Origin of the sequence: Tateyamaria sp., from assembly GCF_039940735.1 — a bacterium.
In the GTDB taxonomy this organism is placed as follows: domain Bacteria; phylum Pseudomonadota; class Alphaproteobacteria; order Rhodobacterales; family Rhodobacteraceae; genus Tateyamaria.
The window spans coordinates 1-55,891 of the sequence record NZ_JBDVGB010000001.1 but is presented as its reverse complement, the minus strand read 5'-3'; the positions used below and the strand labels follow the sequence as shown (position 1 = coordinate 55,891).

Below are 55,891 nucleotides of genomic sequence, written 5' to 3'. Positions count from 1 at the left end.
GGAATTGATCGTCGACCACGTGTAATACGAAGTACTCTGACAAAGGACCTCGTTATGAAGACTATTCTCACCGCGTTGCCCCTGTTGACGACATTAGCACTTCCTCTCTCGGCCGAGACACTTTCCGCTGATGTTTGGGCCGACAACTGGTTCGAGATGCGCATAGACGGAGTGCAAGTCGCCGAAGATAGCGTGCCGATCACCACTGAGCGGTCTTTTAACGCAGAAAGCTTCGCCTTTGAGGCCGAGCGCCCGTTTGTGATCGGTTTGGTCGCTAAGGATTTCAAAGAGAATGACACGGGATTGGAATATATCGGGGCGCGTAATCAGCAGATGGGGGATGGTGGTGTGATCTTACAGATCATGGATGAATCCGGCGAATTAGTGGCAGTGAGCAACGATGACTGGCAGTGCCTTGTAACGCATTCCGCACCGCTGGATAAATCTTGCGAAAGTTTATCCAAACCTGTAGCGGGCGAAGCGGCCTGTGCATTTGATGCATCTGAGGAACCTGATGGATGGGATTTGGCAAGTTTTGACGCCTCTGATTGGCTCCAAGCAGATATTTACACCGCGAGCGAGGTGGGGCCTAAGGACGGCTATGATGAAGTCATTTGGGTGGATAGCGCCGAACTGATTTGGGGCCCTGATCTTGAGCAAAGCAATACGATTCTGTGTCGCCTGACTGTCGAATAGTTCTTTATAAAAGAGTACCTGAATATGGCTTTTCCAAAACCTATCACCATCACCGCCTTAACGGCGATTTGTTTTCCAACACTTGCACTCGCTCACGAGGATCATTGCGCGGCGGTTGCGGCCTCGGTCGCGGATGCGGGATTTGATGGCGAGGTTGTTGTGACTTGTGACGACGACCATGCAATCCTGACGTCAGACACCTATCCCGATCACGACATGATGACTGGCATCGTCGGCTCTAATGAGCAGGTACCCGTCCCCGCTGAGTATGGCGCGCCGATCATTCTTGCTCCGACCTTAAGCGGCAGCCCCCTGACGCGTGATGCGGCCTTGGGCGTCGCGGTTAACGGCGTGCCGATTTACGACTACACCGGCGGTGGCGAAATGACTCAAGACGAACTTGCCCGCCATCAAGCGCAGCACGACACCATCATCACCCAACAACTTGATGTTTGTGGTGGCCATGCCGGACGCGGCGACGATTACCACTACCACACCACACCGGTTTGTATGATTGAACAGATGGCCAATGCGGGCGATGCTGCGATCATTGGTTGGGCCTTTGACGGGTTCCCGATTTATGGCGATGCAAACCCCGACGGGTCCGCGATTGCCGACGGAACGTTAGACGTGTGTAACGGTCAAGCCGACGACACCTTTGGTTACCGATATCATACGTCACCTGACGCGCCCTACATTGTGCAATGCTTGATGGGCGAAGTGCCTCACTTTGATGCGCTGCCACGTGTGCGCCCTCTATCTGCCGTAACAGGCGGTGGAGCTGCACCGGGTCGCCCTCCGCGCGGAGGTGTAGACGATCTTGTGTTCACGCAAAACGACGATGGTACGCGTAGCATGGATTACACCTACGAGGGAGAGGTTTACTTTATCCGTTACGTTCCGGCGAGCACGGATGGATGCTATACCTTCACGACCCAAACAGTCACCAATAACGCTGAACTGATGTCAGGCGAGTTTTGCCGGTGAACCGGTTTTGGGCCATATGCGCCACTGCATCGGCCTGCGCGTCACTGGCAACCGCTAGCGCTGCGCAGGATGTGTTCACCTTATCGAGTCCTGAAATTGTGAATGGGGGCACGTTGCCGGCTGCGCTGACATGCACACGCGATGGAGGCTATGGTGTATCACCGCCGCTGACGTGGTCCGGCGTTCCCGACGGAACTGAGAGCTTTGCCGTTATAATGCACCATTATCCAAGAGGTGCTGTGGCCGGGCGTGATGCTCCGAGCCAATATTGGCTGCTGTGGAACATCCCCGCTGATACCCGCGAACTTGAGCGCGCCAACCCGACGTCCATTGGGGATGAAGGCGCGGACAAAGACGAGCGGCACACGGGATATACGCCCCCATGTTCACCATCAGGTTCCGCACACGAATATACAATCACGGTTTTTGCGTTGGATGCACCCCTCAGTCGTCTGCCGCAATACGATGATACTTCCGTCGATTGGAAAGTCTTGACTGCGGCTTTGGCTGACAAAGTGATTGCAAGCGCTCACATCAGCTTTGAAAATTAGAACGCCATTCGCCTAAGGTATGCGTAAAATCCATAGCGAAAAATGCTATTCGCCGCAGTACAGAAAAACTGTAGTATGAGCTCGAACCGGACCTTCATCACAAACCAGTCGCTCTCTACATCACATAGCATTAACTGATCCGGGAATGTCATGCCGCCGATAACATTCTAAGGGATGCATTCCACTTATAACGTAGGAACAATTTAACGGTGTCCCAGACATCATTTTCCCGCAAAATACTTGGGATCAAAAGTCGGCTGAGAACCCAGACCGACTGATGCTGCATTCTAAGCGAACGGCAGCTTTTCGGTCAGTCCGGGCCTCCCGGCTTTAGAAAACTCAGGTGGTCCCGCTTTAGTTGGCCTGCATTCCCTTACTTTAATTTGCGCCAGATACTCATCTCTGCAACGCTGTGTTGGAATTTCCGTGCCGTTTCGCGGATCACAAAGGGGATGTCCTGCGGATCACCAACCAATTCGAATTCCGGTGCCAGGTTGTCTGCCAAGCCTTCCAGTGTTGTATAGCTTTCACCTGTTTGAGCCTTGTAACCACCAAGCCAATTTTCCTTTGGCGTAAAATCTTCCATCCAAGTGTATGGTGAGGTGATAACCAACAACCCGCCCTTGCGAATGCGCCCCTTAATCGAGTCTAAGAAATCTGTCGGTTTATACAGTCGATCAATCAGGTTTCCGGCGAACACCAGATCATAATCGGTGTATTTGTCTGTGAGGTTGCAGGCGTCACCTTGCATAAACGAGATGTTGTCTTTGATGTCCTCATAGCCGTCAAAATCGGCCAGCTTGACCTCTTTGAAGTCAACCAGATCACCTTGGGTTTTGATGACATAACGTTGCGAGCCGGTTGTTTGCAGGGTCGACGGGGCCTCAACAAAGCGAGCCGAGAAATCTACCGCATCGACGTGATCAAACGCCTTCGCCAATTCAAAGGAAGACCGTCCGGTGGCACAGCCTAAGTCCAAGGCACGTTCTGTCGTCATGCCCTTTGTGTGGGGCATCAAAGCCTCGATACAGGCCACGGGGAAGTTCTTCACACCGTAGTGCTCTTCTCCGTAGTGGAACTCGATGTACTGCGAGATTTGTTCGTCGGTCTCATAGATATTCATAACTGGGTTCTCGACTTCTTCGCCTTCGATGTATCGCAGGCCTGAGTATTGGAAAAAATGACGACGGAATGCATAGCGGGAGTCTTTGATGGAATAGTTGCCAGTGGATATCCAGCACCCGCCCTTAAAGACGTTATGTTTGCCGTCGAATGTGGGGGACGAAAAATCGTCATAGATCGGATGGACGTTGTACCCTTCTAACCCATCGATCGGGGTCTCTGTCCATTGCCAGACGTTGCCAATGATATCAAAGAAACCACCTTTGAATTCGTGGCGATCAACAGGGCAAGGCGACATTTCGTATTCTAGATTGATGTTACCCGGTGCCTTGACCCAATAGGGTTGGTCGGTGTCCGTGGTGAGGTTGCGCAAGTGATACCATTCGGCCTCGGTTGGCATGCGGATGTTCTTGCCAGTTTTCGCTGACTTCCAGTTACAAAACGCTTTGGCCTCTAAATAGTTCAGATCGGCGGGCCAGTTCCATGGCATGTCGATGACTTCCAGCATCGAGCGGTATTTATAGTCAGCTCCGTCTTTCACCCAGTACACGGGATGTTCGGCTTTGGCGTATTGAACCCAATGCCAGCCTTCATCATCCCAGTTGCTGCGGGTGAGGTAACCTTCGGCTTGGACAAATTCCAAAAATTCAGCGTTCGAGACGATAAACTTAGACGCTTTGAACGGTTTGATCTTTGCCTCGGCATGGCCAAATTCGTTGTCCCAACCATAGAGAGGGTTGGACTTGTCCTTGCCATACTCAATCGCCCCGCCATTCACCTCAATCAGTTCGTTTGTGGGGGCGGTTCCGACGTCGGTGCAAATGTTGCTCCAGACATCGTGCGGTTTTACTTTATCAAGCGGCAGTTCGCGGACCAGAACTGCGGATGTTTCAAGGTGGATGCGCTCGTGTTCGATCCCCATCATGATGACCCACATCGGATCGTCGAATGTGATGGGAAGGGTGAAATCATACGTCTTAATAAAGTTGTCCACGATTTCGCGGGTCTTGTCGCGATACGCCTTAACTTTGGCTGGCGTCGGCCAATCGTAGTGCGCCTCGTTCAGGTCATCCCATGACATTTCGTCCACACCGATGGCCAATGTAGATTCCAGATGTGGATCGATCCGTTCGTTGATCAGCTTCGCCACGTTCAGCTTGTTGATGTAGAAAACTGCGGTGTGACCATAGTAGAAAATCAAAGGATGGCGCAGCATGTTGGCTCGGGCATAATACGCGTCATCATCTACCAGACACTCAAACATGCTTTCATAGAGGGAAAAGGTCTGGTGAAAATATGCAAGGATTTCCTCCCGTTTCGACTCGACGGTTCCTTCGTTCAAGGTTGGTGTTTTTGTGACAACTGATGCTGAATTTGAGAAACCGGTTTGGAGGGTACTGACGTTCATATTCCTGCTTTCGACTTTGATGGCCCTGCGCTTAGATAGCTAAGTGGGCAGGAATACGAGTTCTTCAATGTAAGATAACAGTGATTTGTACTGTGGAATTACCTGCAACCGGTCTCCGTTCGATCCGAAATGATGCCCTGCGCGATGCATATTCGTCAGCACGGAACGTACTTGGACTGGACGAGGGTAACCGGCGATACTGGTTGTTTTAGTGAGTTTACGGAGAGGGCAAATTTGGAGAGATGTTGCCTGGCATGGGCCTTCCAATGTGGAACATGCCGGGATCAGTTAATGCCATGTGATGTAGTGAGCGACTGGTTTGTGTTTGAGGTGCCCCTAGATTTGTAGAGGCTTTTCTTGGTAATTTTGGAAGCAAAGGAAGGTCCAAATGTCTGGGCAAATTCGATACTCAGACGAGTTCAAGATTGATGCTGTGGCTCAGGTCACTGAGCGCGGATATTCGGTCAAGGATGTGGCCGAGAGGCTCGGGGTTAGCACCAAGTCACTGTACACTTGGATGGCACAATTTTCGAGGCCTCAGAGGCAAACGGACCAAGAAGCCGAGGTTAGGCGCCTCAAGAAAGAATTGGCGCGTGTTACCGAGGAGCGTGACATCCTAAAAAAGGCCACCGCGTACTTCGCCAGAGATGCAAAGTGAGGTACGCGTTTATCAACGCGCATCGCCGGCAACATCCCGTCCGTGTTCTGTGCAAGATGCTGAGTGTTCACCCCAGCGGGTTCTACGCTTGGGTTAAGGAACCGTTAAGCCATCGTTCGCAAGAGGATGAACGCCAGACCGCATTGATCAAAGGTGCGTGGAAAGCCAGCGGCAAGATTTATGGGTATCGCAAAATCCATGACGACCTGATCGATATGGGGGAAGCTATTTCTGAGAACCGTGTTGCACGCCTGACCCGCCTTGCAGGCATTCAAGCGCAGATCGGCTACAAGAAGAAGTCTGGGCAATATGGCGGCAAGCCGTCTGTCGTCGTAGACAACACTCTGGATTGTCAGTTCACGGTCGATGCACCGGACAGGGCTTGGGTCACCGACATTACGTATATCAGAGCGTATGAGGGCTTTGCGTATCTCTGCGTCGTTATCGACCTGTTCTCGCGGCGTGTGGTAGGCTGGGCTGTTCAGTCTAGGCAGACCTCGGAACTCGCCGTGCAAGCACTCCTGATGGCGATCTGACGGCGCAAGCCCGGGTCAGGACTGCTGATCCACTCAGATCAAGGTGCCCAGTTTTCAAGTCGTGAGTGGGCGGCGTTCCTTCGCGAGCACAATCTGGAACATTCGATGAGCCGGCGCGGTAACTGCCATGACAACGCGGTGGCCGAGAGCTTCTTTCAGCTTCTGAAGCGTGAGAAAGTCAGGCGGCATAAGTATCGGACAAGGGATCAAGCCAGACGCAATGTGTTTGAATACATCGAGCTGTTCTATAATCCCAAACGCAAGCACACGAACAACGGCATGCTGTCGCCCGTTGACTTCGAAGACAGACAGCTCAAACTGAAAAAGGCAGGTGTCTAGGAAACTAGGGGCACCTCAGTGTTCGGTAGCGCCCGAGGCGCTTGCGTGCGAGATGAAAAACGAGGCAAACATTGGCATGGCAAAGAATGCGGCCTGTCAGATTACGGACAGCAACATTGATGAGTTTTCTGCGCTGATGATGGGTTTGCTAAAGACTTCATCCACCTAAGGGAAAGGACACCAGGTCATGAGCAAAGTACCATTATGGCAATGGAGCGCGGTTAAGATCGCATCCGCCACGAAAGATGGCAGCCTGACAGCGATCGAGGCCACCGAGGCCGCGATTGCACGGATGCAAGAGGTTAACCCAAACCTGAACGCGGTGGTCGAAAGTCTGGCCGATGCGGCACGAGCAGAAGCCGAGACGCTTGATGCCAAAGAAGGACCAAAGGGACCGCTGCATGGCGTGCCGGTGACGATCAAGATCAATGTGGATCAAAAGGGGCACGCCACATCCAATGGTGTGGCTGCTTTCAAAGATATGATCGCACATGATGATGCGCCCGTCGTGCGGAACCTCAAGGCAGCGGGTGCCATTGTGATCGGGCGCACCAACACGCCTGAATTTTCGTTCCGCGCAGACACTGACAACCCGCTTTACGGGCGGACCCATAACCCATGGGGGCGCCATGTCTCTGCCGGAGGGTCCTCTGGTGGTGCCGGGTCTGCGGTGATGGCCGGAATTGGTGCGCTGGCCCACGGCAACGACATTGGCGGATCGCTGCGGTTTCCGGCCTCTGCCAATGGGGCAGTGACAGTCAAACCCGGTCTGGGACGTGTGCCTGCCTTCAACCCGAGCCAGAAAGCCGAGCGAGGGTTGCTCGCGCAATCCATGTCAGTGCAGGGCTTAATTACACGGACGGCTGGCGATCTTCACCTTTCCATGCCTGCCTTGATTGAGGCTGACCCGCGTGATCCATTCCACGTGCCGATGCCCTGGCGCGGAGAACCGTTAAAAGACCCCATTCGTGTCGCTGTCTCTCGCGAGGATTTTGGCTTTGGGGTTCACTCGGACGTGGCGACTGCGCTCGACAAGGCGGCATCCGCGCTCTCGGATGCCGGGTATTCCGTAGAAGCGGTGGATCCGCCCCTGGCTCGCGAAACCGGAGAAGTCGGATATCGGGCGTTATTGGGTGAGGTTAATGCGTTGATTGGCCCAGATATCCATCAGTATGGCTCAACCGAACTCAACACGATCTTCGAAGAATACTACCGGCAGTTTCCGCCCTATGAGGGCACCGAGTTACTCACTATGCTGGCGCAGCGCACCCATTATGCGCGCAAGTGGTCGCTCTTTTTAGAAGACTATCCGCTGGTTTTGACACCGTTCATGCTCAAGCCGTTCTTTTCGCCCGGTCGCGATGCAGAAGGGCCGGCAGGCGTACAGGACGCACTGGGTGGTGCGCATTGGTCCTTCATTATGAACTTCTTGGGACTGCCCGCAGGCAACTTACCGACACATATTGCTGAACTGCCAGGTGGCGCTCAGCCAATCGGGGTGCAAATCGCCGGGCGCAGATGGCGAGAGGATTTGATCGTGGATGCGATGCAAGCGATTGAGGGAACAATCGCGCCTGCGTGCGAAACTCTTTGGGCCGACTTCCCCTAACGTTCAACGGGCCCAATGTTTGATGACGGCCTGTCAAATTGCGCGGGCTATATCAGTGCCTGAAACCTCAGAAACGCGTCCATGAACCACAACTCTGATCTCTTGAAGGCCCAGAGTGACTATTCGGATTTCAGTTACGGGCCCTTCGCAACCTGGGTCCGTGCAAAACGCTTCACGTACAGAAACAAGGCACTGTGCCCCGCCACCAATGCGGTCCCGTACAAGACGTTTCACACGTTGGATATGCCAAATAGAATGGGCTTTCTGGCGAAGCGCTAACTCCATGACTTATCTATCAATTCCAAGCTGCTTGATTGGTCAAAATATATTGCCGCAACGGGTGGATTTGGCCAAACATGACCGCGCACCGCCTCAGCAAGGCACAAGGCGCGCTGGATCCAAAGAAGATCAGAGCTGCGTTGGGTTCGGTGCATCGCCATAGACTTCACTTGGGTCAAAGGTCTTTTTATCTTCCAGAAATACCAGCGGTTGGCCTGCGTTTTCTGCTGTCGGCACTGCGCGGTAAAAACAGGATCGATAGCCCACGTGGCAAGATGCCCCAGACCCCGACACATCTACTTTCAACCAGATTGCATCCTGATCGTCATCGATCCGCGCTTCCATGACCTTTTGAACAAGACCCGAAGTGGCACCTTTGTGCCAAAGAACCTGACGTGCCCGGCTAAAGTAATGTGCCTCCCCCGTTTCAATCGTCAGTCGCAGCGCCTTTTCATTCATCCAGCCCAACATCAGCACTTCGCCAGTCTGCGCGTCGCTGGTGATGCAGGGCATCAAACCATCGACATCAAACTTGGGCGCAAAATCTGTACCCTCTTCGACTTGCTCCACCGAATGACGAAACTGAAATTTGACTGTGGCCATGTGTCCAACCTTGTGGAGTGTTACTTTATAACATAAATGCAATTCGCGTAAGATGCTGGAAATGTAAAGGGGGAAGAATGACCAAGGACACCACAGATGACCGCATACCTGTCACCTTGCTGACCGGCTTTTTGGGCGCAGGAAAGACGACTTTACTCAACCATCTGATCCGTGATCCCGAGGCAGGCCGGATTGCAGTCATCATGAACGAGTTTGGGGATGTGGGGCTTGATCATGATCTGATCGAAGAATCCACCGAAGAAACCATTCTCATGCAGTCTGGCTGTATATGTTGCTCTATCCGCGGCGATTTACTGGAGGCGTTGGGCAAGCTCATTGCGCGTCGGAAAAATGGCTCTTTGGCGTTTGATCGCATCGTCATCGAAACAACTGGAATAGCTGATCCTGGTCCTATTTTGCACAGCTTGGTTGTGGATCAACTTGTCGGCCCATGTTTTCGAATGGACGGCGTTGTGACGCTGGCAGATGCCGCAACGGGGGCGGGGATACTTCAACAGCAAAGTGAGGCGGTTAATCAGATTGCGATGTCGGACCTCATTATTCTGAGCAAGACGGATCTAGTTTCAACGATTGATCTTGCGCGGTTTGAAACGCAGATCGCGGGGATTAACGGTTCGGCACGACGTATTCGAGCAGACCATGGCCGTGTTCCACCCGGCGTCTTGTTTGGGTTATCAGCCATGCGTTCAACTGTGACCACTGACGAGGTTTCAAATTGGCTAGGGGTTGGCGTACTTCAACCTGACCCTTTGGTGGGGCTTTCTGGTTTCACTCCAAAACAAGTCCAACCAGTCACTTTACCCTTCATCCAAAACCAATCGCCCGCACATCACAACCACAAGATCAACTCGGCATCGATTGATGTGCAAGAACCGATCCCGGCCAATGTGTTCGACTTCTGGCTCGATACATTGATCGCGCTGAAAGGCCCCGACATCCTGCGCATGAAAGGGATCGTACATGTCGAAGGCATTGACTGGCCTTTTGTGTTTCATGGGGTTCAACACATCTTTGATGCGCCAGTTCCGCTTGAGTCTTGGACAGGTGAGGGCACGACAAGTCGGGTTGTGGTTATTGCGCGCGACATGAGTACAGAAGACCTCGCGGCCAGCCTTGAACTGCTGCGTATGCAACCCAAAGAAGTCGACGTGGCAACAGAAGGCATGATGGTCCAAACTGCAGAGATGCCGTTCTGATATATGTTACGGTTATTTAACCCTATGGGCGGCATGATGTAAGCGTATCTGCCAAAGGCAGATGCGCGTAACCCGACAGGGTCGTTTGCATGGCAAACGATCCCGAAAGGGGAAGCACAGAGCTTTCGGCAAATAAGCGTAACACGCTAGTACAAAGGCCCCCTCGTGGGGCCTTTGTCACAAGAGCACAGATGGTTTTCTGTCAAAGTCGGGTAGAACCAGACTAATATTGTGCGTTGGTATGGATGTCCGTTGTATGGGACTTTCCTGCCGGCGTTGGGATATTTGCGAGGGCTGGTTTCAGAAAGTACAGAAACACACAAGTATCCGTTGTTCGCGTGTTTGCCTGGTGATCTTAACTGGATCGGGCGCCCGCAACGTTGATGGTCAGACTTTATCAATTGGCAGACAATGGCGCTAATATCATCCGAACCACCGGCGCAATTTTCAGACTAAGTCGAAGTGAGTATAGCGAACGCCAAAGCAGTTAATCTTTTCATACCTGCGCCACGGCTTGGTAATTCCACTCTGACATTTATGTGATCTGGCCCATGCTAGACCGTCCCAAAATGGAAAACTACGGTCTAAGACGTAAATTCTTGAATAGAGAGCCGCACCATGTCCATAATTCTGAAGCGCACAACTTTCCTGGCTGCATTCACGCTATCGATTGGCGTAAGTGCTGTGGTCGCGAATGCACAATCGGCGAACGATGTTGATAAAATGTCGTTTTTCATCACAAGTGTCGGAACTGGTGATGGCGCCAATTTCGGTGGCTTGGAGGGTGCGGATGCCCATTGTGGTACGCTTGCGAGTGCTGCTGGCTCGACAAAAAAATGGGCGGCGTACCTGAGCAGCAGCATGATCATTGACCGCAGCAGCGAAGGCCCACCTCAGATCACTGAAGGTGTCAACGCGCGCGATCGGATCGGATCAGGCCCGTGGTACAATGTTAAGGGCGAACTGATTGCCAACGATGTTGAACATCTGCACGAGGATGATGTGAACATCAATTTTGAATCGGGCCTGGATGAGAATGGGAACTCGATCAACAAACGCGGCACACGCCCAACCAAACATGACATCCTGACCGGATCGGATTCACACGGCTATTTCTCCACTGCGGGCGGCGATACAACTTGCGGCAATTGGACGAGCAATGAAGCAGGCTCTGCCATCGTGGGCCACCACGACCGCTCTGGGCCGCTGGCATCGCGGAATTTCGTGTCGTGGAATTCATCGCACCCTTCGCGCGGTTGCAGTGATAAGGCTTTAGCCAGCTCTGGCGGGGCCGGCTTGTTGTATTGTTTTGCCGTAAACTGATCGAGACACCTCCGCGTTTCACCCCATTAGGCGCACAGAAACGCTGTGTATGGAGAGAGGCGGGGGTTCTTACAGCAAGCCTGAAGGCTGTTATCGTTTTGACATGAACGAAGCGGCCTTCACTTGCGGTTTCGTAATCGGTGGCTTTGCGAGCGAAGCGCCATTGCACCGCTGCTGCCCGAAGCTCAACTATGCACGAGATAGCTGGGGGCTGATTAGCAACAGAATTCCGAAGATGCACATCGTGATACCTGGTATTTGCTGCATGGCTGGCAGTTTCTCCGAAGCGAAGTTAGAGTCAAATTGACCTGCCAGAGCATAGGCAAAGATTGCCACAGCTTCCATCAGCAAGAACGCCGCCGCCAGCATCGCGTAACTCTGCCAGCAGCTTTCTAAAACTACGAAGTGCGGGAAAAATGCCCCTAAAATGAGGATCGCCTTGGGATTGCTCAAAGCGATGAGAAAAGCATGCGCATTTTATTCTCATGACTGAATTGCGGCCGGACCTTCGCCGTAAAGCAACAAGATTGCAATATCGGTTCCAAGCCACCATACGCTGCACACGTTGTCCACGCTCACCATCCCAATTTCCCGCATCTGTGACTGGACGCCACAGACCATTCCGCGTACCCCGCTCGCATGCGTTTATTCCTTCTTACCACCCTCACCATGACCGCCTTTGCCGCCAATTCGGTGCTGAATCGTTTGGCTGTCGATGCAGGCGGTATTGATCCGTCAAGTTTTGCGATGATCCGTGTGGTGGCAGGTGCGGTAGCCTTGGGCGCAATCTTGACCGTGCGCGGTGGTGGCTTGCCCATCGCCAAGAAGGGCAGGCTTTTGGGCGCGGCAAGCTTGTCGGCTTATATGATTGGCTTTTCGCTGGCCTACGTGACCTTAGATGCGGGCCTTGGCGCGTTGATCTTGTTTGGCACAGTGCAGGTTGTGATGTTTGGCTGGTCGGCACTACGAGGCGCGGCGCCTTCGGTGCGTCAGTTAATTGGTGCAGCCGTGGCCTTTGGGGGTCTGGTTCTGGCGCTTTGGCCAACAGATGGCGGTGCGGGCACGAATGCAGTGGGCGCGGCGCTTATGGTGGTCGCGGGCCTTGGCTGGGCAATTTATACTTTGGCTGGCAAAGGGGCCAAAGACCCCCTTGCGGAAACGGGCGCCAATTTTGTGGTCGCTACACCGATGTTGCTGGTGTTGCTTTTGGGATCTGGTTTGCACGCGGCCCCGCTTGGCATTGCGCTGGCGGTACTGTCGGGGGCTGTGACGTCGGGCCTTGGTTATGCGCTGTGGTATTACGTGTTGCCCGACGTTGGTCCGCAGCGCGCGCCTGTTGTCCAGCTAAGTGTTCCGATCATTGCGATTGCGGCGGGGGCGTTGTTTCTGGGCGAGGCGATTACGCTGACCATCGTGCTGGCCACAGTGTTGGTGCTGGGTGGGATTGCCTTGGCGGTCACTTCACCAGCGGTTCCAGCGGATCGTAAAGCAGACTAGCCCCACCAAATGCCACATCGGCTAGGCTGTCGGGTTTATGCGGTGTTTGTTCCAATTCTGCGCGCGTCACCCAACGTTGATCGGTCACGACATTTTCTGTGTCGCGCCATGTGTCGGGGCGGGGGCTGTCTGGCGTGATCGTGCAATGAAAATACACATCCACCTGATGGAAATGCCCATCGGGGTCGTGAAATTCATTGACCAAACAGGGCGCACCAACGGTGACGCGCAGGCCGGTTTCCTCAAACACTTCGCGCATCAAATTATTGGGCAGGCTGGAATGCACCTCTGCTCCGCCACCGGGCGCGCACATTAGGGGGCTTTGACCGTCGGGCCATGCGTTGACGATCAACAGGCGGTCGTTTTCGACGATTATCGCGCGTACGGCGAGGCGGGGTGATTTGGGACGCATGGATTTATCTTCCGGCTAAGGGCGGCTTGCCATTCCATAGGCGCGAGTTAGGCACTATCTCAAGTCTTATGAAAAAAACTGCTGCCCTTTTTGCCCTGCTGGTCGCGGGTGCATTGCCCCGTATTGCACATGCGGACTGTGTGATCTTGCTTCATGGCTTGGCGCGCAGTGAAACGTCGCTTGTGGTGATGGAAGGCGCGTTGCGCGCCGAAGGCTATGACGTGGTGCGCCCGGGGTATCCATCAACATCGCAAACGGTCCAGACCTTGGCGGCCGACGTGATGCCAAGCGCTCTTAAGGCCTGCGGTGATGACACTGTACACTTTGTGACCCATTCGATGGGGGGCATTCTGGTGCGCCAGTGGTTTGCCGACCATGCGGTTCCGTCATCGCTGGGGCGTGTTGTGATGATGGGGCCACCCAATCAGGGCAGCGAGGTGGTGGATGCCTTGGGTGACATTGAGGCCTTTGGCTGGTTGAATGGTCCGGCGGGTAAGCAGTTGGGCACAGGGGCGAACAGCCTGCCGCGCCAATTGCCTGCTGTCGATTTTCCCGTCGGGGTCATTGCTGGAAATCAATCGTTGAACCCCTATTTCTCAACGTTGTTGGAAGGGCCGGATGATGGCAAGGTGTCGGTCCGTTCCACAAGGGTTGACGGTATGACGGATCACATCGTTTTTCCGGTGACGCATACGTTTATGATGAACAATCCCAATGTAATCACCCAAACGATAACCTTTTTGCGCACCGGCGCGTTTGATCGCGACATTCGCTGGATCGACGAAGTCTTAAACCAGTTGGGTTGCTCTGAAGGTGATTGCTTGCGCGGAGGTGGGGATGTTAAAAATTGATCTGGTCGGGGCAGAGGTTTTGCACCCAAGCGGCCTTGGCACGGCAGCTTTATCACTGGCTGATGGGCTGATTTCGGCAACACCGGCAGGCAAGGCTGTCGATTTGAGCGGCTTACGCGTGTTGCCGGGCATCATCGATGTGCATGGCGACGGGTTTGAACGCCACGTGGCACCGCGGCGCGGTGCGATGAAGCAGATGGCCGAAGGCTTGATCGCTGTTGAGGCCGAGTTGGCCGCCAATGGCATCACGACTGGCGTTTTGGCGCAATTTGTCAGTTGGGAAGGGGGGCTGCGTGGGTTGGAATTTGCGGATCAGGTCTTTGGCACCTTGCGCGATGTGGGGCGCACCCTTGTCACTGACGTGCGTCCGCAATTGCGGTTTGAGGTCAGCCTGATTGATCTGTACACTGATCTGCCCGCGAAGGTCGCGGAGTGGGGTGTCGAATATATCGTGTTTAACGACCATTTGCCCCATGACCGTTTGGCCGAAGGGCGCAAGCCGCCGCGCTTGACCGGGCAGGCACTGAAAGCCGGGCGCAACCCCGAGGCGCATTTTCAGATGCTGCTTGAACTGCACGCCAATGTGGCGCAGGCGCAAACGCTGCTTGATCCACTTTGTGCGGCGTTGAAGGCAGGTGGCGCACGTATCGGCAGCCATGATGACAATACCGCCCATGGATGGGCCACATGGGCGGCACGCGGCGTTGAGGTCGCAGAGTTTCCCGAAACTCAAGACGCTGCAGAGGCGGCCAAAACGTCGAATGGCCATGTGGTTCTGGGTGCACCCAATGTGGTGCGCGGAGGGTCGCACAAAGGGAATGTGTCGGCCTTGGATCTGGTGACGATGGGGCTGTGTGATGCACTTGCTTCGGATTACCACTATCCCAGCCCCCGCCGTGCTGCGTTGATGTTGGCGCGCTCTGGCTTGATGGATTTGGCAGCCGCGTGGGCGCTGGTATCGTCCGGGCCTGCGGCTGTGCTGGGATTGGACGATCGCGGCACATTAGCGCCGGGCAAGCGCGCTGACATCGTAGTACTGGACAGCGCCGACCGGGTGGCGGCGACCATCGCAGGTGGGCGTGTTAGCTTTATGTCTGGCGATGTGGCAGAGCGTTTCGTGGCAGCGGGTTAAAACCCGCCTTACGTTTGTACCCGATTGACGTGGCCCATTTTGCGCCCGGCACGGGCTTCGGCCTTGCCATATAGGTGCAGCGCTGTGTTGGCCTCGCGCGCAAGGTTTGGCACGCGGTCCATGTCGTCACCGATCAGGTTTTCCATCACCACATCTGCATGGCGTTTGCCGTCACCCAAAGGCCAGCCGGCAATTGCGCGAATGTGCTGTTCGAACTGGTCCACGACGCATCCATTTTGGGTCCAATGCCCCGAATTGTGCACGCGCGGCGCAATTTCATTCACCACAAGGCCAGCAGGGGTCACAAACAATTCGACCCCCAAAATGCCAACATAATCCAGCGCGTTCAGGATGTTGGCCGCAATAAGGATCGCGTCCATGCGTTGGCTGGCGCTGAGTTTGGCCGGAACGGTGGTGGTGTGCAAAATCCCGTCTCTGTGTACGTTCTCGCCGGGGTCAAAGCACGCAACCGCACCATCGACACCGCGCGCGGCGATGACAGACACCTCGTGGCTGAAATCGACAAACCCTTCAAGGATCGCCGGCGCATCGCCCATGTCTGCCAGCACAGCCGGTTCCACGGGCATGGCATTTATGCGCACTTGCCCTTTGCCGTCATAGCCAAAGCGGCGGGTTTTCAGGATTGCGGGTGCACCAATTGTGGCCAATGCCGTGGCAAGAGCGTCCGCATCAGGTACATCGGCATAGGGGGCCGTGCGCAGACCCAAAGCTGTCAGATAATCCTTTTCCACCAGGCGATCTTGGGACACGCGCAGCGCTTCGCGTCCGGGTCGGATCGGTGCGTGATCTTGTAAGGCGTCCAAAGCGACGGTGGGGATATTTTCGAATTCGTAGGTGATGACATCGCAGGTGCTAGCAAAGGCAACCAATGCATCTGTGTCCTCATAAGGGGCGGTGGTCAGCTGATGCGCCACATCTGCGGCAGGCGGGTTCGCGCCCGGTTCAAACACATGGGTGCGAAAGCCAAGGCGGCTGGCCGCGACCGACAACATGCGGCCCAATTGCCCGCCACCCAAAATCCCGATGGTCGCGCCCATGCGCAGGGCATCAGTCATCTTGTGGCACCTCAGGGATCGAGGCCGAAAGGGCGGCGCGCCAAGCATCAAGCCGCTGGGCCAAAGCTGGATCGGACAGCGCCAGAATACCTGCCGCCATAAGGCCCGCATTGGCAGCACCCGGCGCGCCAATGGCCATGGTGGCCACCGGAAAACCGCGCGGCATTTGCAAGATGGAATAGAGCGAATCCACGCCCGACAGGGCCTTGGTTTGAACCGGCACGCCGATTACGGGCACGCGGGTCTTGGATGCCATCATGCCGGGCAAATGCGCAGCACCACCGGCGCCCGCGATGATCACTTGTAGGCCGCGATCTACGGCAGACTTGCCATAGTCCCACAACCGATCCGGCGTGCGGTGGGCGGACACGATGGCCGTGTCATAAGGCACGTCAAGCTGGTCAAGAAACTGCGCCGCTTCGCGCATGGTGGGCCAGTCAGATTGGCTGCCCATAATGATGCCGACGGGGGCGGATTTGTCTGTCATGGGAAAAGCCCCGTGTGTTTCAAAACGCGCACTATAGCCAGATCGGTCCTACTGGCAATGGGGTGTCAACGCGATGCGGTATGGCAAAAATTAAGCAATGATATCAGGGGTCAAGCGGTCTTCGATGCTGGCGATCCGATCCTTGAGCGCCAGCTTTTTCTTTTTGAGACGTTGGATCGTCAATTGATCGCTTGTCCCGACCTCTTGCAAGGCGCGAATAGCGGCATCCAGATCGCTGTGTTCGGCACGGAACACTACGAGCTCGTAACGCAAGACGTCGTCGGATTTCATCGACAGATCCGAGGGGGCGTTCATAGGGGCGATTCCGTTCAGTTGCAGAGCCCCTAATATAATCACACCAATGCGATACGCATACCCCTTGTTCCATCGCATTTATCTCACCATATTCATAACAACCGCCGCCGAAATCGGGGTGGGCCACTGACGGTCGCTTAATCTAAAAGGACGTGTCGCATGACGAAAATGACTTTTGGCTCTTATCCCCATATGTTGGGATTTGAGCAGTTAGAACGGTTGCTGGAACGCACAGCCAAGGGCGGCGAAGGGTATCCGCCATTTAACATCGAACAAACATCAGACTTTTCTTACCGGATCACATTGGCTGTCGCCGGGTTTGCCGAACAAGATCTGTCGATCACCGTCGAGGACCGCCAATTGGTGATCCGGGGGCGGCAAGAGGACGACACCGACGGGCGCATCTTTTTGCACCGCGGCATTGCAGCGCGTCAATTTCAACGCAGCTTTGTCTTGGCAGAGGGCGTAGATGTGGGAGAGGCGGTTATGGAAAACGGGCTGCTGCATGTGGATCTGACGCGGTCGATGCCGGACACCGTTGTCCAGACCATCAATATTCGGAAAGGTTGATCGTGCAAGCGATCGACACTCAGAAAGAATGATCGTTTAGGCGATCAACATCCCGAAAGGGTGATCGTTCAAGCGATCAACAAACAGAAAGGGCAAGTTATGAATAACGCTTTTGATGTGAACGCCGATGTGGGGCGTATGGTCTATGTAAAATCTGTGGCGGTCACGGATTTACCACGCGAAGTGCGGGATCAGGCGGATGGGCTTGATCATTTGTTCGCCGTGCACGACGCCGAAGGGCAGCAATTGGCGCTGGTGGCAAATCGCAAGCTTGCCTTGGCGCTGGCTGTCCAGAACGATTACGCGCCGCAACCTTTGCACTGAACCTATGCGCGGATGGCTGGCAGCGGTAACTTTGGCGGCCATCTTGCCGCATCAGGCAAGTGCGCAGGGCTATGTCGATTGCATTCAGGCGCAATTGAACGCTTTGGGCCATGATGTTGGCCAAATCGATGGGCAGTTGAGTGCGGAAGGCTTGGTTGCCAACCAATCAGTCCAAGGTGACGACTTGCCCCCTTTGACACAGCGCACGGCGTTTGAATGGTGCCGTGGCCTAAGCGATAAAGATGTGAGTTTGCGAGCCTATTGGCCTGCGCTTGATCCTGACATCGTTGTCGTTCCTAAGGCCCTAATCGGGACCGCCGCCGAAGATTTAAGTCGCCGCGCCCATGCGGATGCGCGCAGTTTTTTTCTGGGGCAGTATGGATTGGAACTTGTCGGTGGTTTTGCTTTTATTGTCGGGGATCAGGCCACAACTGTACAGGATGCGGCGATTGATCTGCGCACAAAACGCAAGGGATCCGCGCGTTTGGGGTTCGAAAAAAACCCAATGCCCTGTGGGACGGATGGCGGTTTGCGTGCCATCGCCTTTCGCGACATGGCGCTGTTTTGCTGGGGAGCAGACGGCGAATATGATGCGGCTTGGGCGGATGAACATAGGTACTTTTATACCCGCAGCTTTGTGCATGAGTATGCGCATGGATTGCAAAATGAACTGTCTGGCGTCGATGCGCGCCCAATTTTACCATCTGGGGAACGCACCTTGGGGCCAAAATGGTTGGTCGAAGGTGCGGCGGAAACGGTGGAAGAAGAATACTATGCCGCTGTCACCCGGTTTTCGGAGCGTTCATTGGGCCGTCAACGCAAGATCATTTTGGGCAATGATACCCCATTGTCGGCGTTGCGCGACAAGGTGACGATTGGGTCTGACTATGACGTTTCTCAATTCGCGGTCTTTCTGTTGGGTGAACGATTTGGCCGTGCGACTTTGTTCGAATATTTCAGCAATCTGCGCTATGCGGACAGTTGGGACGAAGCGTTTCGGGCAACGTTTGACATGTCGCTAGATGCATTTGAGGAAGAATACCAAACGCTGAGGAGCAATTTGGTTCCGGCGTATCGATTTGGAAAGGGTGAGTGATGGCGTTTGACGTTGATTGGGTGGATGCGTTTACAGACCGCGCCTTTGGTGGCAATGGCTGTGCGGTGGTGCATGGCGGGGCCGCGTTAGATGATGCGACGTGCATGGCGTTTGTGCGTGAAACATCGTTGGTGGAGTGCACATTTACCGGCCCATCGGATGTGGCCGATATCCGGGTGCGGTATTTCTTGGCCAGTCGGGAAATCCCATTTGCCGGCCATCCAACAGTGGCGACGGTGGCGGCGATGCGCCATCGTGGGCTAATCGGCGATGGCGCGCTGACGTTAGAAACGCAAGCCGGGATTGTGCCCGTTGAGGTGTCGGGGACATCCGTGCGCATGACACAAATCGCGCCCGAATTTGGCGCGTATGTTCCTGCCGAAGTGGTTGCGAGAGTGGGCGGAATTGATCCGGGTGATATCCTGCATCGCCCGCGTTTTACGTCCACAGGTTTGCCGTTTTGCATCACTGTCGTGCGGGATCGCGCGACGCTTGAAGCGGTGCGCTTTGATATGGATGCGTTTCGAGCGTATCTCGCCTATTCGGGCGTCGAGGGGACGGATGTGATGGAGCCGTTTTGGGTCACGCTAAATGGCGCCACGGCCATGGGCGATACGTTTTCTCGTTTGTTGTTGGCACCACCCAGTCCAGCAGAAGATCCGTTCACAGGCTCAGCCACAGGGGCGATGGGAGCCTATCTTTGGGCCGAAAACTTGATTGATGCGCCGCAATTTGCTGCAGAGCAGGGGCATGGGATGGGCCGTCCGGGAAAGGCGCAGGTCGAGGTTTTGGGCGCGCGGGATGCGATCACAGGTGTTGTGGTGGCCGGTGATGCACATATTCTAATGAGCGGCACGCTGCATTTGTGAGGGCGGTGACGCGGGTGTGAGGGCAGGGGCGCAGGGCACCTGCGCCTTACCATTGACGAAGTAGCCATGAAAAAAGGCGCGCCATGCGGCGCGCCTATCGTTTTAGCAATGCTTTGGTCTTTACTGACCGGAGATCAAGCCCATGCTTTCCAGTTTGAGCAGAACTTGGTGGGCGCAGTTGTCTACATCCACATTTGTTGTTTCAACGCTGAGTTCTGGCTTTTCAGGAACGTCATATGGGTCTGAAATACCTGTGAATTCCTTGATCTTGCCTTCGCGTGCCAGTTTGTACAGGCCCTTGCGGTCGCGACGTTCGCATTCCTCGATCGAGGTGGCAACGTGCACTTCGACAAAGGCGCCGAACGCTTCGATGTCTTCACGTACAGCGCGGCGGGTCGTGGCATAAGGCGCGATAGGCGCACAGATGGCGATGCCGCCGTTCTTGGTGATCTCGGACGCAACATAGCCGATGCGACGGATGTTCAGATCGCGGTGCTCTTTGCTAAAGCCAAGTTCAGACGACAGGTTTTTACGCACGATGTCACCATCAAGCAGCGTCACAGGGCGACCGCCCATTTCCATCAGCTTGACCATCAAAGCATTCGCAATGGTGGATTTGCCCGAACCAGAGAAACCAGTGAAGAACACGGTAAAGCCCTGCTTGTTACGCGGTGGCTTGGTGCGGCGCAGTTCTTTGACCACTTCAGGGAAGGAGAACCATTCAGGGATTTCCAGACCTTCGGCCAAACGGCGACGCAGTTCTGTGCCTGAAATGTTCAGGATCGTGACTTTGTCTTTGTCTGTGATTTCGTCCATGGCTTCGTATTGGGCGCGCTCGTCGACCCAAACCATGTGTTTGAAATCAACCATTTCGATGCCCATTTCTTCTTGATGCTCGCGGAACAAGTCCTGCGCATCATAGGCACCATAGAAATCTTCGCCTTGGCTGTTTGAGCCGGGGCCTGCGTGGTCGCGACCAACGATGAAGTGCGTGCAGCCGTGGTTTTTACGGATCAAACCGTGCCAGACAGCTTCGCGTGGGCCAGCCATACGCATTGCGAGGTTTAGCAACGACATGGATGTGGTGGCTTGTGGATACTTGTCCAGAACGGCTTCGTAGCAGCGCACGCGGGTAAAGTGGTCAACGTCGCCGGGCTTGGTCAAACCAACGACGGGATGGATCAGCAAGTTGGCTTGCGCTTCGCGAGCGGCGCGGAAAGTCAGTTCTTGGTGCGCGCGGTGCAAAGGGTTGCGTGTTTGGAACGCAACGACCTTGCGCCAGCCCATTTTGCGGAAGTAGGCGCGCAATTCGTTGGGCGTGTCGCGACGGGCGCGGAAATCATAGTGGATTGGCTGTTGGATGCCAGTCACGGGGCCGCCCAAGTATACGTCGCCTGCGGTGTTGTGCAGGTAGTTGACGGCCGGGTGGGCTGTGTCGTCAGCGCCGAATACCATCTTGGCTTCGTGTGCTTTGTTGGGTTTGAAGTTGTCGGTGACGGTCATGGTCGCAAGGATCACGCCTTCTTGGTCGCGCAGGGCGATGTCTTGACCAACTTCAAGGCTGTCGGCGAATTTTTCATTCACGTCCAGTGTAATAGGCATGGGCCACAGCGCGCCATCGGCGGTGCGCATGGTGTCGACAACGCTTTTGTAATCGGCTTCGGTCAAGAAACCCTTAAGCGGGTTGAAACCACCGTTCATCAACAGTTCAAGATCGCAGATTTGGCGTGGGGTCAAATCCCAGCTTACCAATTCGCCAGCTTCGACTTTCAATTTCTGCGCGCTGTCATAAGACACATACAGTTCAGGGATCGGTGCGAGGTTGTTTTCCATTAATTTAGTCCTGTAGTTCAATGGGTTAAAGCCAGATGTTGTGCCCGTCAGTTCCGAATAAAGTGCGTCGTATTCGGCGAACTTACGGGTAAGAAACTGGTCGGTGAGACGGTTCTTTTCGCCTGCACCGCGGGTGGTCAACGCATAGGAAAAGCGTTGACGTTTGTCGGGACCGTCATGGCCATCGACAGAAACAAACCGCGCAGCGGTCGCGTCGCGTAACAAAGCGTTCAGTCGACCCAAAGACACGCCCATCGCCTGAGCAATCGCACGTTGCGATGCGCCAGGGGCGACATCCAGCTGGCGCAATAAGCGGAACAGCTGGTCTTCGTAGTCTGGGCTGGCTTTGGTTTCAGCGCTGGTCATCGAACTCGTTACAAGGTTTGTTCACGAGTGAACGCATGCCATAGAAAGTATGTTCATGAAAGAACAAACTTTGCAGGTTGGCGGATTTCCGCGAGAGTGGTTAATTCGCAACGCTTGATTGAAAGGGTGCGTTTGGGGCTGATTAAACTGTCTTCAAAAGCGCGACTTCTGTTCCTTGTGCAAAGGGCAGGGCTTGCAATGCGGTTTCGCGCCCACGCAGGGACAGCGACACCAGTTGATCTTGGTGCGTTGCGATCCCTGCGGCCTCTAGTGTGTCCAAAGACACAAGCGCCTGAATGCCCAAGGCCTTGGTTTCGCTTTCTAATCGCGAGGCCGTATTCACCGTATCCCCGATAAGCGTGCGCGGGGCTTGCCCGGCCGCACCGATTTCCCCAAGCACAACATTGCCCAGATGCAGGCCGATCCCAATAGAGACGGGGTCGCTGCCTTCGGTGCTTAAGGTGGCGTTAAAATGTTCCAGCGCTTGTGCGATGCCGACAACGGCCTCAAGCCCAGCCCGGGCCGAGGTCTCGGGCGAGTCCGTTTCGAAAACGGCCATCAAGCCATCGCCCATGTATTTGTCCACCGTGCCGCCCGCGTCCAGAATCGGTGGCACGATTTTGTCGAAAAAGCGGTTCAGCAGAAAAACGACGTCATAGGGCAATTGCCCATCGGTGCGCGCCGTAAAGCCGCGCATGTCCAGAAACAGCACTGCAAGGCGGGCTTCTTTGCCTTGGCTTGCGTGGGCGCGGCCACGTTTCCCGTCGCGGGCAAACACGCGAAAAACCGTGACCGGCGCCTGGGGCCGCATCTGACAGGCCAACCGCGCGTTGGGCGGGGCGCCAACAGATGCAAGTGTGCGCCGCTCTGCCTCAGATGGTGGGGGCAATTCGTCTAGGCCTTCTTCGACGATCACGCGGCACGTCGTGCAGCGCCCCCGCCCGCCGCACAGCGATGTATGCGCCACGCCGCTTTCACGGGATGTGTCGAGCAGGGTTTGCCCGGATGGGGCGCGCACCGACGGGCCGTCGACATATTGTATGCGGATCGGTTTATGCACGGCAGACCAGAGGCGGCGCACAATAAAAGTCAAAACAACCAGCCCAAGCACGGCCCAGACCGTCCATGTTCCTGCACTTACAATGCGGGCCAATACGGCAAACCCATCCTCGTTCGGCCAACGCCAAACGCTGTGCGCCAAGGCTTCGCCTCGAGGGTCTTGCAAAAGGCCCGTGATCGCACGCGACGATACAACAAACCCAAGCAGCGCCAGCGTTGGAATAAGCACACCAAGCCCCAAAACCCAAGGCAAAGCCGCCTGCCACCAACGCACGGTGCGCAACCACATGTGCACGCCGATCGCGCCATGCCCCCACGTGACAACAACCAAAACCGCCTGCAACCAACCGTTCCAAGTGTTCCACAGCAAGGCGTTCATGTAGCCAAGCATGGTTTGAACGCCCAAAATCTCGTGGGCACCGCGGGTATAGGTGACGTGGCTGACAAGGATCAGCGGGATGATCAGGCCCAGCACAATCTGCACAAGATCAGATGCCGGCATGCGCAGGCTGCGGGCCAGCGCGACTTTGCCCAGCGACAAAATCATGTGCGCCGCTAAAGCAAGGGCAATGACAGTTGTGCCCGGGATTGACCGGATGACCCAAAGCCGCACGCGCTGCACGGCATCAAAGGCCTCGAACGAGATCAGCGCTGTGGCAAGGTTCAACAGATGAACCGTCACATAAAGCATCAGCACCAGCCCGGAAACGATCCGCACTCGGCTTGCCCAACTGCCACGCCACTGCTCGTTTGCCATATCGCCCCCTACACGGTTTCGTGAGTAACACCGTGACCTGTGTGCTCGATAAGGTCAATTGAACGCCCCGCAGCTTTTGAGGGGCGCTAGGCGTCAAAGTTTGGCACAAGCAACCAAAACTGCGGCGACGTGAAATCGGGCGAAACGTGCGGCTTATTCGTTTTCAGCTAGGAACCGTTCGGCCTCAAGCGCGGCCATACAGCCCATCCCGGCCGAGGTCACAGCCTGACGATATTTGTGATCCGTCAAATCGCCAGCCGCAAACACACCCGGAATCGAGGTTTCGGTGCTGTCGGGTTTGGTCACCACATAGCCACCCATATGCGTATCAAGCACGTCCTTGACCAATTCGTTGGCCGGCGCGTGGCCGATTGCAACAAAAACGCCCTTGGCGGGGATGTCCGTGATCTCGCCCGTTTTGGTGTGTTTGACCTTGACGCCTTCGACGCCCATCGGGCTGTCAGAGCCATAGACTTCGTGCAATTCGTGGAACCAAAGCGGTTCGATTTTTGGGTTCTTCTTCAACCGATCGATCAAGATCGCCTCGGCGCGCAGTTCGTCGCGGCGGTGAATCAATGTCACCTTAGAGGCAAAGTTGGTGAGGAAAAGCGCCTCTTCGACGGCGGTGTTGCCGCCACCGATCACAACGATTTCCTGACCGCGATAAAAGAACCCGTCGCAGGTGGCGCAGGCAGACACGCCAAAGCCTTTGAATTTTTCCTCGGACGGCAGACCCAACCACTTGGCGCGCGCGCCGGTGGCCAGAATGATCGCGTCGGCCACATATTCCGTGCCGCTGTCGGATTGCGCCACAAAGGGGCGCTTGGAAAAATCGACAGAACTGATGATGTCGCCGATGATTTCGCAGCCCATCGCCTTGGCGTGGGCTTCCATGCGGACCATCAGGTCGGGGCCTTGAACCTCGGTGTCGCCGGGCCAGTTTTCAACTTCGGTCGTGGTGGTCAACTGCCCGCCGGGTTCGATCCCTTGTACCAAAACAGGGTTTAGCATCGCGCGGCTGGCGTAAACGCCTGCGGTGTATCCAGCTGGGCCGGAGCCGATGATCAGAACTTTGGTGCGTTTGGTCTCGGGCATGGCAGTCTCCTTCAGGCGTGCGAAAAGTTCTTTGGGATATAAGGGCTGGCGCGGCGGGTTTGAAGCCCGATTGTGCGTTGCGTTTGTTATCGCTCACAATTCTCAGATGTTGCTGAAATTTGAAATAATATTGCGTCTACGCGGGTTATCTTTATAAGAACCGCAAAATGAGGGTGCGCTGATGGCAAGTACGCGACTGGATCCGATCGATCGTAAAATTTTGGCCGAGCTGCAAGCCGACGGGCGCATGACCAATGTTGAATTGGCTCGGCGCGTCGGTATTTCTGCGCCGCCATGCTTGCGCCGCGTGCGAACGTTGGAAGAAAGCGGGTACATCCGCGGCTATCACGCCGACGTTGATGCGCATGTGTTGGGCTTTGAGGTGCAAGTGTTCGCAAACGTCGGACTTGCCAGTCAGGCCGAATCTGATCTGAGCGCATTTGAAGATCGTTGCCGTGCATGGCCTTTGGTGCGCGAGTGCCACATGCTGAACGGTGAAGTGGACTTTATCCTGAAGTGCGTCGCACCGGATCTGTCCAGCTTTCAAAGCTTCCTGACAAGCGAACTGTTGACCACACCGAATGTGGAATCCGTCAAAACATCGTTGGTGATCCGGCAAGCCAAGGATTCCCCGGGCGTGCCATTTGATGTGCTTGAGGCACGGTTGGCAAAATCCGCCTGATCAGGTGGGCGCAATTGGCCCACTCCAAAGGCGCTTGATCAGCTTGCCAGTTCGACTTCAGGGGCACGCGGATGTGCCAAAGGTCCGAAATCGGTGATGTGTGACACGTGCGGGAACATCGACAAGAACATATCCCGTTGGGCGTGACTGACGTTACGGGTGGCGTTCATGCCAGGATGAAACGTTTCCATCATCATACCACCCACATCGACGGCCGCGTGACGCGTTAGGCAGATGTGGAACAGACGTATCTGCGTCGGCGGCGTCACTTCGATCACGTTCACACCGTCAACAAAGGCGCTGACGGGGGTCAGCATCGCAGACCCACCCGTTGTGCCGCGCAAATGTGGCGGGGTCTGAAGCAAGCGCGCGCCTTGACCAACGGTCAAGAAAGAGGACGGGCGGGCTTGCCCGAAACTGTCTGCCATGACCCGGACCAGCGGCATGCGACGCCCCGTATCTGCTGGTACAAAATTCGAAGACCCGATCCAGACGACCTGAGCCGGTTCACCGGATGAGGTGTTGACCCAATCCCCCGGCAGTAGATCCTCGACTGGGATGGTGCCCGACGGAGTGGCCAAGTTCACGCCATGTGCAAAGGCTGAAAAAGCAGATTCAAACAGCGGCAGCGCAGGTGCTTTAAAGGTTGAAACGCTGCGGCTTCCGTCTGCGCGCAACGACGCAACATCGAAAGTGCGCATTGGGCGTGCAACTTCGGTACCCTTAAGTGGAGCGCGCAAGGCAGCAGAAACATTCATTATGTAACCTCTTGGTTGTGGTCACATCTGTGCCGGCCCCCACCGACGACGACAGATGGTTCTCGTCCATGTGTCAAAGTAATGGAGGTTAATTGGGCAATTTATCGGGAACTGTCAAGAAATGCGGTACGTAAATGCCGAAAAACGCACCAATGGCGCGCTTTTGTTAAGGATTGTAGCCGCGCGATGACGCACGGATGCCACATTTTGTTCGCTTTAGATTCGCCTTAGAAGAGAATCAATAGGGCGCGGTCATGCCGATTTTCGTAAAGGCACTGGGTTTTGGCGTTTTGCGATAAAAGCGGCGCGGCGGGTGCCGCGGGCCCATGGCATCTGAGGCGTTTCGTCTTTTGCTGCTTGGATTGCGGATTTGATGAAACGTTGTTTTGTCATCTGCTCGGGTCCTCTTTCGGGTGCCTTGATCGGTACTGCTGTTGTGTTCCTGAACATGGCAGCGCAATCGGGCAGGTTTTGGGCTGAGGCAAAGATAATTCCAACAAACTTGCAAACAGTACGCAGCAAAAAAAGGCGGCATTCAGTGCGACTTAATCTATTGTTTTTAAGGGAAAATATTGGAATTGAGCGACGGATTTTAGACGCAATAGGGCAATTGCGAGGCCAAATAAGCCCGCCTTTTGCCCAATTCAAAGCGCGATGGCAGTAATCAATCGCCCATAGTCAGGGTCTTTGGCATGAACGGAACGGCGGTAGGAAAAAAACCGGTCCGGATCGAAATAGGTGCAGTGCCGCGTCCATTCCGCTGAAGCAATCCCGGCAGAACGCAAGCGCGACAGGCCATAGCTGGGCAAGTCAAAGTGCATCCGATCCCCGTCTCCGCCTGCAAAAAAGCGGGTGTTTTCTGGGTCTTCATCTAAGAAAGTCTCAAAAAATTCTGGCCCGACTTCGTAGGCACGTTGGCTGATGGATGGGCCGATGACCGCGTGGATTGCGCCGCGTGTCGCCCCAAGGTTGCACATGGCATCGACTGTGGCCTCTAGCACGCCCGCTTGTGCGCCCTTCCAACCGGCATGGGCGGCCCCAATCACGCCAGCCTTTTCGTCGGCGAACAACACGGGCTGGCAATCGGCACTTAGCACGGACAAGGCGATGCCGGGGGTGGATGTCACCAAAGCATCAGCCCGAGGTTTTTCCAGTTGCGGGCCATTCACAACCACCACATCGGCTGAATGTATTTGATGCACACCTGCAAGGTGGTCTTGTGCAACGCCCATGGCATCGGCCACGCGGGCGCGGTTGATGGCGACGATCTCGGTTTGGTCCGAACTGCCCGTGCCGCAGTTCAGCCCCTCAAATACGCCAGAAGAAGCCCCACCTTTGCGGGTGAAAAAGCCGTGGCGCATGGGGGCGAGGCTGTCAGCGGTTAGGATTTCAAGCGTCATGGCTCCAGTCCGGGTGGTGGTGCGGCATTGGCGGGATAAAGGCCAAGCACTTTGAACAAGTTTCCCATTTCTTCGGGGTGGGTCAAGCGCTGATGTGCTTTGATATGGGCCTCAAGGCGTTGTCCTGTCAAATCTGTGCTAAGAGCGCGGGCACGCTGCGTAATGCCAAGCCGTTCAAGAAATACGCCTTGCGGTGTCAATCGGGTAAAGGCGGCCGGGGTGGCGGCACTGCTGAGCGCCTCAAAATCCACATGCGCCGTCAGGTCCGCATCGCCGGGTGCGTCGAGCGGGTCAACCGAGGCATGGGCCTGCAAAGCTTGGAACGTGTCGCCAAGGCTGCGCCAATCGCCATAATCGATTAGCAGCGCGGCGCCACCAAGTGCTGCGATACGCGCGCCAATGTCGCGGGTGACGGCCACGGCAGGTGCACAATGTTCAACCAAATCACCGTCTTTGGTGTCTTCAAGACGGTGATCAAGGGCCGGTTGCGGACCAGTTGGCGACAGGCCAAAGGCCAGCGCGTCGCCGTCCAACCCCACACAGCGTTCGCGCCACGCGGCACCTTCACGTTGGAACTGACGAATGGGAAGTGCATCAAAAAATTCATTGGCAACCAGCCACAACGGGCCGTTTGGCACCTGCGCCATCGCATCCACCCAAGTGACATCATACTGGCCAAGCAACGCGCGCTGTTGATCCGCCAGAACGGACGATGCTTCGACCAGCACAATATTTGCAGCATCGTGAAAGCCGGGTACTTTGGCCGTTGCGCGCAAGATATCGGCCATCAAGGTGCCACGTCCCGGTCCCAACTCGGCCAAGACAAACGAGGCGGGCGCACCTTGATCCAACCAGCTTTGCGCAAGGCACAGGCCGATCAATTCGCCAAACATCTGGCTGATTTCTGGCGCCGTCGTAAAATCACCCGCCGCGCCCAAAGGATCGCGGGTGCTGTAATAGCCCTTGGTGGGATGAAGCAGCGCTTGGGCCATGTAGTCGGCCACAGTGATCGGCCCGGTTGCGGCGATCCGTGCCACCAGATCGTCGCGCAAGCTCATGTCGGTTGCGCGGCTTTTCTGCGGGCACGTACAACAAAGTACACGCCCAAAAGGATCATCGGCAGCGACAGCATTTGGCCCATGGTCAGCCCATAACCACCCAACTGAAATGCCAGACCTAGCGGATTGCCGGGTCCGACAAATTGCCCGTCAGGTTGGCGCACAAACTCAACAGCAAAGCGCGCGATACCATAACCGGCCAAAAATGTACCGCACATCAAACCGGGGCGCTTAAACGCTTCGCGCCGCCATGCCATCCAAAGCAACAGGACCAACAACACGACACCTTCCAAAAAGGCTTCGTACAACTGCGAAGGGTGACGCGCGCAGGCCCCAACGATTTGGGGGCAGTACTGCGCCGCTTCGCCGGGGAAAATAACGCCCCAAGGTAGTTCTGTGGGGCGGCCCCACAATTCGGCATTGATAAAGTTGGCGAACCGGCCCAGCAACAATCCCGGGGGGACGCCAAGCGCAATGGCATCTGCCGCGGACAATTTGTTGATGCCGTAATGGCGGGTATAAAGCCAGGCGGCCAACACCACGCCCAACATGCCGCCATGAAAGGCCATGCCGCCTTCCCATATGGCTAGAATAGACAGCGGATCGGCCAGATACACACCCGGCTGATAAAACAGCACATAGCCCATGCGCCCGCCCATAAGTACGCCAAGGATGATCCAAGTCAGCATGTCCTCGATTTGGGTCGGGGTCATAACGGGCTGACGATCAATCCAAAGACGAGGGGTTTTTATCGTCATCACCACCAGCCGCCAGCCGATGATTATCCCCGCAATGTAGGCCAGCGCATACCAGCGTAGGGCAAATTCCATGCCAAACAGTGAAATCGTAAAGATCTCAGGCGAGATATTGGGGAAGGGGAGCAATGCGTTCATCTGCGACTCAATGCCTTTGGTCTGGGCCAAGGTCAAGCTTGCCCTTGGCCGCCTGCGCCCCCATATATGGAACAAGTTCTGAACTGGAGACGATAGATGCAAGCACGTGGCAAGATTTTCGACGACATCTCGCAACTGATGACAAATGCGATGGGCGTGGCCCAAGGCGCAAAGGACGAAGCCGAAACGGCGGCGAAATCCATGATGGACCGCTGGCTTGCGGATCGCGATTTTGTGACGCGCGAAGAATTCGACGCAGTGCGCGCCATGGCGCAAAAGGCGCGCGAAGAGAACGAGGCCCTAAAGGCGCGACTGGATGCGCTTGAGGCCAAGTAACCCAAAGGAGGCGCTGCCGCGCCATTCCAAATGATTGCACTTTGCACGTGATCGCCCGGATTTTGTCCGGGCGTTTTTGTTTTTGGGGTGGGAGTGGCGGTTCAGAATACGCGTTTTGGCGTGTGGATGTCTGCAATGAGTGCAAGGTGCTGCGCCCCTCTTGAATGTCTGGCTTCAAGTCACTCCGCTTTCTGTGCGCCTGCAAATAGAAATCTGAAAAGCAACAACATCACCAGTTATTGTGACCGTGTCCATCGGTGTTCAACGTCGATTAGTCCCGTTCTTTCGTCGATCTCACGAGAAATCTCGACACAGCCTTCTCGGCGATAAAACTTGCGAGCATGAGGATTTTGTTCATACGCCCATACCGTAATCCATTCTCGATCCACCTTAGCCATATCGAGCAATCGCTTCCCGATACGGCGGGCTCGTGCATCACGTGCAACATAAAGGCCGGTAATATTATCGCCTTGCCGAACGCAGAACCCAACCACCTTGCCATTTTCCTCACAAACCCAGGAGGTACCAACGTGAAGCAAACAGCCTGTCCACCATTCCACAACGCTTTCAAAATCGTTGAGTGGACCCAGCCAAGGTGTCTCTAAGCTCCAGTCTCGAACTATTTCGGCACAAGAGCGCCCGTCGCATCCTTCAGCAAGTCGGTAATTCAACTTCATGAAGACTCCGATTCCATTCTAAGAACACTTTGGTTTCAATTAATAACCGTAAAATCCCTTAAAAGCAGCCTTCGGCGCATCCGCAGCGAACTCACGTTTCGTGCCGTATATCAAACCCTCTCTCAAACAAGCGTCAGATTACTTTTGGCTGTCCTGTGCCTCCGCACCTGACTTTACCACCTACACGCAACGAATGCCTGCATCTTGCGTCTTATACCGGGTTGTCCCCAACTTATTGCGGTTATCCCCAAATAAAGGGTTGCCAGATCAAATGCTCGCAGTCACCATATCTTGTAGAGGCACGGGGGATAGCCCCGGTTTCTAGAGCAGGCACCTAGCGTTTGGGGCGCTACAAATCCCACGCGCTATTAGCGAATGAGAGGTGGCGACATGGCACTTTCCGAGCAGTTTCTAGAAGACGACATTCACCCAATTGATATCGTTGAACATCTGGCCGAACATCACGAATGGGACTTTGATCGTATCGGTGATGATCAGATCGCCATGGCTGTCGAAGGCCAGTGGCGCACGTATTCACTGACCCTTGCGTGGTCGGGATATGATGAAACACTGCGCATGGTGTGCACGTTTGAACTGGAACCACCTGCCGAAAAACTGCCTGCCCTTTATGAATTACTGAACCTGATCAACGATCAATGTTGGGCTGGGTCGTTCACCTATTGGGAAGAACAAAAGCTGATGGTCTACCGCTATGGTTTGGTGCTGAGTGGGGGGCAAGTGGCCAGCCCGGATCAGATCGACACCATGATCAGCGCCGCCGTCATGAGCGCGGAGCGGTACTATCCTGCGCTGCAATTGTTGATCTGGGGCGATCGCACGCCAACAGATGCGTTGCAGGTCGCCATTGCAGAGGCCTATGGCCGCGCGTAATCTATGCCCCTGACAAGTGCGGGGGAAAGATCCATGAAAGACACACGTATCGCGGCCCAAGGTCTTGTACTTTTGGGCTGTGGCAAGATGGGATCGGCCATGTTGGCCGGTTGGTTGGATCGCGGGTTGCCCGCGGATCGCGTGTGGGTCATTGACCCGAAACCGTCGCTTTGGGTGCATGGCACAGGTGTTCACATCAACGAACCTTTACCGGATGCCCCAGCCGTCGTTTTGGTCGCTGTTAAACCGCAGATGATGGGTGATGCTTTGCCGTCGATTGCCGCGTTTGGGGGGGGCGAGACGGTGTTTGTCTCTATCGCCGCCGGAACGCCGATCGCGAAATTCGAAGAAGCCTTTGGCGTCACAACCCCCATTGTGCGTGCCATGCCCAATACGCCTGCAGCCATCAGTCAAGGGATCACGGCGATCTGCGCTAATGCGGCCGGGCAGGGCGGTTTGGACGAAGCGGCTGATTTGTTGTCGGCTGTGGGCGATGTTGTGTATTTGGACAGCGAGGCGCAGATGGACGCTGTGACTGGCGTCAGCGGGTCTGGCCCGGCATATGTGTTCCACATGATCGAAACATTGGCGGCGGGGGGCGTGGCGCAGGGCTTGCCTGCTGAGCTTGCCATGCAACTGGCCAAGGCAACGGTTGCAGGTGCCGGCGCGCTGGCGTTGCAATCCCAAGATGACCCGACCCAATTGCGCATCAACGTGACCAGCCCTAGCGGCACAACTCAAGCGGCCCTAGAGGTGCTGATGGATGAAAAGGCGGGTTTTCCCGCCTTACTGCCACGCGCCGTTGGTGCAGCAACCCAAAGATCAAAGGAATTGGCCCGTGGCTGAAATTGAATTCGATGACTTTCTAAAAGTCGATGTGCGTGTGGGCCGCGTTGTACGCGCTGAGCCTTTCCCTGAGGCCCGCAAACCCGCGATCAAGATGTGGGTGGATTTTGGCCCCGAATTGGGCGAGCGCAAAACCTCGGCCCAAGTCACCGTGCACTACGACCCCGAAACCCTTGTTGGGCGGCAGGTCATGGCCGTCGTCAATTTCCCACCGCGTCAGATTGGGCCATTTATGTCCGAAGTGCTTGTGCTAGGCTTTCCCGACGCAGATGGCGCGATTGTACTGGCCACACCAGACAAGGACGTCCCAACCGGAGGACGCCTGCATTGACCCGGCTTTGGATCACACGACTCTTGCCCCAAGACGTTGTGGACGCCGCGCAAGCGGTCTGTGACGAGGTGGTGGTGCGCCCAGAAACGCTGCCTTTGACGGATGCGGAACTGCGCAGCGCTTTGCGCGACTTTGATGTCGTTCTGCCGACTTTGGGTGATCAGTTTTCAGCCGCGGTCTTTGCGGATGTGGCTAACCCGCGTTGCAAACTGTTGGCGAATTTTGGCGTCGGCTACAATCATATCGACGTACAAGCAGCCACTGCTGCGGGGGTTGCGGTAACGAACACACCGGGCGCTGTGACGGATGCCACCGCGGATATCGCCGTTATGTTGATGCTCATGTCTGCCCGCCGTGCGGCCGAGGGCGAGCGGTTGGTACGCGCCGGCGATTGGGCCGGATGGCATCCGACGCAGATGTTGGGCCTGCACATGAGCGGTAAACGTGTCGGCATCGTCGGGATGGGGCGCATCGGGCAAGCCATCGCAAAGCGCTGTCATTTTGGGTTCGGGATGGACGTGCACTATGTCAATCGCTCGCAAAAGTCGTTGGACTTTCCGGCCAGCAGGGTCGCGACGCTGACATCTTTGGCCCAGCAGGTGGATTTTCTGGTCGCAGCCGTACCAGGCGGGGCAGAAACGCGGCACCTGATCTCGACCGAGGTGTTGGGCGCGATGCAAGCGCACGCACATTTTATCAATATCGCGCGCGGGGATGTTGTGGACGAAAGCGCGCTGGTTTCAGCGCTTGCAGCAGGCACCATCGGCGGCGCGGGGCTGGATGTCTATGAACGTGAACCTGCGGTGCCAGAGGCATTGCGCGTATTGGATAATGTCACGCTGTTGCCGCATCTAGGGACGGCAGCGCTTGAGGTGCGTTTGGCGATGGGGCTGATGGCAGTGGACAATGTCGCGGCATTTGTCAGCGACAAGGATTTGCCTAACCGCGTCTGACGCTATTCTTCGGCCATTGCTTCGCGCCAGTGACGGCGGCACAGCGACACATAGGTGTCATTGCCGCCGATCTGAACCTGCGCGCCACCCGCTTGCGCGCGTCCCGATGCGTCACGGCGGATCACCATCGTGGCTTTCTTGCCGCAGTGGCAAATGGTGCGGACCTCGCGCATTTCATCGGCCAGCGCCAACAATGTGGCGGAGCCCGGAAACAGTTGTCCCAAGAAATCGACGCGCAAACCGTAACACATAACAGGCAGGTTCAAGTCATCCACCGCGCGGGCAAGCTGCCAAACTTGATCTTCGGTCAGGAATTGAGCTTCGTCCACAAAGACACAAGCAATCGCAGATTCAGAATGGCGGGTTTGTAGCCGTGCAAAAAGGTCATCAGTGGTTGAAAATACGTCCGCCTCTGACCCGATGCCGATGCGCGATGCAATGCGGCCTTCGCCCGCCCGAACATCCAGTTGAGCTGTCAGCAAATAAGGTTCCATTCCACGTTCGCGGTAGTTGTGCGCGGCTTGCAGTAAAACGGTCGATTTGCCCGCATTCATTGTGGAATAGTGAAAGTACAGTTTTGCCATATCGCGGGTGCTTAAATGGCGTCCACGTCAGGGGCAAGACCCATGGCGCGGCTTTTCAGAGCGATTCGAATTGCGGTGCATAGGCAACCTGCTTCCAGCGCCAAGCGCTTTTGAGGCATGCAAGCATCAGTGGCGCCTATTTTGTGGGCTAGGCCCTAGGGTGGGTCCGATGATCTGTGGCGCCATTAATAAAACGCCTTTGGAATCATCGGACCGAACCGGGATACTGGTTACTATGAAGCCGGCACAAAGAGACAACTCGACCTCTTTGGGGAATGTGCCAACTCCACTTACACTTGACCACTTGCGGGCCAACCCACCTTGCTGCCAGCTTGCGCTGGCCCGTCGCTCCCGTAGAGACAGAAGACGGGTCGGACCCCACCCTGCTCCGACGTCGGGGGCATCGGATACTCGTTAACATCCCAAAAACCGAAGGGATGAGTTACAAATGACATTTCAATTCGGTACGATTAATGGGAAAAGAGATCGTAAATTCCCCTCACCTGGGGTTGCAAGGGCACTTTTGTGGGATAGGACATCGCAACATGGCTGGTTTTGGCAGTTATTTAAAGAAGCACACCGAGGCATTGGTGAAGGACGTTGGGATCGAACCGGCCTGTGCATTGACTGGGAAATCCAAGGCAACACTTGGGCGTTACTATTCGGACAATCCAGAGCATGCCGACCGCTTCATGCCGGTTGACGCCGTTGTTGCTTTGGAAAAAGAAGCCAAATTTCCGCATGTGACAAGCGCCTTGGCCGAATTGCAGGGCATTACGCTTGACCATGACGACCGCCGCCGCAATGACCAGCGGTCGGGTGGGGTGAACACTGATGTGATCGCACTTAGTCAGCGCTTTGCGATGTTGATGGGCGAATATCAGCAATCCATCGAAGACGGCATCATCACTGTCAACGAAGCCAAAAGGTTGCTTAGAGAAACGGCAATGTTGCAGCAGGTTTTGATCGATATGAAGCTGCATTTGGAAGACGAAAGTGGTTGATACGACGCTTGGGGCAGATGATCTGCCAGCGTTGGTACAAACCGCTTTGACTGACATTGATACTGATCACTTGCGCGCCTCCAATGATCCGGGCCATCCACCGCGCATTCTTTTACTTTACGGATCGTTGCGTGCGGAAAGCTATTCGCGCCGTGCCGCCGAAGAATCTGCTCGAATTTTACGCCATCTGGGGTGCGAGACACGGCTGTTTGACCCGACAGGCTTACCGCTTGTCGACGGCGCGGACGAGACTCACCCCAAAGTCGTCGAACTGCGCGATCTAGCGGTCTGGGCCGAAGGTATGGTGTGGTCTTCGCCTGAACGTCATGGGGCGATGACAGGAGTGATGAAAATGCAGATCGATTGGTTGCCCTTATCGCTTCAGGGGGGGATCCGTCCGACGCAAGGCAAGACGCTGGCTGTGATGCAAGTGTCTGGTGGGTCGCAAAGTTTTAACGCTGTGAACCAAATGCGAATCCTTGGGCGCTGGATGCGCATGGTGACAATCCCCAACCAATCAAGCATTCCCAAGGCATGGTTAGAGTTCAAAGACGGGCGTCTGCCTGCGGGGCCGTTCTATGCCCGTGTGGTGGATGTGATGGAAGAATTGGTGAAGTTCACTTGGATGGTGCGTGGACGTTCGGATTATCTGGTGGATCGGTATTCGGAACGGGTGGAAAGTGTTGAAGAGGTGCACAAGCGCGTCTCTGTTAAAGACAGCTGATGCCGTCGGTCCGGGACTGTTTTTGCACATTTGTGCAAAAAGGCACCCGCCCGCCGACCCTTGTGTCGGGCTGGTTTCAATGTCGGGAAAGTGCTGTAACGCCGCGTCACTGCACCTTGATTGATCCGTCTGTGACAGTGCATTCTGACGGTGTTGTTGGGAGTTGAGGTTGTGAACGAAGAAACGACCAATGCCGAGGTCATCGGCCTTCTGCGTGATATTGATGGTTTGAGCGCGCTTCCTTTGGACGTTCTGGAACGCATTGTCGAAACGGCTGAGCATCAGACGTTCGGGCGCGGCGTGTATCTTATCGAAGAAGGTGATGCGGCAGATACTTTGTATATCGTGCTGCGCGGCCGCTTTACCGTTTTGATTGGCGGACATGCGATCGCGGAAATTGCCAAAGGTGAGCCTGTCGGGGAATTGGCATTCTTTGCGGGTGGTACGCGCACCGCGTCAGTGGTGGCTGCGCGCGATAGTGCGGTTTTGAGCCTAAGCCGCGCAGCTTACGATGCGCTTGCAGCCCATACGCCCGCCTTGGCCAATGGAATTTTGGCGGCTGTGTCACGTCGTCTTGCACGCACGGTTGCCGGGACACCACATTTGCGCCCCGTTGCGGGGCGGGTGTGTGCGATGTTTCCGGGCGGTGCGGATGCCGTCATGGATCCGGCATTTGTCGCAGGCATACGCGCCGCTTTTGACGACGTATCGGGTTGGACTGTGTTGGACGCCAATGCATGCGACGCACAGACCCGCGACCACGCAGGCGCACTGGCCCAATGGCTAGAGGCGCAAGAGCGCGAGCATGGTAACCTGCTGCTGATATGTAGCGACCCCGCGGCGCACCCTGTTTGGCAACAAGTGTCTGCCAACAACAGTGATACCATTATGATTGTCGCCCCGAAGAGCGGTAGCTTTTCCGCAGCCGACGCACCTTCGGACCTTGAAAATGCGATCTTTGATGCGACGCTGCCCGCACACCTGCATGTGATTTTGCACCGGCCGACGGCGCAGGACAGCACGGCTGACACGGTGCGATGGCTTGATGGTCGCCGCGTGCGACTGCATCATCATCTTGCGCTGGATACCGCCGCTGATTTTGCCCGCATCGGGCGATTTGTGCGTGGCGAGGCGTTGGGTTTGGTTTTGTGTGGCGGCGGATCTTACGGCACCGCGCATCTGGCGGCGATCAAAGCACTGCACGAACAAGGTTATGTGTTTGATTTTGTTGGGGGTACCAGTGTCGGGTCTGCGATGGCTGGGGCTTTGGCGCTGGGCCATGGCCCTGACGAGGTTATGGAGCAGTGCGAGGATATTTTCCTGCGCTCCAAAGCGATGTCGCGCCTGACGGTGCCGCGCTTTTCGTTGCTGGACCACAGGGTGCGGGACGCGGCGTTGCGCAAACACTATTCCGACTACAACGTCGAAGACCTGCCCATCAATTTTTTCGCCATCGCGACCAGCCTCACCCACAATGATGTGAGTGTGATCCGTCGTGGGCCATTGTGGCAGGCGATTTGTGCCTCGACGGCCATTCCGGGGGTCTTTCCGCCGTTCTTGCATGACAATGGCGAAGTGCTGATTGATGGCGGCTTGATCGACAATGTGCCGATTGGCGCGATGCGCGATCTTAAGGCGGGCAACAATGTGGTGTTGAATTTCCTGCCCGGCAAACCTTGGATGTCCAAAGCGCGCTATGAGGATTTTCCGGGGCGTTTGGAAGCATTGACCGGGCTTGCGCGTAAACCCAAACGCGGTGTGCCCAAGCATCCAACGGCCTTTTCAGTGCTGGCTCGTGCTATGGTCGTCAATGCCCGCAAATTGTTGCGCCAAATCGATGTCGGTGATGATGTGTTGCTGAACATATCGGTGTTACGCGGCATGAGCTTTATGGATTGGAGACGCGGGCGCGAACTGTTTGATACGACCTATGAACAGATTTCCGGCATGTTGCAGTCCTCGGCATCTGCCGAACAGACCTATGATCGACAAATTCAACGTTTGCGCGGGGTCGCCGAACAATTGGATGCGTTCAGCGAAGAGGGCTCAAGCCAGAACGCAGTGCCTCAACCGCCCCGCTCAACGATCACAGAGCCGACGGAATAGCCTGCTCCGAACGAGCAGATAATGCCCAAGTCGCCGGGGCTGAGGTCGCTTGAGTTTTGCGAGAATGCGATGATTGATCCCGCCGAAGACGTGTTGGCGTAATCTTGCAAGATATTGGGCTGCTCTACGGGCAAAGGCACGCGCCCCAGTACCTTTTTGCCAATAAAGTCGTTCATCGATTTGTTGGCTTGGTGCAGCCAAAGACGCTTGAGCTGATCCGCCGCGATGCCTTGGTCGTCCATGTGACTGGTCACATGTTGGCTGACCATTGGCACGACCTCTTTGAAAACTTTGCGCCCGTTCTGCATGAATTGCATGTCTCGTCGGTCTTGGACCCCATCAGGGCGAGAGCGGCGCAAATAGCCGTTATTGTTGCGGATATTGTTGGAAAACTCGGTGGCGCACCGGGTGGATTTGATCTCGAAATAGGGGCCTTTGGCGTCTTCGATCCGTTCAATCAGCACAGCCGTTGCCACATCACCAAAGATGAAATGGCAATCCCGGTCGCGCCATTCCAGATGGGCAGAACAGATTTCAGGGTTCACCACTAGGGCCGATTTGATCGAGCCCGAGCGCACCATATCCGCCGCGGCCTGAATGCCAAAGGTGGCGGATGAGCAAGCAACATTCATATCAAATGCAAAGCCCGGAACACCCAAAAGGGCCTGAATTTCGATGGCCACTGCCGGATAAGCGCGTTCATGGTTGGATGCGGCACAGATAACCGCGCCCACGTCTGCGGCTGTTTTGCCCGCAGCCTTAAGTGCTTTATGCGCTGCGTCCACAGCCATTTCTGCCATGATCGAAGGCTCGTCATCGCTGCGTTGGCGCAACAGGGGGTGCATGACCTCGGGGTCCAACACGCCGGATTTGTCCATCACGTAACGCCGTTCGATGCCCGATGCTTTGACGATGAATTCTTCTGAAGAATGTGCTTTGGCATCAAGCTGACCTGCAGCGATCGCATCGGCATTTTCCGCGTTGTAGCGATCGGCATAGGCGTTGAATGCCACAACCAGTTCCGCATTCGAAATGGACATTTCGGGTGTGAACACACCTGTTCCGGTGATGGCTGGCGTAAATGACATGGTGCGCCCCTTAGTTGGGTGATCAAGGTTTCAATGTACCTATAGGCGGGTATGCCCCCTCGCAAGGGCGCGGGGCTGTGTGGCTTGGGGGTGACGTAACGTAGACTTGCAGGTGGGCGGCGTTTTGAAAGGCCGCCCAAGCAGGTGCTTGTGTGCTGCGCGAACCTTGCGCATTGTGATCCCGCGCAGACACGCAAAGGAAGGTCGCAAAATGATAATTATCGCCGCTAACGGCTCGCGCGCTCTGCATGGCACACATCGTTTGCCTGCACAGTCTTGTTCTGTCGCGTGAGGGGGTAAGCCATGCGTATGATATCAAACCCGTTTCGCGCCGTGGGCCTGTCACATAAGGACCTAACAGATGTGCCATACCCCAGCATAAATGCCGATGCGCCACAGGCGCTGTTGGCACGGTGCCCACATGCTGGGATCACGCCTTTGGTTGACGCCCCGACAGTGGCGACAGCCAGCAACGTGGCCCAAGTGCAGATCAAAGACGAACGCACCCGTATGGGTTTGGGCAGCTTCAAAGCACTTGGGGCGGCTTATGTCATCGCCTCGGATGCGGCCAAGGGCAAAGCGCGCGGCGCAACCTATGTGACGGCGAGTGCCGGCAATCACGGCCTTTCGGTCGCCGCCGGTGCCGCCGCTTTTGGGGCGCGGTCCGTGATTTTTCTGGCCCAAACGGTGCCCGAAGTTTTTGCCGAACGGTTGCGCGACATGGGCGCCGAGGTGGTGCGCGCCGGTGCCAATTATGAAGCAAGCATGGACGCCGCCATGCAAAACGCGGCTGATAGGGGCGCGATCTTGCTGTCGGACAGTTCTTGGGTGGACTACACCAGCCGCCCCCACGTGTTGATGGAAGGGTACCTCGCGCTGATGGCCGAGGTGTTCACGCAAATCGATTCCCCCCCGACGCACCTGTTTTTGCAAGCCGGAGTAGGCGGCCTTGCCGGGGCTTGCGCTGCGCTGGCGCGGGCCACATGGGGTGATGCAACCCGCATTACTGTGGTGGAACCAGACGCCGCTCCGTGCTTGATCGCGAGCGTTGAGGCCGGCGCACCGATTGAAACCACAGGCCCATCATCGGCCATGGGCCGGCTTGATTGCAAAGTGCCGTCGTTGATTGCGCTCAAAGGTTTGGCGCGCGATGCGGACCACTTTATGACGATTAGCGAAGCAGAAGGTGCGGTGGGCGCCGATCAAAGTGCCGCGCACGGGTTCGAAAGTACCCCATCAGGGGCCGCTGGGATCGCAGGGCTGTTGGCGGCAGATCGAACCGTGTTGGGCCTTGATGCGGCATCGCGCGTGCTGATCATCTTGTCCGAACAGGCCGAAACGTGAGTGGCTTCCCTGCGTCAGAATTTCAAACCCGTGTGGCAAACGCCCAAAGGTTGATGGCCAAGGCGGGCCTTGATGCGCTGCTTTTGACCACGGAACCTGAGGTTCGTTATTTTACCGGTTTTCTAACGCGGTTTTGGGAAAGCCCGACGCGTCCGTGGTTTGTTGTAATCCCCGCGCAGGGCGACCCCATCGCCGTGATCCCGTCCATTGGCGCGCCGCTGATGCGCGCCACTTGGGTGCGCGACATCCGCACGTGGCGCAGTCCGGATTACACAGATGACGGCGTGTCCCTTTTGGCGCAGGCATTGGGCGAAATCGTCCCGACCAACGGGCGCATCGGTGTGCCCTCTGGCCCGGAAACGCATTTGCGTTTGCCGCTAAACAGTTGGGACGCCTTGCAACGCGCGTTGCCGGATCGGACCTACTGCGGCGATGCGAATATCATCCAAACCTTGCGCATGACCAAATCCAAGGCCGAGATCGACAAAATCGCCGCCGCCTGCGCCATAGCAGACGCCGCCTTTGCACGCGTTCCCGAGATCGCCGCAAAAGGTGTGCCTCTGTCCGACGTGTTCCGCCGCTTTCAGATGCTTTGCCTTGAGGAAGGCGCCGACTGGGTTTCTTACGTTGCAGGTGGCGCAGGTCAGGGTGGATACGGAGACATTATCGCCCCCGCCACGGACGCCCCCCTTGCCGCCGGGGACGTGCTGATGCTGGACACGGGCGTCGTCAAAGATGGCTACTTTAGCGACTTTGACCGCAACTGGTCGGTGGGTGCTGCGACCCAAGCAAGCACATCCGCCTATGCCCGCCTGATCGACGCCTCTGACGCAGGTTTTGCGGCTGCGCGTCCCGGTGCCACGGCCGCCGATCTGTTTCACGTCATGGACGGCGTGCTGACAGGCGGAGCAGGTGGGTCGGATGCGGGGCGGTATGGGCACGGGCTGGGGATGCAGTTGACGGAATGGCCTTCGTTGATCCCTGACGATCATACGGTTCTTGCGCCGGGCATGGTGTTGACGCTTGAACCGGGGCTGGAATTGCCAAACGGGGCCACTTTGGTGCACGAAGAAAACATCGTGATCACCGGAACAAGCGCGCGCTATCTGTCGACACCCGCGCCGCGCACCCTTCCCGAGGTTTAAGCATGCCAACCTATACCACAGCGCAGGACACCCGCACCAAACTTGGCCTGATCGCGCTGCAAGCAGACCGCACTATTGAGGACGATTTTCGTCGTCTTATGCCACGCGATGTCAGCCTGCTGGTGTCGCGCGTGCCGTCGGGGGTGGATGTAACTTTGGACAGTCTGGCGCAGATGGAAACCGCGTTAAGCGGTGCAGCCGCGTTGTTCCCGGTGGGCCACACATTCGACGTCGTCGGGTATGGTTGCACATCGGGCACTGCGCAGATCGGGACAGATGTGATTGCAAACCACGTGCAAGCGGGCACCACGACGCGCATGGTCAGCGAACCCGTCACGGCTTTGATTGCGGCGTGCGATGCTTTGTCGGTCACGCGACTTGCGCTTTTGTCACCCTATGTCGCCTCTGTTTCTGACCGGCTGCGCGGGGTATTGGATGCCGAAGGCATCCAAACCCCGACATTTGCCAGCTTTAACGAAGGCAACGAAGCCGCAGTGGCACAGATCGATGCGGATTCAATTACAGCAGCAACAATCGACATGATGGCAGGCGCAGACGTACAAGCGGTGTTTTTGTCGTGCACAAACCTGCGCACTTTGGACGTGATTGCACCGCTCCAAGACCGCTTGGGAATCCCGGTTCTGTCGTCGAACCTTGTCCTGGCATGGCATTTGTTAAGGCAAGGCGGTGTAAATGTCGAAACCCCGCGTGACCTTTTGTAAATGCGCAAAATTTGCCTGCAATCGCGTACAGGCCTTGCGCCGTTCGTAGGCTAGGTGTTTTCTGACACTCGGACAAAGAAGGTAAAAACACCACAATGAAACTGGGATGCATCGGCGACGATTTCACCGGATCAAGCGATCTGGCCAACACGCTTGCCAAGGGCGGCATGCGCGCCACGCAATATACCGGCGTGCCAGATGGTCCCGCCGACGCATCAGTCGAGGCAGGCGTTGTGGCGCTCAAATCGCGATCGGTTCCTGTGGCGGACGCAGTGGCCATGTCGCTTGAGGCATTGGAATGGTTGCGGGCGCAGGGCTGCACGCAGTTTTTCTTTAAATATTGTTCGACCTTTGACAGCACAGCCGATGGCAACATCGGCCCCGTCGCCGACGCGTTAGCCGATGCATTGAACGCACATAAGGTCATCGTCTGTCCCGCCTTTCCCGGCACGGGACGGTCGGTTTTTCAGGGGCATTTGTTCGTCAACGATACCTTGCTGAGCGAAAGCGGGATGCAAAACCACCCGCTGACGCCAATGACGGATTCGGATCTGCGCCGCTGGTTGGCACCGCAAACGCACCATTCTGTCGGGCACGTGGCCGCAGGCGATGTTTTTGAAGGTGATGCGGCCATTCGCACAGCTTTAGAGGGCGAACACAAAGCCGGTCATCGCTTGATCGTGGTGGACGCGATCCGAGACGCCGATTTGCGCGCAATCGGAAAGGCCGCACATGATCTGCCGCTGATCACTGGCGGGTCGGGCGTTGCATTGGGCTTGCCTGCGAACTTTGGGTGCACACCGGGTCCGGTTACGTGGACGGGGCAAAGCGGTAAGGCTGTCGCATTGTCCGGGTCCTGTTCAATCGCCACGCGTGCGCAGGTTGCCTATCATGCGGCGCGCCACCCTGCGCGCGAAATCGTAGCCGAGGACGTCATCGAGGGGCGGCTAAATGTCGACAACCTAGCAGCGTGGCTGCTGGACCAAGACGGCGTGCCGCTGGTCTATAGCTCAGCTGATCCAGAGGAAATTCGCCGAGTGCAAGACACATACGGACGCGAACGTTCTTCCGCTGCGATTGAGGCGTTCTTTGCTGACGTTGCCGCAAAAGTGCACGCGGGTGGCGCGACGCGCATCATCACAGCGGGGGGTGAAACGTCGGGCGCGGTTGTCGAAGGGCTAAGGCTGGATACCCTAGATATTGGGCCGGAAATCGACCCCGGGGTTCCTGCTTTGCGCGCCGCACCTGATCTGGTGGTCGCATTAAAATCAGGGAATTTTGGAACCGATGACTTCTTTGAAAAAGCATCCCGTATTTTGGCAGGCCTATGAGTAATGAAAGCGCATTGCGCGACCAAATCTGTCTGCTGGCAAAGTCCCTGTTCGAACGGGGGCTGACCCACGGCAGTACTGGGAATATTTCGGCCCGAACGGATGACGGTGGGTTGCTTGTGTCACCGACGGGAACCAGTTTTGGCCGCCTTGACCCGGCGCGGCTTAGCCGGTTTGACGCGCATGGTGTGCATGTTGGCGGGGACAGCCCAACCAAAGAAATGCCGCTGCACACGGCGTTTTACGACACCCGCAGCACTGCGGGCGCGGTGGTTCATTTGCATGCGTGCCATTCAGTTGCGCTGTCGCTGTTGCCCGGAGCGGATCCCGATAATTTCCTGCCACCGCTCACGCCCTATGGGATTATGAAGCTGGGCAAAGTCACATTGCTGCCGTTCTTTTTGCCCGGTGACCCTGCGATGGGGCAGGCGGTGCGTGGGCTGGCGGGCAAACGATCGGCTGTGATGTTGGCCAATCACGGGCCGGTTGTTGCTGGCAAAGACGTTGAAGCTGCGTGCAATGCTATTGAAGAACTTGAAGACACGGCCAGGCTTGCTTTGATGACACGCGGGATGTCTCCACAGGCGTTGACTGACGCGCAAGTTAATGCGGTCGTAAAAAAGTTTGACGTAGCTTGGGATGATTGATGGTTGGAACTTGAGTATTTGAAGAACAATGAAGCAATACCGCTGTGTGTTTCATTGTTCCCAAAATACTCAAAAACGACGTTTGTTTCAACGTGCTGCCAAGATTAGGTCTGATGCCTTTTCGCCAATCATGATTGCGGGGGCATTTGTATTGCCGCTGACAATCTCGGGCATAATCGAACAATCGGCGACGCGCAGCCCTGCGATGCCGTGGACACGCAGCTGATCATCCACCACAGCCATTTTGTCGGCGCCCATTTTGCAGGTGCCCGTGGGGTGATAGATGGACGCGGTGTTGTTGCGTGTCCAATCTAATGTGGCGTCATAATCGTCGATGGGCATGTCCGCATTGGGGCGGTATTCCTGCGATATCCTTGCTGTCAAAGGGGCATGGCGGGCGATTCTGCGGGCAATATTAACGCCGCTTACGATGGTGCGGCGATCGGTTTCAGTGCTGAGGTAGTTGGGGATAATCTTGGGATAGGTGCGTCCGTCTGAACTGGCCAAGCGAATTTCGCCTTTAGATTCAGGGCGAAGTTGGCAAACCGACATGGTGAATGCCGAAAATTTATCCGCCCCTTTGCCGGGATTTTCAGCCGAAAGTGGTTGAACGTGAAATTGAATGTCCGGCGTTTCAAGATCAGGTCGCGTTTTCAGAAAACCTGTTGCAAGGCTCGCGGCCATTGCCATCGGGCCCGAACGGGACATCAGGTATTTCAACCCAATGCGGGCTTGCCCAAATAGGGACGAGACCTCGTCATTCAGCGTCGGTTCGTTGCATTTATAGACAAGGCGTGCCTGCAAATGGTCTTGCAGGTTTTTGCCCACGCCGGGCAGGTCAGCGATCATGTCTATGCCGTGTTCGGCCAGTTGCGCGGCTTCGCCGACACCCGACAACATCAACAGTTGCGGAGAGTTGATTGATCCACCCGACAAGATGACTTCGCGCCGCGCCGTTACCGTGCGCTTTTCACCATTTCGGTCGCGGTAGGTGACGCCGGTGGCGCGTTTATCGGTGATGTTCACGCGTTCGACCGGCGCGTGGGTGATGATGTGCAGATTGCTGCGGGATTTGACCGGATTCAGAAACGCCACGGCCGAAGAGCACCGCCGCCCGTTGCGCGCCGTAAGTTGGAAAAACCCAACACCTTCTTGATCTTGGCCGTTATAATCGGGGTTGAATTTGTATCCTGCCGCCTGTGCAGCCGCTACCCAAGCATCTGTAATTGGGCGTTGTATGCGCATGTCCGAAACAGACAAATTTCCCTGATCGCTGTGAAATTCATCCGCCCCGCGTTCGTTGTTTTCGCTGCGCTTAAATAGCGGCAACACGTCTTCCCACGCCCAGCCGCGGTTGCCCATTTGCGCCCAGCGATCATAATCTTGGGCCTGTCCGCGCACGTAAAGCAACCCGTTCAGTGACGACGAACCGCCCAACACTTTCCCGCGCGGCCATTCGATCGTGCGCCCGTTCAGACCGGGATCAGGTTCGGTCTTGTAACACCAGTCAACGCTGGGGTTGTGGATGGTTTTGAAATAGCCGACCGGAATGTGAATCCACGGGTTCCAATCGCGCCCACCGGCCTCAAGCAAAACGACGCTCACAGTCGGGTCGGCGCTTAGCCGGTTTGCCAGAACGCAGCCCGCCGATCCGGCACCCACGATGATATAATCGGCTTCCAATCCCGCACTCCTCGGTCGTTGTGTGAAAAAAAGACTATTCAGAAGCTGCTGTCTAGGCTAGCCTTTTATGAGATAAAACGTCTCAATAAATGCATCAGGGAGGATAGCATGGGAGTTAGTGACAAAATAAACGGCATTTCACGCCGAGATTTGTTCAGAGTTGCAGGCCGTTACGGCATGAGTTCGACGCTTTTGGCGGCAAGCGGGTTTGGTGGGGCAATGAGCCTTGCAAACCTCGCATCCGCGGCAGAATCGACCTATGAAAAGCGTTTTGCCAAAGAAGCCAAGTTCACGCTTAAGTTCGGCGCAGCCGGTTTTAACGCCCGCAACTTACTGATTGAACGCGCTGGTGCATTGGAATTTGCGCGCGATTTGGAAAGCCGCACAGACGGTGAAATTCGCGTCGAATTTATCGGTGATAACCAGATTTGTGGTCAGGTGTCTTGCGTCGAAAAAGCCCAACAGGGCATCATCGACATCTATGCGGCCTCGACACAAAACTCGGCCGGGGGTGCACCATACCTTAACGTATTGGATTATGCGTATATGTTCCGTAACCGCGCGGATCAGTACCATTTCTTGTATTCCCCAGCGTCCCAAGCGTTGCTGCGCGAACCTTATGAGCGCCGCCACGGTCTGAAATTCCTTTTCAGCCACGCCGAATTGCGCGGCATTCAGTTGGGTCTTGCATGGGAAGACAAACCAACAGTCACATCCGTTGAACAACTGTTTGGCACCAAGAACCGCGTGACCGGCACCCAACTAGGCCGCATCGCGATGACAGCGTTGAACCTGAACCCGGTTCCAATCGCGTGGGAAGAAACCCTTGATGGTCTGAAACAGGGCTTGATTGATGGTGCGGAAACATGGGCGTCTGCCGTGGCTTACGCCAACATGTCGCCTGTGGTCAGCCAGTCAGTGCACCTGAATTTCTTCTGTGGCACAGAACATACGGCAATGAATGCTGGCGTGTTCGACAGCCTTGGTGGCGAATTGCAGGACGCAGTTATGGAATCGTCTTACTGGGCGCAAACCCACGTGCAGGCGGCAAATGAAGTGGCATTGATCAACACCGTTGGCCAATCCGATCCGATGATGCCAAATTCGATCTTTGCGCAAAACAACGTGCGCAACGCCTTCTTGTCCGATGCCGAAATGCGGAAAGCCGAAGAAATGTGTTCGCCCGAATTCCAACCACAGCTGTGGGAAGAATGGCGCGAGCGTATCAACGGCTGGCAAGGTGGCGCAGACACCTATCAAGAAATCTATGACGAGGTCCGCACGATCCCAGGCGACACATTGCCTGAAAACGTCGAACCGCGTCGTTGGTGGAAATCGTAATCGCGCACGAAACGATCAAGGCCGACCCTGTTTTTCGGGGTCGGCTTTTTTGCCAAAAGAGCGCGAAATGCGCCATGCTCGGCAAGATAAGAATCAAATGATAAGGGGCTTGGGATGTCGATCTGGGCGGATATGTCTACCATCGTCACAGCGACGTTGAGTGGGGACATCAATTTCAAAGTTGTGCAGGCCTATCGATCAGATGCCGCGTGGTTCTTGTTTGCGCCACTGACCATGATCGGCGCTGTTCTCGTTACCTATATCTACAAACTGTCACCTTGGCTGGATCGCAATTTCGAACGCTTGATCGCCGTGGCTGCTTATATCATCATTGCTGCAATCATCTTTTCCGGCGTGATCCAACGTTTTGTGTTTTCGTCACAAGTGCCGTGGTCCACCACCATGCCGCCGCTGATCTTTATGATCATGTCGTGGTACGGCTGTTCGTATAACGTCAAGCTGCGCACGCACCTTAGTTTTTCTGAATTCCGTTCCAAGATGGGGCACAAGCAACAGTATATGTGCCTTGTGATGGACAATGTGCTTTGGTTCATTTTCTGCATCATCTGCGTGACCACAATGGCGCGGATCACGGTCAATACATACGATAACTTTGCCATCGTTTTAGGCACTGACGGCGTGATGCGCTGGTGGTTTATCGTGACAATGCCGATCTGTTTTGTGCTTATGGCGGGCCGCGTTCTAAGCAATGCGATGATTGACCTTGGCCGGTATCGCAACAACGAAGTCCTTATCAAACAAGCGGTCATCGGGGGGCAAGGGTGATGACGGATGGAACGTGGATTACGCTTATCTCATTGGCGGTGACGCTGCTGTTTATGCTGGGAACACCGGTTTTGCTGGTGATCTTTTACTGGTCGGTCGGCTGTAGCCTTGTCATCGGGTTGACGCTGGACAACACGGGCAACGAATTGCTGAACGTGTTCAAAGACGGCTTTGCCTTGCTGGCGATGCCGCTGTTCATCTTGACCGGTGATTTGATCAACAAATCGGGCATCGCAAAACGATTATCGGACTTTGCCTACGCCTGCCTTGGCTGGTTGCGCGGTGGTTTGGCCATGGCGGCCATTGGCGCATGTGGGCTGTTTGCCGCGATCTCGGGATCGAATTCGGCCACCACCGCCACTATCGGTTCGATGTTGCACCCTGAAATGATCAAGGGTGGATACGACGAACGCTTTTCTGCGGCCACAGCTGCGGCGGGCGGCACGGTCGGGATCATCATCCCGCCGTCGATCATCTTTATTGTGTACGGTTTCCTGATGAACCTGCCGATTTCGGACCTGTTCATTGCGGGCATCATTCCGGGCGCTTTGATGGTGATTGCCATGATGGGTGTGTGTTTTGTTGTGTCTGTGATGAACAAATGGGGCGTTCTGATCGCCCTATCACCGTTTCGGGTGCTTAAGACGGCGGTGGGCGCGTGGCTCGGTTTTTTTGCCATCGGGCTTGTGCTTTGGGGGATTTATACAGGCAAGTTTTCCCCAACCGAAGCCGCGGGCGTAACCGTTGGGTTTGGGATCATTGCGGGGGTGATCAGCTATCCGCTTAATAAATTTATGAAGGTCGATCAGGCCGCACCGATCGATGAAAAACCTTTTGCGTCTATGCTGACGGTCGAAGGGTTCCGCATTCGGGATGTGCCTTCGGTAGTCGAACGGTCGGCACAGATCGCTGGTATTCTGACGCCGCTGATTGCGGTGTCGGTGGTGATGCAACAGGTACTTGGGCGCTTAGGTGCGGCCGAGGTCATCGGCGAACTGCTGCGCAGCATGGGCGGGTATTACCCTATTTTGTTCACAGCGATGGCGATGGTGTTTGTGGCAGGCATGATCCTTGAAAGCCTTCCGGTCACGATCATCATGGCGCCAATTTTGGCCCCGATTGCGGCGTCGGTGGGCGTGGATCCGATCCACTTTGCCGTGGTCTTTTTGGTTGGGGCGTCGATTGGGTTCATAACGCCACCCTATGGCCTGAACCTTTATGTCGCATCTGGCGTGACGGGCGTTCCATATTTCCGATTGCTGCGATACTCTACGATGTATCTGGGCGCATTGCTGTCGGTTTGGATCCTTGTTGCATTGGTCCCCGAACTTGCATTGTTCCTGCTACCGAATAGATAGCCAAAAGAACCATGCCTGACGATCAACACTTTGAGCCCACCGGCCAAATCCCCACCAACTTGCGACTGTTGTTGCTGATGGAGGAGGTGGTCAAACGCGGGGTCGCCGTCAAACCGTCGGATTTGATCGAGGCGCTTGGCTTGCCCAAACCCACGGTGCACCGCCTGTTGCAAACGGCCGAAGCCGAAGGTTTCTTGCAGCGCGATCTTGATGGGCGGTCATACGGTCCGGGGCCGCGTTTGCGTGCACTGGCCGTCAGTACAATGTCGTCGGAACATCTGCGCACTGCACGCCTGACCATTTTGCGCGGTGTGGCCGAACAGATAGGCGAGACATGCAACCTTGCCACGCCCGACCGCGAAGGCATGATCTATCTTGATCGGGTCGAAACAGAATGGCCGCTGCGCATCCAACTACCGATTGGCACGCAAGTGCCGTTCCATTGTACGGCCAGCGGCAAAATGTATTTGTCGACCATGCGCCCACATATCCTGCGATCTATTCTATCCGCGCGTCCGTTGGAAAAGCGGACCGAGTCGACCTTGATTGATATGGATGAAATCAAGGCCGAGCTCGACCTTACTCGTGAACGTGGCTACGCCACCGACAACGAAGAATTCATGAGCGGCATGACAGCATTGGCCGTGCCGGTGCTGGACGGGCAGGGTAAGCTGCTTGCGACGCTGTCGGCGCACGCGCCCCTTCAACGTTGTACTTTAAGTGAGTTGACCGCTTATCTGCCTGTGCTCAGCAAAGCGGCAGCGGATCTTACCGCGTTGCACATGGGCTAGCCTTAAAGGCCGTGTAAGCGGTGGGTTTCCAACAACTCCACCAATGTCTCGCAGGCTTGGCGCCGATGCGCATGGTGCACGTCGTGGGCGCGGACCGGGTCGCGTTCAGCAATCGCTTGATAGACGTCGCGGTGGGCTGTGTTGGATTGGGTGGGTTTGGGACGCATGAACAATGTCGCGGCGCGCGCCCGGCGCACCTGATCACGCATGACGGATACGATTTGGCCCAGCCGGGCATTGCGCCCTAGCCGCACCAATTCGTGGTGAAACTGATCGTCGGCTTTTGCCCATGCAGGCAGATCACTGGCTGTTAACGCATCATCCATGTCGCGAATGGCTGTCGCCAAGGCGGCAAGGTCTTGTTTGGAATAGCGCGCTTGTGCTGCGCGCGCGGCGGCCAAGCTTTCAAGCTCTGTCAGAATGTCATAAATATCGCGCATGTCTTGGGCCGACACTGGCACAACGCGGATGCCGCGTCGGGGTCGCACCTCGACCAACCCTTGGGCTTGTAATTGCAATGCTGCTTCGCGGATGGGGGTGCGCGACACGTTCAGCCGGGTGGCCAGTTCTGTTTCCAAATGATCCGAACCGGGCAGCAATTCGCCCGAGAAAATCAATTGCCGCAACGCCGACAACGCCCGATCTACATGCGATGGCCCGCCCATCAATGTACATCCAATGCCAGTTTGCGCCCCGCCTCATCCGAGGCATAGATCGCATCCTTGATGCTCAAAACATTCAGGTAATCACGCGCTTCGTTTTCCAAGGGCGTACCCGTTTGCATGGCACGGACCACATGAGATTGTAGGGCAAACACGCAATCCCCGCCAAAACCGTCCCACACGCTGGCAGGCAAGACGGTCACGGTGCTGGCCTCATTAAAGGCGCGCCGCTCAACGGACCCGTCACCAAATAAAGTGAGGGTGCCATGTGTGCCTTCGATCCACGCCTCGCCCATGGTGCGGCGCAGGTTGTCGGATGTGTGGTCCAGATGGCGGTTGCCATCAAAAACGGCCCGCACACCTGACGTGTGATCAAACAGCACAATCCCCGCATCCTCGCCTTTGATCGCAGGGTTAAGTCGGCGCAGGTCTGCATAGACATGTGAAACAGGGCCGAACAGGTAGCGGAATGTATCGATCCAATGCACACCCGTTTCGTGGATCAAAAAGCGCGGCATCGTCTGGAAATAGGGCTGCCGGTCTAGATAGGCGTCCGGCCCTTGCCCGTCGCCGGGACGCAGGCGAAAGGTGGCGTTCAGGATATCGCCGATACGGCCCGATTCCAATTCGGCCTTGATGGCGCGATACCACGGTTGAAAGCGGAAATTTTCGTGCACAATCAGGCGCGCATCTGCGGCTTTGGCCTCGGTCACGATGCTGCGGGCTTCTTGCAAGTCACGGCAAAAGGGCTTTTGGCAAATGATCCACTTCACACCCGCGGCCAAGCCCGCGCGGATCGTTGCTGCGTGGGCATCTGGGGGCACAATGATGTCAAGCAGATGCGGTGCTGCGTCTTCCAGCATTTCGTCGAGGTCGTCAAAAGCCGGAAGTGCAGTGGCATCTGCACGGCCCAAATCCGAGTCGCACGCTGCGACAAGGTCGATACCATCGATCCGCGCCCATGCATCGTAATGGAACTGACTGAAATAGCCTGCACCGACACAAGCCACACGAATGGTCATTTCAAAGCCTCTTTTACGGCGGTTATCACCTCTGCCGTGGTCGCAGTGCCGCCCAAATCGCGGGTCAGCACGCGCGCTTCAGCGACCACTTGATCGACGGCATCGCGCAGCCGTGTGGCGTCTGACTGCATGGCAGGCACGTCGTGGCGACCGCCCAGCCATTCCAGCATCATCGCGCCTGAAAGGATCATTGCCATTGGGTTCGCAATCCCTTGACCTGCGATATCGGGGGCCGACCCATGGCAGGGCTGAAACACCGCATGATCAACGCCAATGTCTGCCGATGGCGCAAGGCCAAGCCCCCCCATCAACCCGGCCCCCAAATCGGACAGAATGTCGCCAAACATGTTTTCCGTCACCATCACATCAAACGACCAAGGGCGTTCCACCATCCACAACGCAGTGGCATCCACATAGGCGTGTTCGGCTGAGATCTCAGGGTGTTTGGCCGCTTCGGCATCGAACATCTCGCGAAAAAACGCAAAGGCGCGGAACACGTTGGCCTTGTCGACACAGGTGACTTTGCCCGGCCCACGTCCAGAGGCCTTGCGCGCCTTGGCCAGATCAAAGGCGAATTTGAACAGGGGTTCAGAAATGGCGCGAGTGATGCGCAGGGTTTCGCGGGCCTCGTCGGCCTCAACCTCACCGCGCCCTTGGGTGTAAAACAACCCTTCGGTGCTTTCACGGATCAGCACAAAATCGACCGGTTTGTCGGTCGCCAACGGCGTTGGCTGTCCGGGGCGGATGGTGACGGGGCGCACGCCTGCAAACAGAGTCAGCGCTTTGCGCAAATCGATCTGAGGCGAGATTTCGGTGCCATCTGCATATCGCACATCCGGGAGGCCCATGGCCGACAACAGGATGGCATCGGCGGCGCGAGCGGCATCCATTGACGCTTGGGGCAGGCTTTCGCCTGTATCGCGGTAATGCGCGGCACCTGCAGGCGCATCGGTGAAACGCAAATCATACCCGCCCGCCTGTGCGAGTTCAGACAACAACGCCGTGGTGGGCCCCATAATCTCCGGCCCGATGCCGTCACCTTGAAAGACTGTGATGTCATAGTTTGTTTTCATGGCGTGCGCCCCCTTTGGCCGTAAACTGGTCCGCAAGCGACTCGCCTTTGGTGGGTTTCTGCGTATACGTTAAAGTATACATTATCCAGTGCCCGCGTCAGGGCCACACCAATAGGGACACCAGCCATGCCATTTGCCGTCACCGTTGTTTTTGAGATCAAGCCAGGCCAAATGGAGCCTTTCATGGAAGCGATCCTTAACAATGCACGTTGCTCTGTGCGGGACGAACCGGGGTGCCGTCAGTTTGACGTATGCACAGACCCCGGCGATCCTAACACTGTGTTCCTTTACGAAAAATACGATGATCTGGCGGCGTTTGAGGCGCACCAAACCATGCCGCACTACAAAGCCACCGGCCCAAAGGTGGTGGATTTGGTGGCAAGTAAAACCCTGCGCACCTTCGCTCAGGTCGACACATGAGCGACTGGACCATCCACGCCATTAAGTACGGCGAACGCGCTGGGCGCACGCGGGCGGACAGCTTTATCTTTGATGACAACCATGATGCGCCCCATACTATCGATTATTACATGTGGCTGATCCACGGGACGGGGCCACATCAGGGACGCGTGATCTTGGTCGATACCGGCTATGATAATGACGAGGCCCGCGCGCGGGGGCGCCCGATCAGGCTGGACCCGGTCGAGGCCCTCAAGCCTTTTGATCTGACGCCCGAAGACATTACCGAAATCATCGTCACCCACTTGCATTACGACCATGCGGGCGGTTTGCACCTGTTTCCGAATGCTAAACTGCATATGCAAGCCGCCGAAATGGCCTATGCCACGGGGCCGTGCATGTGCCACGACGCGTTGCGCATGCCGTTCACAGCCGATCACGTGTGCGAAGCGGTCAAGCGGCTGTATTCGGGCCACGTGATCTTTCATGATGGAGAGGCCGAAATCGCTGACGGCATCACCGTGCATTGCATCGGTGGGCACAGTCGCGGACTGCAAGCGGTGCGGGTGCGCACGCAAGTCGGTTGGATGGTGCTGGCCTCGGATGCGTCGCACTTTTACGAGAACTTTGTCGCGCGCAAACCGTTTCCCATCGTGGTTGATTTGCAAAACATGCTTGATGGGTTTGATACGCTGTACCAGCTTGCCAGCCGCCCGGCGCTGATCATTCCGGGGCATGATCCGTTGGTGCGCAGCTATTTCCCAAATGATTTAGCAGAACATATTTGCCGTCTTGATGTGGGTCCAAATGGCGAAATGCCGCTGCTTTAAGGGTCTTTTCTGTCACATTGGTCCCGGGAATGTGACAAATTTAGTTTGTACCTTGGGGAATTCATCCCTACCTGTGGGGCAAGTTTCCGCACTGCAGCATAATGAAAGAGACAGACAATGACACGTACAGCTATCATCACTGGATCCACTAGCGGCATCGGCCTTGGCATCGCCGAAGCGTTCGCCGCTGAAGGCTTCAACATCATGTTGAACGGTTTTGGTGATGCAGACGAAATCGAAGCCACCCGCGCCGAACTTGACGCCAAAAGTGCCGGCACCGTCGCCTATAACGGCGCTGACATGACCAAGCCTGACCAAATCGAACAGCTTGTGCTACAAACCGAAGAACAATTTGGCGCCGTCGATATTCTGGTAAACAACGCGGGCATCCAACACGTCGCCCCGATCGAAGAGTTCCCGATTTCCAAATGGGACGCGATCATCGCGATCAACATGAGTTCGGCCTTTCACACCATCCGCGCAGCTCTTCCGGGCATGAAAAAACGTGGATTTGGGCGCATCATCAACATCGCATCCGCTCACGGTCTTGTGGCGTCGCCCTATAAGTCGGCCTATGTGACGGCCAAACACGGCATCGTTGGCCTGACCAAAACCATCGCCCTTGAAGCCGCCCAAGATGGTGTAACTGTGAACGCGGTTTGCCCTGGCTATGTGCTGACCCCGCTGGTCGAAGGCCAAGTGGCCGACACTGCCAAAGCACGCGGCATCACCGAAGACGAAGTCAAAAACGACGTCATGCTTAAGGCGCAACCGACCAAGGAATTTGTCACCGTTGAACAGCTTGGTGCTGTCTGTGTGTTCCTGTCGACCGAGGCCGCGGCATCGGTTACGGGCGTGTCGATGCCCGTCGATGGCGGCTGGGTCGCGCAATAAGGCACGGCTTTGATCCACGCGGCGCGCCGAACTCTTGGCGCGCCCATATAAAACACACTCTGCCCATCCATTAGGAGGCACCCCATGCCCAAGACAAACGGCCGTCAAAAGCGACACGAGAAATCGATCAACCTTGCCTTGCAAGGGGGCGGGTCGCACGGGGCGTTCACATGGGGCGTGCTGGATCGCATGTTCGAAGAAGACCGGCTTTGGATTGACGGTATCAGTGGCACGTCGGCGGGGGCGATGAATGCGGTTGTCGCCACGCAAGGCATGTACAACGGCGGTGCAGCAGGGGCGCGGGCGGAATTGGAAGAGTTCTGGCGCGCAGTCAGTGTGGCTGCACAGGGCAGCCCGATCAAGCGCACAGCCCTTGATATGATGTTTGGATCGTGGTCGTTGGACCATTCGCCCGGCTATATCATGGCGGACGCGCTGTCGCGCATGGCTTCGCCTTATGAATTG

Annotated in this window: 57 protein-coding genes and 1 pseudogene; 36 read left to right on the top strand and 22 right to left on the bottom strand. The window is 56.1% G+C overall.

Features of this window, described 5'->3' with window-relative positions; genetic code table 11:
* The first annotated feature begins 54 nt into the window (after positions 1–54).
* The 3 genes from ABJF76_RS00290 to ABJF76_RS00280 are packed head-to-tail and all read left to right on the top strand — an operon-like array spanning position 55 to position 2,234.
* Positions 55–696, top strand: a complete 642-nt coding sequence (locus tag ABJF76_RS00290) for a PEBP family protein (RefSeq protein WP_413819694.1) — start codon at positions 55–57, stop codon at positions 694–696.
* A gap of 24 nt (positions 697–720) precedes the next feature.
* Entirely contained in the window at positions 721–1,683 is a 963-nt protein-coding gene (locus ABJF76_RS00285; RefSeq protein WP_413819695.1) for a YHYH protein, read from the top strand.
* Positions 1,680–2,234 carry a YbhB/YbcL family Raf kinase inhibitor-like protein gene (locus ABJF76_RS00280; protein ID WP_413819696.1) on the top strand — a complete coding sequence of 185 codons (555 nt, stop codon included), beginning with the start codon at positions 1,680–1,682 and terminating at the stop codon, positions 2,232–2,234. Before ABJF76_RS00285 ends, ABJF76_RS00280 begins: the two co-directional genes overlap by 4 nt.
* Positions 2,235–2,607: 373 nt before the next feature.
* Here the strand turns inward: ABJF76_RS00280 and ovoA are convergent, their stop codons facing one another.
* Entirely contained in the window at positions 2,608–4,764 is a 2,157-nt protein-coding gene (gene ovoA, locus ABJF76_RS00275; protein ID WP_413819697.1) for a 5-histidylcysteine sulfoxide synthase, read from the bottom strand.
* Positions 4,765–5,152: 388 nt separating this feature from the next.
* Here ovoA and ABJF76_RS00270 point away from each other — a divergent pair.
* Both ABJF76_RS00270 and ABJF76_RS00265 read left to right on the top strand, forming a co-directional pair.
* Positions 5,153–6,297, top strand: a pseudogene (locus ABJF76_RS00270) (IS3 family transposase).
* A gap of 187 nt (positions 6,298–6,484) precedes the next feature.
* The gene (locus ABJF76_RS00265) at positions 6,485–7,906 is read left to right on the top strand and encodes an amidase (protein ID WP_413819698.1); all 1,422 of its coding nucleotides are present in this window, start codon (positions 6,485–6,487) and stop codon (positions 7,904–7,906) included.
* 408 nt (positions 7,907–8,314) lie between these two features.
* Here ABJF76_RS00265 and hisI read toward each other — a convergent pair whose 3' ends face one another.
* On the bottom strand, positions 8,315–8,788 hold the full coding sequence (gene hisI, locus ABJF76_RS00260; protein ID WP_413819699.1) for a phosphoribosyl-AMP cyclohydrolase: 474 nt from the start codon (positions 8,786–8,788) through the stop codon (positions 8,315–8,317).
* Positions 8,789–8,865: 77 nt separating this feature from the next.
* Between hisI and ABJF76_RS00255 the strand changes: the two genes are divergently transcribed.
* Together ABJF76_RS00255 and ABJF76_RS00250 are read left to right on the top strand one after the other, a co-directional pair.
* On the top strand, positions 8,866–10,005 hold the full coding sequence (locus ABJF76_RS00255; RefSeq protein ID WP_413819700.1) for a CobW family GTP-binding protein: 1,140 nt from the start codon (positions 8,866–8,868) through the stop codon (positions 10,003–10,005).
* Between the two features lie 618 nt (positions 10,006–10,623).
* Entirely contained in the window at positions 10,624–11,328 is a 705-nt protein-coding gene (locus ABJF76_RS00250; RefSeq protein ID WP_413819701.1) for a hypothetical protein, read from the top strand.
* A 189-nt stretch (positions 11,329–11,517) separates the two neighbouring features.
* Here ABJF76_RS00250 and ABJF76_RS00245 read toward each other — a convergent pair whose 3' ends face one another.
* Positions 11,518–11,787 (bottom strand): LysE family transporter, encoded by a 270-nt coding sequence (locus ABJF76_RS00245; protein ID WP_413819933.1) that lies wholly within the window; start codon positions 11,785–11,787, stop codon positions 11,518–11,520.
* 180 nt (positions 11,788–11,967) lie between these two features.
* Here ABJF76_RS00245 and ABJF76_RS00240 point away from each other — a divergent pair, with 180 nt between their 5' ends.
* A complete protein-coding gene (locus ABJF76_RS00240) occupies positions 11,968–12,825 on the top strand; it encodes a DMT family transporter (RefSeq protein ID WP_413822474.1) in 858 nt (285 codons plus the stop codon).
* Here ABJF76_RS00240 and ABJF76_RS00235 read toward each other — a convergent pair.
* On the bottom strand, positions 12,785–13,237 hold the full coding sequence (locus ABJF76_RS00235) for an NUDIX domain-containing protein (protein WP_413819703.1): 453 nt from the start codon (positions 13,235–13,237) through the stop codon (positions 12,785–12,787). The two genes, ABJF76_RS00240 and ABJF76_RS00235, sit on opposite strands and share 41 nt — an antisense overlap.
* Positions 13,238–13,305: 68 nt before the next feature.
* On the opposite strand from ABJF76_RS00235, the gene ABJF76_RS00230 reads away from it, so the two are divergent.
* Positions 13,306–14,088: an esterase/lipase family protein gene (locus ABJF76_RS00230; protein ID WP_413819704.1), complete on the top strand. Its 783-nt coding sequence runs from the start codon at positions 13,306–13,308 to the stop codon at positions 14,086–14,088.
* The gene (locus ABJF76_RS00225; protein WP_413819705.1) at positions 14,075–15,220 is read left to right on the top strand and encodes an alpha-D-ribose 1-methylphosphonate 5-triphosphate diphosphatase; all 1,146 of its coding nucleotides are present in this window, start codon (positions 14,075–14,077) and stop codon (positions 15,218–15,220) included. Before ABJF76_RS00230 ends, ABJF76_RS00225 begins: the two co-directional genes overlap by 14 nt.
* A gap of 8 nt (positions 15,221–15,228) precedes the next feature.
* On the opposite strand, the gene ABJF76_RS00220 is transcribed toward ABJF76_RS00225, so the two are convergent.
* From ABJF76_RS00220 to ABJF76_RS00210, 3 genes are all read right to left on the bottom strand, one after another.
* The gene (locus tag ABJF76_RS00220) at positions 15,229–16,296 is read right to left on the bottom strand and encodes a 5-(carboxyamino)imidazole ribonucleotide synthase (RefSeq protein ID WP_413819706.1); all 1,068 of its coding nucleotides are present in this window, start codon (positions 16,294–16,296) and stop codon (positions 15,229–15,231) included.
* Complete coding sequence (gene purE / locus ABJF76_RS00215) at positions 16,289–16,783, bottom strand: 5-(carboxyamino)imidazole ribonucleotide mutase (protein WP_413819707.1); 495 nt, start codon at positions 16,781–16,783, stop codon at positions 16,289–16,291. The genes ABJF76_RS00220 and purE overlap by 8 nt, the downstream gene beginning before the upstream one ends.
* A 90-nt stretch (positions 16,784–16,873) precedes the next feature.
* Complete coding sequence (locus tag ABJF76_RS00210) at positions 16,874–17,098, bottom strand: YdcH family protein (RefSeq protein ID WP_413819934.1); 225 nt, start codon at positions 17,096–17,098, stop codon at positions 16,874–16,876.
* A gap of 159 nt (positions 17,099–17,257) precedes the next feature.
* Between ABJF76_RS00210 and ABJF76_RS00205 the strand changes: the two genes are divergently transcribed.
* The 4 genes from ABJF76_RS00205 (at position 17,258) to ABJF76_RS00190 (ending at position 19,957) form a co-directional block, all read left to right on the top strand.
* Positions 17,258–17,668 carry an Hsp20 family protein gene (locus ABJF76_RS00205; protein WP_413819708.1) on the top strand — a complete coding sequence of 137 codons (411 nt, stop codon included), beginning with the start codon at positions 17,258–17,260 and terminating at the stop codon, positions 17,666–17,668.
* A 99-nt stretch (positions 17,669–17,767) separates the two neighbouring features.
* Positions 17,768–17,992 carry a DUF1150 family protein gene (locus ABJF76_RS00200; protein ID WP_413819709.1) on the top strand — a complete coding sequence of 75 codons (225 nt, stop codon included), beginning with the start codon at positions 17,768–17,770 and terminating at the stop codon, positions 17,990–17,992.
* A 4-nt stretch (positions 17,993–17,996) separates the two neighbouring features.
* On the top strand, positions 17,997–19,088 hold the full coding sequence (locus tag ABJF76_RS00195; protein ID WP_413819710.1) for a hypothetical protein: 1,092 nt from the start codon (positions 17,997–17,999) through the stop codon (positions 19,086–19,088).
* Positions 19,088–19,957 (top strand): PhzF family phenazine biosynthesis protein, encoded by an 870-nt coding sequence (locus tag ABJF76_RS00190; protein WP_413819711.1) that lies wholly within the window; start codon positions 19,088–19,090, stop codon positions 19,955–19,957. The genes ABJF76_RS00195 and ABJF76_RS00190 overlap by 1 nt, the downstream gene beginning before the upstream one ends.
* Positions 19,958–20,077: 120 nt before the next feature.
* On the opposite strand, the gene ABJF76_RS00185 is transcribed toward ABJF76_RS00190, so the two are convergent.
* The 3 genes from ABJF76_RS00185 to trxB form a co-directional block, all read right to left on the bottom strand.
* A complete protein-coding gene (locus tag ABJF76_RS00185; RefSeq protein WP_413819712.1) occupies positions 20,078–22,156 on the bottom strand; it encodes a bifunctional sulfate adenylyltransferase/adenylylsulfate kinase in 2,079 nt (692 codons plus the stop codon).
* Positions 22,157–22,298: 142 nt separating this feature from the next.
* Positions 22,299–23,972 (bottom strand): adenylate/guanylate cyclase domain-containing protein, encoded by a 1,674-nt coding sequence (locus ABJF76_RS00180; protein ID WP_413819713.1) that lies wholly within the window; start codon positions 23,970–23,972, stop codon positions 22,299–22,301.
* 153 nt (positions 23,973–24,125) lie between these two features.
* The gene (gene trxB, locus ABJF76_RS00175) at positions 24,126–25,067 is read right to left on the bottom strand and encodes a thioredoxin-disulfide reductase (protein ID WP_413819714.1); all 942 of its coding nucleotides are present in this window, start codon (positions 25,065–25,067) and stop codon (positions 24,126–24,128) included.
* 181 nt (positions 25,068–25,248) lie between these two features.
* Here trxB and ABJF76_RS00170 point away from each other — a divergent pair, with 181 nt between their 5' ends.
* Complete coding sequence (locus ABJF76_RS00170; protein WP_413819715.1) at positions 25,249–25,749, top strand: Lrp/AsnC family transcriptional regulator; 501 nt, start codon at positions 25,249–25,251, stop codon at positions 25,747–25,749.
* A 38-nt stretch (positions 25,750–25,787) separates the two neighbouring features.
* Here ABJF76_RS00170 and ABJF76_RS00165 read toward each other — a convergent pair whose 3' ends face one another.
* The 5 genes from ABJF76_RS00165 to lgt all read right to left on the bottom strand — a co-directional run bounded on the left by ABJF76_RS00165 (position 25,788) and on the right by lgt (position 29,858).
* Complete coding sequence (locus tag ABJF76_RS00165; RefSeq protein ID WP_413819716.1) at positions 25,788–26,507, bottom strand: Hint domain-containing protein; 720 nt, start codon at positions 26,505–26,507, stop codon at positions 25,788–25,790.
* A 252-nt stretch (positions 26,508–26,759) separates the two neighbouring features.
* A complete protein-coding gene (locus tag ABJF76_RS00160) occupies positions 26,760–26,900 on the bottom strand; it encodes a hypothetical protein (RefSeq protein ID WP_413819717.1) in 141 nt (46 codons plus the stop codon).
* Between the two features lie 251 nt (positions 26,901–27,151).
* Positions 27,152–27,907, bottom strand: coding sequence for a peptidoglycan editing factor PgeF (gene pgeF / locus ABJF76_RS00155; protein WP_413819718.1), 756 nt, complete (start codon positions 27,905–27,907; stop codon positions 27,152–27,154).
* A complete protein-coding gene (locus tag ABJF76_RS00150) occupies positions 27,904–28,965 on the bottom strand; it encodes a class I SAM-dependent methyltransferase (protein WP_413819719.1) in 1,062 nt (353 codons plus the stop codon). The genes pgeF and ABJF76_RS00150 overlap by 4 nt, the downstream gene beginning before the upstream one ends.
* Positions 28,962–29,858 carry a prolipoprotein diacylglyceryl transferase gene (lgt, locus tag ABJF76_RS00145; RefSeq protein ID WP_413819720.1) on the bottom strand — a complete coding sequence of 299 codons (897 nt, stop codon included), beginning with the start codon at positions 29,856–29,858 and terminating at the stop codon, positions 28,962–28,964. The genes ABJF76_RS00150 and lgt overlap by 4 nt, the downstream gene beginning before the upstream one ends.
* A 96-nt stretch (positions 29,859–29,954) precedes the next feature.
* Here lgt and ABJF76_RS00140 point away from each other — a divergent pair, with 96 nt between their 5' ends.
* Positions 29,955–30,194, top strand: coding sequence for an accessory factor UbiK family protein (locus ABJF76_RS00140; protein WP_413819721.1), 240 nt, complete (start codon positions 29,955–29,957; stop codon positions 30,192–30,194).
* A gap of 236 nt (positions 30,195–30,430) precedes the next feature.
* Here the strand turns inward: ABJF76_RS00140 and ABJF76_RS00135 are convergent, their stop codons facing one another.
* A complete protein-coding gene (locus tag ABJF76_RS00135; protein WP_413819722.1) occupies positions 30,431–30,871 on the bottom strand; it encodes an N-acetyltransferase family protein in 441 nt (146 codons plus the stop codon).
* 390 nt (positions 30,872–31,261) lie between these two features.
* Here ABJF76_RS00135 and ABJF76_RS00130 point away from each other — a divergent pair, with 390 nt between their 5' ends.
* From ABJF76_RS00130 to ABJF76_RS00115, 4 genes are read left to right on the top strand one after another with little or no spacing between them, the layout of a single operon-like run.
* Positions 31,262–31,762, top strand: coding sequence for a YbjN domain-containing protein (locus tag ABJF76_RS00130; RefSeq protein ID WP_413819723.1), 501 nt, complete (start codon positions 31,262–31,264; stop codon positions 31,760–31,762).
* Positions 31,763–31,795: 33 nt separating this feature from the next.
* The gene (proC, locus tag ABJF76_RS00125; protein ID WP_413819724.1) at positions 31,796–32,608 is read left to right on the top strand and encodes a pyrroline-5-carboxylate reductase; all 813 of its coding nucleotides are present in this window, start codon (positions 31,796–31,798) and stop codon (positions 32,606–32,608) included.
* Positions 32,601–32,939 carry a tRNA-binding protein gene (locus ABJF76_RS00120; protein WP_413819725.1) on the top strand — a complete coding sequence of 113 codons (339 nt, stop codon included), beginning with the start codon at positions 32,601–32,603 and terminating at the stop codon, positions 32,937–32,939. The genes proC and ABJF76_RS00120 overlap by 8 nt, the downstream gene beginning before the upstream one ends.
* A complete protein-coding gene (locus tag ABJF76_RS00115) occupies positions 32,936–33,892 on the top strand; it encodes a 2-hydroxyacid dehydrogenase (RefSeq protein WP_413819726.1) in 957 nt (318 codons plus the stop codon). The genes ABJF76_RS00120 and ABJF76_RS00115 overlap by 4 nt, the downstream gene beginning before the upstream one ends.
* A gap of 2 nt (positions 33,893–33,894) precedes the next feature.
* On the opposite strand, the gene ABJF76_RS00110 is transcribed toward ABJF76_RS00115, so the two are convergent.
* Positions 33,895–34,476 carry a thymidine kinase gene (locus tag ABJF76_RS00110; protein WP_413819727.1) on the bottom strand — a complete coding sequence of 194 codons (582 nt, stop codon included), beginning with the start codon at positions 34,474–34,476 and terminating at the stop codon, positions 33,895–33,897.
* 545 nt (positions 34,477–35,021) lie between these two features.
* Here ABJF76_RS00110 and ABJF76_RS00105 point away from each other — a divergent pair.
* The 3 genes from ABJF76_RS00105 to ABJF76_RS00095 all read left to right on the top strand — a co-directional run bounded on the left by ABJF76_RS00105 (position 35,022) and on the right by ABJF76_RS00095 (position 38,310).
* The gene (locus ABJF76_RS00105) at positions 35,022–35,480 is read left to right on the top strand and encodes a hypothetical protein (RefSeq protein ID WP_413819728.1); all 459 of its coding nucleotides are present in this window, start codon (positions 35,022–35,024) and stop codon (positions 35,478–35,480) included.
* Positions 35,473–36,204 (top strand): arsenical resistance protein ArsH, encoded by a 732-nt coding sequence (arsH, locus tag ABJF76_RS00100; protein WP_413819729.1) that lies wholly within the window; start codon positions 35,473–35,475, stop codon positions 36,202–36,204. The genes ABJF76_RS00105 and arsH overlap by 8 nt, the downstream gene beginning before the upstream one ends.
* A gap of 171 nt (positions 36,205–36,375) precedes the next feature.
* Positions 36,376–38,310 carry a patatin-like phospholipase family protein gene (locus ABJF76_RS00095; RefSeq protein ID WP_413819730.1) on the top strand — a complete coding sequence of 645 codons (1,935 nt, stop codon included), beginning with the start codon at positions 36,376–36,378 and terminating at the stop codon, positions 38,308–38,310.
* On the opposite strand, the gene ABJF76_RS00090 is transcribed toward ABJF76_RS00095, so the two are convergent.
* Complete coding sequence (locus ABJF76_RS00090) at positions 38,271–39,398, bottom strand: beta-ketoacyl-ACP synthase III (protein WP_413819731.1); 1,128 nt, start codon at positions 39,396–39,398, stop codon at positions 38,271–38,273. The genes ABJF76_RS00095 and ABJF76_RS00090 overlap by 40 nt on opposite strands.
* A gap of 303 nt (positions 39,399–39,701) precedes the next feature.
* Here ABJF76_RS00090 and ABJF76_RS00085 point away from each other — a divergent pair, with 303 nt between their 5' ends.
* From ABJF76_RS00085 to ABJF76_RS00065, 5 genes are all read left to right on the top strand, one after another.
* Positions 39,702–40,742, top strand: a complete 1,041-nt coding sequence (locus ABJF76_RS00085) for a pyridoxal-phosphate dependent enzyme (protein ID WP_413819732.1) — start codon at positions 39,702–39,704, stop codon at positions 40,740–40,742.
* Positions 40,739–41,887 (top strand): M24 family metallopeptidase, encoded by a 1,149-nt coding sequence (locus ABJF76_RS00080; RefSeq protein ID WP_413822473.1) that lies wholly within the window; start codon positions 40,739–40,741, stop codon positions 41,885–41,887. Before ABJF76_RS00085 ends, ABJF76_RS00080 begins: the two co-directional genes overlap by 4 nt.
* Positions 41,888–41,889: 2 nt before the next feature.
* Positions 41,890–42,609, top strand: a complete 720-nt coding sequence (locus ABJF76_RS00075; protein WP_413819734.1) for an Asp/Glu racemase — start codon at positions 41,890–41,892, stop codon at positions 42,607–42,609.
* 95 nt (positions 42,610–42,704) lie between these two features.
* Positions 42,705–43,940 (top strand): 3-oxo-tetronate kinase, encoded by a 1,236-nt coding sequence (otnK, locus tag ABJF76_RS00070; RefSeq protein WP_413819735.1) that lies wholly within the window; start codon positions 42,705–42,707, stop codon positions 43,938–43,940.
* Complete coding sequence (locus tag ABJF76_RS00065; RefSeq protein WP_413819736.1) at positions 43,937–44,587, top strand: aldolase; 651 nt, start codon at positions 43,937–43,939, stop codon at positions 44,585–44,587. The genes otnK and ABJF76_RS00065 overlap by 4 nt, the downstream gene beginning before the upstream one ends.
* An 87-nt stretch (positions 44,588–44,674) precedes the next feature.
* Here ABJF76_RS00065 and ABJF76_RS00060 read toward each other — a convergent pair whose 3' ends face one another.
* Entirely contained in the window at positions 44,675–46,270 is a 1,596-nt protein-coding gene (locus ABJF76_RS00060; RefSeq protein ID WP_413819737.1) for a GMC family oxidoreductase, read from the bottom strand.
* Between the two features lie 108 nt (positions 46,271–46,378).
* Between ABJF76_RS00060 and ABJF76_RS00055 the strand changes: the two genes are divergently transcribed.
* The 4 genes from ABJF76_RS00055 to ABJF76_RS00040 all read left to right on the top strand — a co-directional run bounded on the left by ABJF76_RS00055 (position 46,379) and on the right by ABJF76_RS00040 (position 50,546).
* Positions 46,379–47,611, top strand: a complete 1,233-nt coding sequence (locus ABJF76_RS00055; RefSeq protein ID WP_413819738.1) for a TRAP transporter substrate-binding protein — start codon at positions 46,379–46,381, stop codon at positions 47,609–47,611.
* 114 nt (positions 47,612–47,725) lie between these two features.
* Entirely contained in the window at positions 47,726–48,397 is a 672-nt protein-coding gene (locus tag ABJF76_RS00050; protein WP_413819739.1) for a TRAP transporter small permease, read from the top strand.
* Positions 48,397–49,755: a TRAP transporter large permease gene (locus tag ABJF76_RS00045; protein ID WP_413819740.1), complete on the top strand. Its 1,359-nt coding sequence runs from the start codon at positions 48,397–48,399 to the stop codon at positions 49,753–49,755. Before ABJF76_RS00050 ends, ABJF76_RS00045 begins: the two co-directional genes overlap by 1 nt.
* Positions 49,756–49,766: 11 nt before the next feature.
* Positions 49,767–50,546, top strand: a complete 780-nt coding sequence (locus ABJF76_RS00040) for an IclR family transcriptional regulator (RefSeq protein WP_413819741.1) — start codon at positions 49,767–49,769, stop codon at positions 50,544–50,546.
* Between the two features lie 2 nt (positions 50,547–50,548).
* Here ABJF76_RS00040 and ABJF76_RS00035 read toward each other — a convergent pair whose 3' ends face one another.
* Genes ABJF76_RS00035 through ABJF76_RS00025 form a run of 3 tightly spaced genes read right to left on the bottom strand, consistent with a single transcriptional unit; the run spans position 50,549 to position 53,303 of the window.
* Positions 50,549–51,211 carry a GntR family transcriptional regulator gene (locus ABJF76_RS00035; protein ID WP_413819742.1) on the bottom strand — a complete coding sequence of 221 codons (663 nt, stop codon included), beginning with the start codon at positions 51,209–51,211 and terminating at the stop codon, positions 50,549–50,551.
* Complete coding sequence (locus ABJF76_RS00030; RefSeq protein ID WP_413819743.1) at positions 51,211–52,230, bottom strand: Gfo/Idh/MocA family protein; 1,020 nt, start codon at positions 52,228–52,230, stop codon at positions 51,211–51,213. The genes ABJF76_RS00035 and ABJF76_RS00030 overlap by 1 nt, the downstream gene beginning before the upstream one ends.
* Positions 52,227–53,303: an isocitrate/isopropylmalate dehydrogenase family protein gene (locus ABJF76_RS00025; RefSeq protein ID WP_413819744.1), complete on the bottom strand. Its 1,077-nt coding sequence runs from the start codon at positions 53,301–53,303 to the stop codon at positions 52,227–52,229. Before ABJF76_RS00025 ends, ABJF76_RS00030 begins: the two co-directional genes overlap by 4 nt.
* A gap of 126 nt (positions 53,304–53,429) precedes the next feature.
* Between ABJF76_RS00025 and ABJF76_RS00020 the strand changes: the two genes are divergently transcribed.
* From ABJF76_RS00020 to ABJF76_RS00005, 4 genes are all read left to right on the top strand, one after another.
* On the top strand, positions 53,430–53,723 hold the full coding sequence (locus tag ABJF76_RS00020) for a putative quinol monooxygenase (protein ID WP_413819745.1): 294 nt from the start codon (positions 53,430–53,432) through the stop codon (positions 53,721–53,723).
* A complete protein-coding gene (locus ABJF76_RS00015) occupies positions 53,720–54,532 on the top strand; it encodes an N-acyl homoserine lactonase family protein (RefSeq protein ID WP_413819746.1) in 813 nt (270 codons plus the stop codon). Before ABJF76_RS00020 ends, ABJF76_RS00015 begins: the two co-directional genes overlap by 4 nt.
* Before the next feature lie 117 nt (positions 54,533–54,649).
* Complete coding sequence (locus ABJF76_RS00010; RefSeq protein ID WP_413819747.1) at positions 54,650–55,426, top strand: 3-hydroxybutyrate dehydrogenase; 777 nt, start codon at positions 54,650–54,652, stop codon at positions 55,424–55,426.
* Positions 55,427–55,510: 84 nt separating this feature from the next.
* A partial coding sequence (locus tag ABJF76_RS00005) for a patatin-like phospholipase family protein (protein ID WP_413822472.1) occupies positions 55,511–55,891 on the top strand: 381 nt, incomplete at its 3' end.

Excerpts from the sequence above, each read along its gene's own strand:
- ABJF76_RS00220 (WP_413819706.1), bottom strand. The coding sequence starts at position 16,296 with ATGACTGATGCCCTGCGCATGGGCGCGACCATCGGGATTTTGGGTGGC.
- ABJF76_RS00130 (WP_413819723.1), top strand. The coding sequence starts at position 31,262 with ATGGCACTTTCCGAGCAGTTTCTAGAAGACGACATTCACCCAATTGAT.
- ABJF76_RS00210 (WP_413819934.1), bottom strand. The coding sequence starts at position 17,098 with ATGAACGCCCCCTCGGATCTGTCGATGAAATCCGACGACGTCTTGCGT.
- ABJF76_RS00255 (WP_413819700.1), top strand. The coding sequence starts at position 8,866 with ATGACCAAGGACACCACAGATGACCGCATACCTGTCACCTTGCTGACC.
- ABJF76_RS00140 (WP_413819721.1), top strand. The coding sequence starts at position 29,955 with ATGCAAGCACGTGGCAAGATTTTCGACGACATCTCGCAACTGATGACA.
- ABJF76_RS00190 (WP_413819711.1), top strand. The coding sequence starts at position 19,088 with ATGGCGTTTGACGTTGATTGGGTGGATGCGTTTACAGACCGCGCCTTT.
- ABJF76_RS00025 (WP_413819744.1), bottom strand. The coding sequence starts at position 53,303 with ATGAAAACAAACTATGACATCACAGTCTTTCAAGGTGACGGCATCGGG.
- ABJF76_RS00150 (WP_413819719.1), bottom strand. The coding sequence starts at position 28,965 with ATGAGCTTGCGCGACGATCTGGTGGCACGGATCGCCGCAACCGGGCCG.
- ABJF76_RS00235 (WP_413819703.1), bottom strand. The coding sequence starts at position 13,237 with ATGCGTCCCAAATCACCCCGCCTCGCCGTACGCGCGATAATCGTCGAA.
- ABJF76_RS00075 (WP_413819734.1), top strand. The coding sequence starts at position 41,890 with ATGCCAACCTATACCACAGCGCAGGACACCCGCACCAAACTTGGCCTG.
- ABJF76_RS00030 (WP_413819743.1), bottom strand. The coding sequence starts at position 52,230 with ATGACCATTCGTGTGGCTTGTGTCGGTGCAGGCTATTTCAGTCAGTTC.
- ABJF76_RS00055 (WP_413819738.1), top strand. The coding sequence starts at position 46,379 with ATGGGAGTTAGTGACAAAATAAACGGCATTTCACGCCGAGATTTGTTC.
- ABJF76_RS00020 (WP_413819745.1), top strand. The coding sequence starts at position 53,430 with ATGCCATTTGCCGTCACCGTTGTTTTTGAGATCAAGCCAGGCCAAATG.
- ABJF76_RS00105 (WP_413819728.1), top strand. The coding sequence starts at position 35,022 with ATGGCTGGTTTTGGCAGTTATTTAAAGAAGCACACCGAGGCATTGGTG.
- ABJF76_RS00160 (WP_413819717.1), bottom strand. The coding sequence starts at position 26,900 with ATGACAAAACAACGTTTCATCAAATCCGCAATCCAAGCAGCAAAAGAC.
- hisI (WP_413819699.1), bottom strand. The coding sequence starts at position 8,788 with ATGGCCACAGTCAAATTTCAGTTTCGTCATTCGGTGGAGCAAGTCGAA.
- ABJF76_RS00170 (WP_413819715.1), top strand. The coding sequence starts at position 25,249 with ATGGCAAGTACGCGACTGGATCCGATCGATCGTAAAATTTTGGCCGAG.
- ABJF76_RS00290 (WP_413819694.1), top strand. The coding sequence starts at position 55 with ATGAAGACTATTCTCACCGCGTTGCCCCTGTTGACGACATTAGCACTT.
- ABJF76_RS00250 (WP_413819701.1), top strand. The coding sequence starts at position 10,624 with ATGTCCATAATTCTGAAGCGCACAACTTTCCTGGCTGCATTCACGCTA.
- ABJF76_RS00135 (WP_413819722.1), bottom strand. The coding sequence starts at position 30,871 with ATGAAGTTGAATTACCGACTTGCTGAAGGATGCGACGGGCGCTCTTGT.
- ABJF76_RS00205 (WP_413819708.1), top strand. The coding sequence starts at position 17,258 with ATGACGAAAATGACTTTTGGCTCTTATCCCCATATGTTGGGATTTGAG.
- ABJF76_RS00050 (WP_413819739.1), top strand. The coding sequence starts at position 47,726 with ATGTCGATCTGGGCGGATATGTCTACCATCGTCACAGCGACGTTGAGT.
- purE (WP_413819707.1), bottom strand. The coding sequence starts at position 16,783 with ATGACAGACAAATCCGCCCCCGTCGGCATCATTATGGGCAGCCAATCT.
- ABJF76_RS00230 (WP_413819704.1), top strand. The coding sequence starts at position 13,306 with ATGAAAAAAACTGCTGCCCTTTTTGCCCTGCTGGTCGCGGGTGCATTG.
- ABJF76_RS00040 (WP_413819741.1), top strand. The coding sequence starts at position 49,767 with ATGCCTGACGATCAACACTTTGAGCCCACCGGCCAAATCCCCACCAAC.
- ABJF76_RS00065 (WP_413819736.1), top strand. The coding sequence starts at position 43,937 with ATGAGTAATGAAAGCGCATTGCGCGACCAAATCTGTCTGCTGGCAAAG.
- ABJF76_RS00085 (WP_413819732.1), top strand. The coding sequence starts at position 39,702 with ATGCGTATGATATCAAACCCGTTTCGCGCCGTGGGCCTGTCACATAAG.
- ABJF76_RS00195 (WP_413819710.1), top strand. The coding sequence starts at position 17,997 with ATGCGCGGATGGCTGGCAGCGGTAACTTTGGCGGCCATCTTGCCGCAT.
- ABJF76_RS00285 (WP_413819695.1), top strand. The coding sequence starts at position 721 with ATGGCTTTTCCAAAACCTATCACCATCACCGCCTTAACGGCGATTTGT.
- pgeF (WP_413819718.1), bottom strand. The coding sequence starts at position 27,907 with ATGACGCTTGAAATCCTAACCGCTGACAGCCTCGCCCCCATGCGCCAC.
- ABJF76_RS00035 (WP_413819742.1), bottom strand. The coding sequence starts at position 51,211 with ATGGGCGGGCCATCGCATGTAGATCGGGCGTTGTCGGCGTTGCGGCAA.
- ABJF76_RS00110 (WP_413819727.1), bottom strand. The coding sequence starts at position 34,476 with ATGGCAAAACTGTACTTTCACTATTCCACAATGAATGCGGGCAAATCG.
- ovoA (WP_413819697.1), bottom strand. The coding sequence starts at position 4,764 with ATGAACGTCAGTACCCTCCAAACCGGTTTCTCAAATTCAGCATCAGTT.
- ABJF76_RS00045 (WP_413819740.1), top strand. The coding sequence starts at position 48,397 with ATGACGGATGGAACGTGGATTACGCTTATCTCATTGGCGGTGACGCTG.
- trxB (WP_413819714.1), bottom strand. The coding sequence starts at position 25,067 with ATGCCCGAGACCAAACGCACCAAAGTTCTGATCATCGGCTCCGGCCCA.
- ABJF76_RS00090 (WP_413819731.1), bottom strand. The coding sequence starts at position 39,398 with ATGTCATTTACGCCAGCCATCACCGGAACAGGTGTGTTCACACCCGAA.
- ABJF76_RS00225 (WP_413819705.1), top strand. The coding sequence starts at position 14,075 with ATGTTAAAAATTGATCTGGTCGGGGCAGAGGTTTTGCACCCAAGCGGC.
- ABJF76_RS00180 (WP_413819713.1), bottom strand. The coding sequence starts at position 23,972 with ATGGCAAACGAGCAGTGGCGTGGCAGTTGGGCAAGCCGAGTGCGGATC.
- proC (WP_413819724.1), top strand. The coding sequence starts at position 31,796 with ATGAAAGACACACGTATCGCGGCCCAAGGTCTTGTACTTTTGGGCTGT.
- ABJF76_RS00200 (WP_413819709.1), top strand. The coding sequence starts at position 17,768 with ATGAATAACGCTTTTGATGTGAACGCCGATGTGGGGCGTATGGTCTAT.
- lgt (WP_413819720.1), bottom strand. The coding sequence starts at position 29,858 with ATGAACGCATTGCTCCCCTTCCCCAATATCTCGCCTGAGATCTTTACG.
- otnK (WP_413819735.1), top strand. The coding sequence starts at position 42,705 with ATGAAACTGGGATGCATCGGCGACGATTTCACCGGATCAAGCGATCTG.
- ABJF76_RS00165 (WP_413819716.1), bottom strand. The coding sequence starts at position 26,507 with ATGAATGTTTCTGCTGCCTTGCGCGCTCCACTTAAGGGTACCGAAGTT.
- ABJF76_RS00010 (WP_413819747.1), top strand. The coding sequence starts at position 54,650 with ATGACACGTACAGCTATCATCACTGGATCCACTAGCGGCATCGGCCTT.
- ABJF76_RS00265 (WP_413819698.1), top strand. The coding sequence starts at position 6,485 with ATGAGCAAAGTACCATTATGGCAATGGAGCGCGGTTAAGATCGCATCC.
- ABJF76_RS00015 (WP_413819746.1), top strand. The coding sequence starts at position 53,720 with ATGAGCGACTGGACCATCCACGCCATTAAGTACGGCGAACGCGCTGGG.
- ABJF76_RS00240 (WP_413822474.1), top strand. The coding sequence starts at position 11,968 with ATGCGTTTATTCCTTCTTACCACCCTCACCATGACCGCCTTTGCCGCC.
- ABJF76_RS00185 (WP_413819712.1), bottom strand. The coding sequence starts at position 22,156 with ATGACCAGCGCTGAAACCAAAGCCAGCCCAGACTACGAAGACCAGCTG.